The 57,671-nt window shown below is 65.2% G+C and carries 47 protein-coding genes and 1 tRNA gene (1 of these 48 running past the window's edge); 26 read left to right on the top strand and 22 right to left on the bottom strand.

Features of this window, described 5'->3' with window-relative positions:
- The 4 genes in view from NFW30_RS17415 to NFW30_RS17400 are tightly spaced (at most 9 nt apart) and all read left to right on the top strand, a layout consistent with a single transcriptional unit that may run on beyond the window.
- A protein-coding gene (locus NFW30_RS17415) for a DUF2924 domain-containing protein (protein ID WP_295358235.1) crosses the window boundary here: on the top strand, window positions 1–405 show its 3' portion. Its footprint begins 45 nt before the window's first position; 405 of the gene's 450 nt are visible here — the last part of the coding sequence; its start codon lies beyond the left edge, outside the window; it ends in the stop codon at window positions 403–405.
- Window positions 402–1,781: a recombinase family protein gene (locus NFW30_RS17410; protein ID WP_295358236.1), complete on the top strand. Its 1,380-nt coding sequence runs from the start codon at window positions 402–404 to the stop codon at window positions 1,779–1,781. Before NFW30_RS17415 ends, NFW30_RS17410 begins: the two co-directional genes overlap by 4 nt.
- The gene (locus NFW30_RS17405; protein WP_295358238.1) at window positions 1,781–2,143 is read left to right on the top strand and encodes a site-specific recombinase resolvase; all 363 of its coding nucleotides are present in this window, start codon (window positions 1,781–1,783) and stop codon (window positions 2,141–2,143) included. The genes NFW30_RS17410 and NFW30_RS17405 overlap by 1 nt, the downstream gene beginning before the upstream one ends.
- Window positions 2,144–2,152: 9 nt before the next feature.
- Window positions 2,153–2,632, top strand: a complete 480-nt coding sequence (locus tag NFW30_RS17400) for a LacI family transcriptional regulator (RefSeq protein WP_295358240.1) — start codon at window positions 2,153–2,155, stop codon at window positions 2,630–2,632.
- 308 nt (window positions 2,633–2,940) lie between these two features.
- Here NFW30_RS17400 and NFW30_RS17395 read toward each other — a convergent pair.
- From NFW30_RS17395 to glk, 5 genes are all read right to left on the bottom strand, one after another.
- Window positions 2,941–3,016, bottom strand: a tRNA-Phe gene (locus tag NFW30_RS17395).
- Between the two features lie 142 nt (window positions 3,017–3,158).
- Complete coding sequence (glgX, locus tag NFW30_RS17390; protein WP_295358241.1) at window positions 3,159–5,174, bottom strand: glycogen debranching protein GlgX; 2,016 nt, start codon at window positions 5,172–5,174, stop codon at window positions 3,159–3,161.
- On the bottom strand, window positions 5,162–7,345 hold the full coding sequence (glgB, locus tag NFW30_RS17385; RefSeq protein ID WP_295358244.1) for a 1,4-alpha-glucan branching protein GlgB: 2,184 nt from the start codon (window positions 7,343–7,345) through the stop codon (window positions 5,162–5,164). Before glgB ends, glgX begins: the two co-directional genes overlap by 13 nt.
- Window positions 7,346–7,360: 15 nt before the next feature.
- On the bottom strand, window positions 7,361–9,808 hold the full coding sequence (locus NFW30_RS17380) for a glycogen/starch/alpha-glucan phosphorylase (protein WP_295358247.1): 2,448 nt from the start codon (window positions 9,806–9,808) through the stop codon (window positions 7,361–7,363).
- Window positions 9,809–9,830: 22 nt separating this feature from the next.
- Window positions 9,831–10,796, bottom strand: coding sequence for a glucokinase (gene glk / locus NFW30_RS17375; RefSeq protein ID WP_295358250.1), 966 nt, complete (start codon window positions 10,794–10,796; stop codon window positions 9,831–9,833).
- 317 nt (window positions 10,797–11,113) lie between these two features.
- Between glk and NFW30_RS17370 the strand changes: the two genes are divergently transcribed.
- Complete coding sequence (locus tag NFW30_RS17370) at window positions 11,114–12,523, top strand: FAD-binding oxidoreductase (protein ID WP_295358253.1); 1,410 nt, start codon at window positions 11,114–11,116, stop codon at window positions 12,521–12,523.
- Window positions 12,524–12,544: 21 nt separating this feature from the next.
- On the opposite strand, the gene NFW30_RS17365 is transcribed toward NFW30_RS17370, so the two are convergent.
- The 3 genes from NFW30_RS17365 to NFW30_RS17355 form a co-directional block, all read right to left on the bottom strand.
- A complete protein-coding gene (locus tag NFW30_RS17365) occupies window positions 12,545–13,414 on the bottom strand; it encodes an Hsp33 family molecular chaperone HslO (RefSeq protein ID WP_295358256.1) in 870 nt (289 codons plus the stop codon).
- A gap of 147 nt (window positions 13,415–13,561) precedes the next feature.
- Complete coding sequence (gene nadA, locus NFW30_RS17360) at window positions 13,562–14,659, bottom strand: quinolinate synthase NadA (RefSeq protein WP_295358258.1); 1,098 nt, start codon at window positions 14,657–14,659, stop codon at window positions 13,562–13,564.
- A gap of 156 nt (window positions 14,660–14,815) precedes the next feature.
- On the bottom strand, window positions 14,816–15,265 hold the full coding sequence (locus NFW30_RS17355) for a rhodanese-like domain-containing protein (protein ID WP_295358261.1): 450 nt from the start codon (window positions 15,263–15,265) through the stop codon (window positions 14,816–14,818).
- Between the two features lie 296 nt (window positions 15,266–15,561).
- Here NFW30_RS17355 and glnA point away from each other — a divergent pair, with 296 nt between their 5' ends.
- From glnA to NFW30_RS17305, 10 genes are all read left to right on the top strand, one after another.
- A complete protein-coding gene (glnA, locus tag NFW30_RS17350) occupies window positions 15,562–16,977 on the top strand; it encodes a type I glutamate--ammonia ligase (protein ID WP_295358264.1) in 1,416 nt (471 codons plus the stop codon).
- A gap of 181 nt (window positions 16,978–17,158) precedes the next feature.
- Window positions 17,159–17,647, top strand: a complete 489-nt coding sequence (locus NFW30_RS17345) for a DUF4124 domain-containing protein (RefSeq protein ID WP_295358267.1) — start codon at window positions 17,159–17,161, stop codon at window positions 17,645–17,647.
- Between the two features lie 76 nt (window positions 17,648–17,723).
- Entirely contained in the window at window positions 17,724–18,797 is a 1,074-nt protein-coding gene (gene glnL / locus NFW30_RS17340; protein WP_295358270.1) for a nitrogen regulation protein NR(II), read from the top strand.
- Between the two features lie 71 nt (window positions 18,798–18,868).
- Complete coding sequence (gene ntrC, locus NFW30_RS17335) at window positions 18,869–20,287, top strand: nitrogen regulation protein NR(I) (RefSeq protein WP_295358346.1); 1,419 nt, start codon at window positions 18,869–18,871, stop codon at window positions 20,285–20,287.
- Between the two features lie 51 nt (window positions 20,288–20,338).
- The gene (locus NFW30_RS17330; RefSeq protein WP_295358272.1) at window positions 20,339–21,145 is read left to right on the top strand and encodes a biotin--[acetyl-CoA-carboxylase] ligase; all 807 of its coding nucleotides are present in this window, start codon (window positions 20,339–20,341) and stop codon (window positions 21,143–21,145) included.
- Window positions 21,142–21,864, top strand: a complete 723-nt coding sequence (locus NFW30_RS17325; RefSeq protein ID WP_295358275.1) for a type III pantothenate kinase — start codon at window positions 21,142–21,144, stop codon at window positions 21,862–21,864. The genes NFW30_RS17330 and NFW30_RS17325 overlap by 4 nt, the downstream gene beginning before the upstream one ends.
- A gap of 45 nt (window positions 21,865–21,909) precedes the next feature.
- On the top strand, window positions 21,910–22,314 hold the full coding sequence (locus tag NFW30_RS17320) for a DUF350 domain-containing protein (RefSeq protein ID WP_295358278.1): 405 nt from the start codon (window positions 21,910–21,912) through the stop codon (window positions 22,312–22,314).
- A 54-nt stretch (window positions 22,315–22,368) separates the two neighbouring features.
- The gene (locus NFW30_RS17315; RefSeq protein WP_295358281.1) at window positions 22,369–23,400 is read left to right on the top strand and encodes an SPFH domain-containing protein; all 1,032 of its coding nucleotides are present in this window, start codon (window positions 22,369–22,371) and stop codon (window positions 23,398–23,400) included.
- Between the two features lie 41 nt (window positions 23,401–23,441).
- Window positions 23,442–25,361: a DUF4178 domain-containing protein gene (locus NFW30_RS17310; RefSeq protein ID WP_295358284.1), complete on the top strand. Its 1,920-nt coding sequence runs from the start codon at window positions 23,442–23,444 to the stop codon at window positions 25,359–25,361.
- Window position 25,362: 1 nt separating this feature from the next.
- Window positions 25,363–25,503, top strand: a complete 141-nt coding sequence (locus NFW30_RS17305) for a hypothetical protein (RefSeq protein ID WP_295358286.1) — start codon at window positions 25,363–25,365, stop codon at window positions 25,501–25,503.
- A gap of 17 nt (window positions 25,504–25,520) precedes the next feature.
- Here the strand turns inward: NFW30_RS17305 and NFW30_RS17300 are convergent, their stop codons facing one another.
- Window positions 25,521–26,750 (bottom strand): HD-GYP domain-containing protein, encoded by a 1,230-nt coding sequence (locus tag NFW30_RS17300; protein ID WP_295358289.1) that lies wholly within the window; start codon window positions 26,748–26,750, stop codon window positions 25,521–25,523.
- Between the two features lie 116 nt (window positions 26,751–26,866).
- Window positions 26,867–28,036, bottom strand: coding sequence for a methionine adenosyltransferase (gene metK / locus NFW30_RS17295; protein WP_295358292.1), 1,170 nt, complete (start codon window positions 28,034–28,036; stop codon window positions 26,867–26,869).
- A 240-nt stretch (window positions 28,037–28,276) separates the two neighbouring features.
- Here metK and NFW30_RS17290 point away from each other — a divergent pair, with 240 nt between their 5' ends.
- From NFW30_RS17290 to NFW30_RS17270, 5 genes are read left to right on the top strand one after another with little or no spacing between them, the layout of a single operon-like run.
- On the top strand, window positions 28,277–29,146 hold the full coding sequence (locus tag NFW30_RS17290; protein WP_295358295.1) for a lysophospholipid acyltransferase family protein: 870 nt from the start codon (window positions 28,277–28,279) through the stop codon (window positions 29,144–29,146).
- Window positions 29,147–29,198: 52 nt separating this feature from the next.
- Window positions 29,199–30,311, top strand: coding sequence for a glycosyltransferase family 4 protein (locus NFW30_RS17285; protein WP_295358297.1), 1,113 nt, complete (start codon window positions 29,199–29,201; stop codon window positions 30,309–30,311).
- Window positions 30,308–31,132 carry a lipopolysaccharide core heptose(I) kinase RfaP gene (gene rfaP, locus NFW30_RS17280; protein ID WP_295358300.1) on the top strand — a complete coding sequence of 275 codons (825 nt, stop codon included), beginning with the start codon at window positions 30,308–30,310 and terminating at the stop codon, window positions 31,130–31,132. Before NFW30_RS17285 ends, rfaP begins: the two co-directional genes overlap by 4 nt.
- Complete coding sequence (locus NFW30_RS17275) at window positions 31,129–31,902, top strand: lipopolysaccharide kinase InaA family protein (RefSeq protein WP_295358303.1); 774 nt, start codon at window positions 31,129–31,131, stop codon at window positions 31,900–31,902. Before rfaP ends, NFW30_RS17275 begins: the two co-directional genes overlap by 4 nt.
- A 22-nt stretch (window positions 31,903–31,924) precedes the next feature.
- Complete coding sequence (locus tag NFW30_RS17270; protein WP_295358306.1) at window positions 31,925–33,361, top strand: lipopolysaccharide kinase InaA family protein; 1,437 nt, start codon at window positions 31,925–31,927, stop codon at window positions 33,359–33,361.
- 36 nt (window positions 33,362–33,397) lie between these two features.
- On the opposite strand, the gene msbA is transcribed toward NFW30_RS17270, so the two are convergent.
- Window positions 33,398–35,212 (bottom strand): lipid A export permease/ATP-binding protein MsbA, encoded by a 1,815-nt coding sequence (gene msbA / locus NFW30_RS17265; protein ID WP_295358349.1) that lies wholly within the window; start codon window positions 35,210–35,212, stop codon window positions 33,398–33,400.
- A gap of 218 nt (window positions 35,213–35,430) precedes the next feature.
- Between msbA and NFW30_RS17260 the strand changes: the two genes are divergently transcribed.
- From NFW30_RS17260 to NFW30_RS17250, 3 genes are all read left to right on the top strand, one after another.
- Window positions 35,431–35,976: a hypothetical protein gene (locus NFW30_RS17260; RefSeq protein ID WP_295372385.1), complete on the top strand. Its 546-nt coding sequence runs from the start codon at window positions 35,431–35,433 to the stop codon at window positions 35,974–35,976.
- A 181-nt stretch (window positions 35,977–36,157) separates the two neighbouring features.
- A complete protein-coding gene (tagH, locus tag NFW30_RS17255) occupies window positions 36,158–37,900 on the top strand; it encodes a type VI secretion system-associated FHA domain protein TagH (protein ID WP_363322119.1) in 1,743 nt (580 codons plus the stop codon).
- Window positions 37,901–37,929: 29 nt separating this feature from the next.
- Window positions 37,930–38,703, top strand: coding sequence for a PP2C family serine/threonine-protein phosphatase (locus NFW30_RS17250; RefSeq protein WP_295358310.1), 774 nt, complete (start codon window positions 37,930–37,932; stop codon window positions 38,701–38,703).
- Between the two features lie 108 nt (window positions 38,704–38,811).
- On the opposite strand, the gene NFW30_RS17245 is transcribed toward NFW30_RS17250, so the two are convergent.
- From NFW30_RS17245 to NFW30_RS17210, 8 genes are all read right to left on the bottom strand, one after another.
- A complete protein-coding gene (locus NFW30_RS17245; protein WP_295358312.1) occupies window positions 38,812–40,767 on the bottom strand; it encodes a serine/threonine-protein kinase in 1,956 nt (651 codons plus the stop codon).
- Between the two features lies 1 nt (window position 40,768).
- Window positions 40,769–41,497, bottom strand: coding sequence for a type VI secretion system-associated protein TagF (gene tagF / locus NFW30_RS17240; protein ID WP_295358315.1), 729 nt, complete (start codon window positions 41,495–41,497; stop codon window positions 40,769–40,771).
- A 10-nt stretch (window positions 41,498–41,507) separates the two neighbouring features.
- A complete protein-coding gene (gene tssM, locus NFW30_RS17235) occupies window positions 41,508–45,071 on the bottom strand; it encodes a type VI secretion system membrane subunit TssM (protein WP_295358318.1) in 3,564 nt (1,187 codons plus the stop codon).
- Window positions 45,068–46,420, bottom strand: coding sequence for a DotU family type VI secretion system protein (locus NFW30_RS17230; RefSeq protein WP_295358320.1), 1,353 nt, complete (start codon window positions 46,418–46,420; stop codon window positions 45,068–45,070). Before NFW30_RS17230 ends, tssM begins: the two co-directional genes overlap by 4 nt.
- A 45-nt stretch (window positions 46,421–46,465) precedes the next feature.
- The gene (tssK, locus tag NFW30_RS17225; protein WP_295358323.1) at window positions 46,466–47,803 is read right to left on the bottom strand and encodes a type VI secretion system baseplate subunit TssK; all 1,338 of its coding nucleotides are present in this window, start codon (window positions 47,801–47,803) and stop codon (window positions 46,466–46,468) included.
- A 57-nt stretch (window positions 47,804–47,860) separates the two neighbouring features.
- Complete coding sequence (gene tssJ / locus NFW30_RS17220; protein WP_295358325.1) at window positions 47,861–48,340, bottom strand: type VI secretion system lipoprotein TssJ; 480 nt, start codon at window positions 48,338–48,340, stop codon at window positions 47,861–47,863.
- Between the two features lie 379 nt (window positions 48,341–48,719).
- Complete coding sequence (locus tag NFW30_RS17215; protein ID WP_295358328.1) at window positions 48,720–49,292, bottom strand: OmpA family protein; 573 nt, start codon at window positions 49,290–49,292, stop codon at window positions 48,720–48,722.
- 285 nt (window positions 49,293–49,577) lie between these two features.
- On the bottom strand, window positions 49,578–51,014 hold the full coding sequence (locus NFW30_RS17210) for a caspase family protein (RefSeq protein ID WP_295372382.1): 1,437 nt from the start codon (window positions 51,012–51,014) through the stop codon (window positions 49,578–49,580).
- A 630-nt stretch (window positions 51,015–51,644) separates the two neighbouring features.
- Between NFW30_RS17210 and NFW30_RS17205 the strand changes: the two genes are divergently transcribed.
- Window positions 51,645–51,833, top strand: coding sequence for a hypothetical protein (locus tag NFW30_RS17205; protein ID WP_295358333.1), 189 nt, complete (start codon window positions 51,645–51,647; stop codon window positions 51,831–51,833).
- A 2-nt stretch (window positions 51,834–51,835) separates the two neighbouring features.
- Here the strand turns inward: NFW30_RS17205 and NFW30_RS17200 are convergent, their stop codons facing one another.
- The 3 genes from NFW30_RS17200 to NFW30_RS17190 form a co-directional block, all read right to left on the bottom strand.
- Window positions 51,836–52,297, bottom strand: a complete 462-nt coding sequence (locus tag NFW30_RS17200) for a hypothetical protein (RefSeq protein ID WP_295358336.1) — start codon at window positions 52,295–52,297, stop codon at window positions 51,836–51,838.
- Window positions 52,294–52,758 carry a hypothetical protein gene (locus NFW30_RS17195; RefSeq protein WP_295358338.1) on the bottom strand — a complete coding sequence of 155 codons (465 nt, stop codon included), beginning with the start codon at window positions 52,756–52,758 and terminating at the stop codon, window positions 52,294–52,296. The genes NFW30_RS17200 and NFW30_RS17195 overlap by 4 nt, the downstream gene beginning before the upstream one ends.
- A 311-nt stretch (window positions 52,759–53,069) precedes the next feature.
- Window positions 53,070–53,270: a hypothetical protein gene (locus tag NFW30_RS17190; RefSeq protein ID WP_295358339.1), complete on the bottom strand. Its 201-nt coding sequence runs from the start codon at window positions 53,268–53,270 to the stop codon at window positions 53,070–53,072.
- A gap of 541 nt (window positions 53,271–53,811) precedes the next feature.
- On the opposite strand from NFW30_RS17190, the gene NFW30_RS17185 reads away from it, so the two are divergent.
- A complete protein-coding gene (locus tag NFW30_RS17185) occupies window positions 53,812–55,512 on the top strand; it encodes a ShlB/FhaC/HecB family hemolysin secretion/activation protein (protein WP_295358342.1) in 1,701 nt (566 codons plus the stop codon).
- 43 nt (window positions 55,513–55,555) lie between these two features.
- A partial coding sequence (locus NFW30_RS17180) for a filamentous hemagglutinin N-terminal domain-containing protein (RefSeq protein WP_295358343.1) occupies window positions 55,556–57,671 on the top strand: 2,116 nt, incomplete at its 3' end.

The following is a 57,671-nucleotide window of genomic DNA, read 5'->3' as shown; positions in this document are numbered from 1 at the left end:
GCCTGCATGCCCATGTCCGAACTCTGGACGGTGTGGGACCGATATTTTCCCAGTCGTCCGGACTACCCCAACCGGACGCACGTCGAGTCGCGAATCGCCTACAAACTGCAGGAGGAAGCCTTCGGTGGTCTCGCCCGCGAGACCAAGCAGAGACTGGAGGCCATCGGCGCGAAGCACTCCAAGATCAAGCTGCGCGCCAAGCCGCGTGCGATCCATTTCGCACCGGGCACGATCTTACTGCGCGAATGGGGCGAGCGCGAGCACAGGGCGACGGTCACCGCCGAGGGGCTATTCGAGTACGAAGGGCGCACGTTCAAGAGTCTGACTGCTGTGGCTCGCCACATCACCGGCACGCATTGGAGTGGGCCCCTGTTCTTCGGTCTGCGGAAGGGAGGTACTCCATGAGCGAAATCGCCAGCACAAAGGTCCGTAAGCGCTGCGCGGTCTACTGCCGCGTATCTACGGACGAACGCCTCGACCAGGAATTCAATTCCATCGACGCCCAGAAGGAAGCCGGTCTGGCGTCGATCGCCAGTCAAAGGCCGGAAGGGTGGATTGCCGTCCCTGACGACTACATCGATCCCGGCTTCTCCGGCGGCAACCTGGAGCGGCCCGGATTGAAGCGCTTGCTCGCGGACATCGAGGCCGGCAAGATCGACATCGTCGTGGTCTACAAGATTGACCGGCTGACGCGGAGCCTGACCGACTTCTCTCGGTTGATCGAAGTCTTCGAGCGCCACACGGTCTCGTTCGTCGCCGTCACCCAGCAGTTCAACACCACCACGTCGATGGGCCGGCTGATGCTCAACGTCCTGCTGTCCTTCGCGCAGTTCGAACGCGAGGTCACTGGCGAGCGGATCCGCGACAAGATCGCGGCTGCCAAGCGCAAGGGGATATGGATGGGTGGCGTGCCGCCGCTGGGGTATGACGTCGAGAACCGCCTGCTGGTCATCAACGAAGCCGAGGCGGCAGTGGTACGCCGAATCTTCGAGGAGATGCTGACCATCGGCTCGCCGACGCAGATCGCCGCCAACCTGACCGCCGAGGGCATCACCACCAAGGCCTGGACGACACAGGATGGCCAGACCCGTAGCGGCGCGCGCATGGACAAGAAGTACCTGCACAAACTGCTGCGTAACCGCATCTACCTGGGCGAGTTGTCGCACAACGGGAACTGGTACCCCGGCGCCCACCCGCCAATCATCACCCGCGAGCTCTGGGACAAGGTTCACGCGGTGCTGGCCCAGGACGGCCGCACGAGGTCGGTCGAGACCAAGATTCGGTCGCGCACCGACGCCTTGCTGCGCGGGCTGCTGTACTCGCCCTCGGGCGAGCGGATGTACCCGACCTACACGTGCAAGAACGGGCGCAAGTACCTCTACTACGTGTCGAGGTCGGAAAGCCGGTTCGGCGCACCGGGCAAGAGCTACGAGCGTCTGCCCGCTCCGGAGATCGAAGCGGCGGTGGTCGCCCAGATCCGGACCGTGCTGACCAGCCCCGAGTCCATCACCTCGGTGGTGCGGTGCATCCAGCACAACGGGGCTCCGATCGACGAAGCCAGTGCCGTGCTGGCGATGGGACGGCTCAACGACGTGTGGGATCAGTTGTTCCCGGTCGAGCAGCATCGCATCGCCAACCTGACGATCGAACGGATCGACCTCGTCCACGGCGGTGAGGTGCGGGGCATCAAGGTGAAGTGGCGGGCGTTGGGTTGGGACAAGCTGATCGGTGAGTTCGCGCCGAGGGGCATTGGTGCGGAACTGGTGGAGTTCGAGGCCTGATGGACAACTCCCTGGAAACGTTCGTGCCCCTGCAGTTCAAGCGGAAGAAGGGGAAGCTGCTGGTCGACGGGAGGGAATCTGCCCACGACGTCCGCATCATCAAGGCCGTTGCCCGGGCCGTGTACTGGCATGACCTGCTCGACTCCGGCAGGTTCCAGAGCGTGGTCGAGATCGCCCGGGCCGAAGGATTGATGCCAACTACGGTTGGCCGGCTGCTGCGATTGGCACGACTCGCTCCGGACGTCGTCGAGCAGTTGATGAGGGGTTGCCAGCCTCGGCGGCTCACACTGCGGTGGCTGATGCGCAACGACATCCCGGCGCTCTGGCTAGACCAGCACCAGATATTGGAACAGTTCAAGTAAGGAGGCGAGATGTCCAAGAAGCACTACGGCAAGCAGACAGGCCGCCCTGTCACCCATGAGATCCCGATGCCCGCCGGCGGCGTTCGTCTGGAGACTTTCGTGCCCTGGACGCTGGTGAAGCGAGGGGCCAAGAAACAGATCATCACGCCACTGGACGCGCCGCAGGAATTCCTGTCTGAGGCCGCTCTGGAACGGGAGGCGCGCGCGGCTGGGCAGGATAGCGCGCTGATGCGGGCACTCGGCCTAGCGCACCACTGGCAGCGGCTTCTGGACGAAGGACGCTTCAGCTCCATGACGGAGATCGCGGCGGCCGAGGGCATCGACCTCAGCCAAGCCAGCAAAATGAGCCGACTGGCGCAACTGGCCCCCGACCTGATCGAAGCCCTCGCCCTGGGACACCTCGATGTGGGCGTCAGCCAGTTGCTGCGCGGCAAGTTGTCCGCGTCCTGGCTGGCGCAACGTGAGGCGCTGGCGACAGGGCTGTGCTGATATCCGTGCCGCACCGACACGCCGCCGCAAGGCGGCCTTTTTTTTGGTGCCTTTCGCTGGTTCGGTCGCGCTCTCCCGAGCAAGCGAAGAAGCAAACCGACAGCCTGCAAACCCGCATGAACACAGGACTTCAACTCTGGAATGTTCCAGAGGGCAGCAGAGAACAGAGAGAGAAAAACGGCCGAATGCACGCCTCGAACGACGACTTCCGGAGGGCCGTGCTCAAGAGGCCAGGGCTGAGAAGCGCACCAATACTGGCGTTGCGGCCACAAAAAATCCCAGCGGATAAGGGCTGGGATCTTTGGGGATGGTGGCCAAGCGCGGAATCGAACCACGGACACGCGGATTTTCAGTCCGCTGCTCTACCAACTGAGCTACTTGGCCAACGAGGACGGCAGTATAGCCAATCGCTCTCGCGGCGTCAAAAAAAGAACGCTCGCCGCGCTGCAGATGTGGCGTGCCTCGGGTGGGGCCTCGCCACCCCGCAACGGTCTCGACCGGCATCGCCTGTCGCGCGATGGGACGCTCAGCAACGGCAGAGGATCTGAAGGCTGCGTGCAGCAACCGGGGTCGTCCTTTCCCGTTGGCAGCTGGCGAAAGCCACCTCGGCGTTGCTGTCGCAGATTTGTTGCCAGTTGCCCGCCGGAAGCAGGAAGGACACCGGGATCTCGTCGCGGTTGATCAGGCAGAGGAGATCCGCAACGTCAACATCCCGCTCACGCAACCTCCTCGGCGCCGTCAGGTGCAGCCCGAATGCTGCCAGCTTCTTCGACTGCCAGTCGCTGACGCGCATCGGCCGACCGGCGGGGTGCCACCAGGTCACGTCGGGGCAGGCATTCGTCGCCTCGGTCTCGCCAGTCAGCCAGCGTTGCTGGCGCAACTGCGGGAAGCGCCGGCGCAGCGCGATCAGGCCGGCGACGTAGTCGATCAGGCTCTCGTCGGCATTGCGCCAGTCGAGCCAGGTCATCGGGTTGTCCTGGCAGTAGGCATTGTTGTTGCCCGCTTGGCTGCGCCCGAGTTCGTCACCGCCCTGCAGCATCGGCACTCCCTGCGCGATCAGCAGCGTCGTCAGCAGTGCGCGTTGCAGTCGACGGCGCCGTTCAAGTACCGCCGGATCATGGCTGTCGCCTTCCTCGCCGCAGTTCCACGAGCAGTTGTGGTCGTGTCCGTCACGATTGTCCTCGCCATTCAGTTCATTGTGCTTCTGCTGGTAGCTGACGAGGTCACGCAGGGTGAAGCCGTCGTGCGCGGCGATGAAATTGACGCCGGCCTGTGGTGGCCGCCCGGTTGCCTGGAAGATCTCGCTCGAGCCGGCAAGCCGCTGCGCCAGTTGCCCGGCGCCGGCCTCGCCAGTCAGCCAGAAGGCACGTACGTCATCACGGAAGCGGTCGTTCCACTCGCTCCAGCCGGGAAGGAAGCGGCCGAGCCGGTAACCGTCGGGACCGAGGTCCCATGGTTCGGCGATCAGCTTGACGCGCTGCAGCACGGGATCCTGTCTGAGTGCCGGCAGGAAGGCGCTGTCACGGGTCAGCACGGCGGCGAGGTCGAAGCGAAAGCCGTCGACGTGCATCACCTCGACCCAGTAGCGCAGTGAGTCCATCACCAGTTGCAGGACGCGTGGGTGGGCGAGGTTGACGGTGTTGCCGCAGCCGCTGAAGTTCTCATAGGCGGCGAGGTCGTCTGCCGGCAGGCGGTAGTAGCTGCGGTTATCGATGCCGCGAAAGGAAAGGGTCGGGCCCCACTGGTCGGTCTCTGCGGTGTGGTTGAAGACCACGTCGAGAATGACTTCGAGGCCGGCGGCATGGAGCGTACGGACCATGCTCTTGAACTCGGCGATCGCCGATTGGCCGCCGATGCGCGCTGCGTAGCGCGGCTCCGGAGCAAAAAAGGCGAGCGAGTTGTAGCCCCAATAGTTGACTCGCCCCTCATTGACCAGCCGCTGCTCGTCGAGAAACTGGTGGATCGGCAGCAGGTTGATGGCGGTGACGCCCAGTCGTTGGAAGTGTTGGATCAGAGCCGGGGTCGCGAGGCCGGCGTAGCTGCCGCGCAGCACCTCGGGAACGCCTGGATGCTGCCGGCTCATCCCCTTCACGTGCGCTTCGTAGAGCACGGTGTCGGACCAGGGCGTTGCCGGTGGCGAGTCATCATCCCAGTCGAAGCGCTCGTCCACGACGGCTGCGGTCAGCAGATGGACGGGGTCATCGTGTGCCGGCCACGAGAAGCGGCCCACCACTTCTCGTGCATAGGGGTCGAGCAGCAATCGCCTGCCGTCAAAACGATGCCCTTCTGCGGGTGCGTTCCTGCCGTGCACGCGAAAGGCATAACGCAATCCCGGGCCCGCTCCGTCGAGGTAGCCGTGCCACACCTGATCGGAGCATTCTTGCAGCGGCAGGACGCGCATCTGCTGGCCGTCCACGACGCAGAGTTCGACCCGTTCGGCGTGCGCGGAAAAGAGCGCGAAATTGACGCCGGAGCCGTCCCAGTGACTGCCGAGCGGCCACGGCCGTCCGGCAGCAAGCAACCGGCCGCTCAGGCCGTCCATTCGAAGTACAGTGCCGCGAGTGGCGGCAAGGTCAGATTCAGCGACAGGCTGCGACCGTGCGCGGCGACCTCCTCGGCAAACAGCGGCTCGAACCCGTTGCCGACGTTGCTGCCACCATAGTGCTGTGAATCGGTATTCAGTCGCTCGCGGTACATTCCCGCCATCGGCACGCCAATCCGGTAACCATGGCGCACCACGGGCGTGAAGTTGCCGACATAGAGCAGGGCGCGCGAACGGTCACGGCTCCAGCGGACGAAGGCGACCACCGAGCACTCGGCGTCATCGGCAGCCACCCATTCGAACCCGGCGGGTTCGAAGTCGACCTGGTGCAGAGCCGGGTTGCTGCGGTAGACCCGGTTGAGATCGCTGATGAGGTCGCGCACGCCTGCGTGCAGCGGAAAGTCGAGCAGTCCCCAGTCGAGCGAGGTGTCGTGGTTCCATTCGTTCCACTGACCGATCTCGCCGCCCATGAAGAGCAGCTTCTTGCCCGGGTGGGCCCACATGAAGGCATACAGCGAACGCAGATTGGCGAACTTCTGCCAGTAGTCGCCCGCCATCTTGCTGATCAGTGAGCCCTTGCCATGGACCACCTCATCATGCGACAGGGGTAGCACGAAGTTCTCGCTGAAGGCGTACATCAGACCGAAGCTGAGCTGGTTGTGGTGGTACTTGCGATGTACCGGATCACGCGTCATGTAGTCGAGGACATCGTGCATCCAGCCCATGTTCCACTTGTAATGGAAGCCGAGGCCGCCCATTTCCGGTGGGCGGCTGACCATTGGCCATGCCGTGGATTCCTCGGCATGGGTCGACGCGCCCGGATGTTCCTGTCCGAGCACCTCATTCATGCGGCGCAGGAACGCCACGGCTTCGAGATTCTCGCGACCGCCGTGCACGTTCGGCAGCCATTCCCCGTCTTCGCGGCTGTAGTCGCGATACAGCATCGATGCGACGGCGTCGACGCGCAGCCCATCGACCCCGTAGCGCTCGATCCAGAACAGGGCGTTGCCGATCAGATAGTTGCTCACTTCTCGGCGACCGAAGTTGTAGATCAGCGTGCCCCAGTCCTGATGCATGCCCTCGCGCGGGTCGGCGTGCTCGTAGAGTGCGTTGCCATCGAAACGGCCGAGACCGTGTTCGTCGTTCGGGAAATGCGCTGGAACCCAGTCGACGATCACGCGCAGGCCGGCCGCGTGGCAGGCGCGAACGAAATCACGGAAACCATTCGGCGTGCCGTGGCGGGCGGTCGGCGAGTACAGTCCGAGCGGCTGGTAGCCCCAGGAGCCGTCGAATGGATGTTCGGAAACCGGCAGCAGTTCGAGATGGGTGAAACCCAGGTTGACGACGTAGGGGATAAGCGTTTCGCTGAGACGTTGCCAATCTGGAAAGCCACCGTCATCGGCCCGCCGCCACGAAGCCAGATGGACCTCGTAGATCGACATCGGCGCATCGAGCTGGTCGCCGGCCGGAATCGCGGATGCTTCGACGGGCGGCGGCAGGGCGCAGACGACGGACGCGGTCGATGGGCGCATTTCGGCCTGGAAACCGTATGGGTCCGCCTTCAGCGGCAGCAGATGGCCCTCGCGCGATCGGATCTCGAACTTGTAGTGCGCACCGGCCGCGACGCCTGGCAGGAAGATCTCCCAGACGCCACATTCGCGGCGCAGGCGCATCGGGTGGCGACGTCCGTCCCAGGTGTTGAAGTCACCGACGACACTGACGCGCTGCGCGTCAGGTGCCCAGACGGCGAAGGCGGTTCCGGCAACGCCGTCGATCTCACAGAGGTGGGCGCCGAGACGCTCGAACGGGCGCAGGTGCGAGCCTTCGGCGAGCAGCCAGACATCCATCTCACCAAGAACGGTCCAGAAGCGATACGGATCGTCGGTCTCCTGTATCCCGTCCTGCCAACTGATTCGCAGGCGATAGGGAAAGTAGTTGCGACGGCGGGGAATCGATCCCTCGAAGAAGCCTTCCACGTCCTCGATCCGCCGTTGTTCCAGTTCGGCGACCTGGCGGCCGGTCTTGGCATCGACGACGGCGACCGCGAGTGCGCCGGGCTGCATGCTGCGCACCCATAGCTTTCCGTCGGGGTCGGTGTGCATGCCAAGGACCGCATAAGGGTCGCTGTGTTGTGCCCGGTAGAGGGCGATGATGTCAGCAGAGTCAAGCATTCGAGACGTCCTTACTCAGTTTGTGTCGATGTGCCAGGTGTCGTTGGCGTAGTCGCGGATCGTCCGGTCAGCGGAAAAAGGGCCCATGCCGGCAACGTTGATGATTGCCTTGCGCTGCCATTCGTCGCTGTTGAGGTAGAGTGCGTCGACGCGCCCTTGGGTAGCCACGTAGTCCGCGTAGTCGGCGAGCAACAGGTAGTGATCGCCGTAGTGCAGCAGGCAGTTGAAGATGTCGTGATAGCGTGAACGTTCCCCCGGCGAGAAGAAACCCGTGTCGATGCGGTCCAGTGCCTCCTTCAGGGCAGGATCACCGTGGTACAGCGCCAGTGGTTGATGGCCAGCCTGCCTGATCGCGTTGACCTGGGCCGTGTTGTTGCCAAAGATGAAGATGTTCTCGGCGCCGACGTTGTCGCGGATCTCGATGTTCGCACCATCCTCGGTGCCGATCGTCAGCGCCCCGTTGAGCGAAAGCTTCATGTTGCCGGTGCCCGAAGCCTCGGTTCCCGCCGTGGAAATCTGTTCCGACAGGTTGGCCGCCGGCATGATCAGTTCGGCGATCGACACGCCGTAGTTGGGGATGAACACCACGCGCAGCAGATCGCGCGTCCGCGGATCGTTGTTGACCACTGCGGCCACGTCATGAATCAGACGGATCACCTGCTTCGCCATGTGGTACGACGAGGCGGCCTTGCCGGCGAAGATCACGCTGCGCGGCGCATAGTCGCGCGCCGAACCGTCGAGCAGCGCGTTGTAGCGGGTGATGACGTGCAGTACGTTGAGCAGTTGCCGCTTGTACTCGTGAATCCGTTTCACCTGGACATCGAACAGGCTGTCCGGGTCGAGGCTGACGGCCAGCTCGCGTGCCACATAGTTCGCCAGGCGGAGCTTGTTGCCGCGCTTCGCGGCCGCGAAGGCGGTGCGGAAACCGGCGTCGTCGGCGCTTGCCCGCAGCGCCTGCAGGCGATCGAGATCGAGTCGCCAGTCCTTGCCGCCGAGTCTCTCGTCGAGCAGCGTCGACAGCGCCGGGTTGGCCTGCGCCAGCCAGCGCCGTGGCGTGACGCCGTTGGTCTTGTTGTGGAAGCGCTCCGGATAGAGGCGGGCAAAGTCGGCGAAAATGGTCTGCACCATGAGATCGGAGTGCAGTTGCGAGACGCCGTTCACGCGGTGGCTGCCGACGATGCAGAGGTTCGCCATGCGCACCCGCTTGTCCTTGTCGTGGCCGCCGCCATCGTCGATCAGCGACACCCTTCGCATGAGGTCGATGTCGCCCGGGTAGAGGCGGACGACCTCGTCGAGGAACTCCTGGTTGATGCGGTAGATGATCAGGATGTGCCGCGGCAACACGCGCTGGATCAGCGTCACCTTCCAGGTTTCGAGCGCCTCCGGCATCAGCGTGTGGTTGGTATAGGAGAAAATCCTGCGGCACTGCTCCCAGGCGGTAGCCCAGGCTATTCCGTGATCGTCAACCAGCAGCCGCATCAGCTCGGCGACGCTGATCGCCGGGTGGGTGTCATTGAGGTGGATCGCCACGTGCTCGGCGAGGTTGCTGAAGGTGCCATGCTCCGCCTGGTGACGTTCCAGGATGTCCTGCAAGGAGGCAGACACGAAGAAGTACTCCTGGCGCAGGCGCAACTCGCGACCCGCCGAGGTGCTGTCATTCGGATAGAGGACCCAGGAGATGTTCTCGAATCGGTTCTTGAACTCCGCCGCGCGTTGGTAGTCGCCGGTATTGAAGGCGCCGAGGTCGATCTCCGATGGCGCAGCCGCCTTCCACAGGCGCAAGGTGCTGACTCGATCGGTACCGTGTCCCGGGATGACGTAATCGAAGGCCTTTGCCTCGACCGAGTCCGCCGCATGCCATTCGGCCCATTCGCCATGATGCTCGCAGGTGCCGCCGAAGCGAACGGTGTGATGCTTGTTGGCGCGCGGGAATTCCCAGGGCGATCGGTCCTGCAGCCAGGCTTCGGGTTTCTCGACCTGCTGCCCGTTGAGGATGGACTGCGCAAACATGCCGTACTCGTAACGGACTCCGTAGCCCCAGGACGGCAGTCCGACCGTGGCCATCGAATCGAGGAAGCAGGCAGCCAGGCGACCGAGGCCGCCATTGCCCAATGCCGCATCGGGTTCGCACTCCATCACTTCCTCGAGTGACGGGCCCGGTGGCGTGAACAGGGCTGCTGCCTGTTCACGCAGGCCGATGGCCGAGAGCGCGTTGTTCATTGCCCGGCCGATCAGGAATTCCATCGACAGGTAATAGATGCGGCGTGCCTTGTTGCTGCGGTCGGCATTCTGGGTCCGTACCCAACGCTCTGCCAGTTGCTCCCGTGCCACTTGCGAAAGCGCGAGATAGAGGTCGGCCCGGGTGGCGCGGGTCGGCTCGGCTGCGATCGTGTCGACGAGTTTCTGCTCGACTGCGCAGCGCAGCTGTTCGCTCTCGGAAAGGGGGGGGACGACGTTGGACATCAGGCGGGTACTCCAAGAAAGGTTATCGGCAACCCTCGCACGCGGCCAGGGCCTGAGCAGCACCCAGCAGGGCCGGGGCAGGCGAAAGGATTACATAGGTCGGAACGGTGGCGAGATAGGACGCGAAGCGCCCCTTGGCCTCGAACCGCGCGCGGAAAGGCGAGCGATCGAAGATTTCCCCCAGCCGTGGAATGATACCACCGCCGACATAAACACCACCCCGAGCGCCGAGGGTGAGCGCCAGATTGCCGGCCACCGAGCCGAGCAGTGCGCAGAAGGTGTCGATCACCGCAGCACATTGCCCGTCGTCACCGGCGACGGCGCCCGCGACGATCTCAACGGTGTTCAGGGGCACATGCGTTCGCCCGTCGACCGTCGCAACGAGGCGATGCAGCAGCGGCAGGCCGCTGCCGGAAAGGAGTCGCTCGGCCGAGACATGCTCGAACTCGCGCCAGGCGAGCGCCAGAATTGCCGCCTCGCGCGCGTCTGCCGGGGCAAGCGAGCAATGGCCGCCTTCACCGCTCAGAGGCAACCAGTCGCCGGCATGATGGAGCAGGCCGGAAACACCCAGCCCGGTCCCCGGGCCGAGGACTGCCTTGGCCGCGCCGCGGACGGGACTCCCGCTGCCGACCTGTCGCAGTTCGGCAGCGGGAAGACGGGGCAGCGACAGGGCGAGCGCGCTGAAGTCATTGAGCAGCAGCAACCTGTGCAGCCCCAACCGTGCCGTGATGCTCTCGCGCGAAAAGCTCCACGAAGCGTTGGTCAGTGCGACCACCCCATCGTGTACCGGCGCTGCAATGGCGATTGCGGCGGCTGACGGGGCGGGGCTCGCAGATGCTGCGAGGTATGTCTGCATCGCCTCGACCGGCCCCGCGAAGTCTGCTACCGACAGCACCTGCACGCGCTGCGGCATGTTCGCTTCGTCGAGCAGTGCGAAACGGGCGTGGGTGCCCCCGATGTCGCCGACGATTCCAATTGGAAGCTTCATCGGCCCCAGCGCCCCTCGGTACGGGCCTGTGGTCCCCGCGGACGGCGCACGCGCGGCAGTCTGCCTGCGTCGATGTGAGCGATGGTCATGGGGTTCAAGTGGGCAAATTCTCCGCCTGGCGTTCGTGGTTATGGTCGTGCATGCCTTGGTTCCGGGACGGGATGCCAGGCGGCAACCCATTTTGGTGGAATCTTCGCATCAAACGCGAGATTAATCAAAGACCCTGCTAACATGACCCAGGTCTGGCGCCGCAGACCGCGCAGCAAGTGCCGGCGGTTCAGTGCTGCGGCAGCCATCCGTGAGCGCAGAGGGCATCCGTGGATGACACAAGTCTGATCAGCAGGCTCGGTGAAGTGGTTGGCGAGGCGAACGTGCTGGTCGACGCCGGCGCCGTGGCCGGACATCTCGTTGACTGGCGGGGTCGCTATCGCGGGGCGGCGCTCTGCGTCGTCAAACCGGCGACCGCGGCCGCCGTATCAGCCGTCGTGAGGCTGTGTGCGCAGGCTGGCGTGGCGATGGTGCCGCAGGGTGGAAACACCAGCCTCTGCGGCGCGGCGACGCCGGCTGCCGACGGCCGCTCGGTGGTAATCAACCTTGCGCGGTTGAACCGCGTTCGGGCGATCGATGCGACGAACAACACGATCACCGTTGAGGCGGGTTGCCTTCTGCAGCGGGTACAGGAGGCTGCCGCAGCGGTCGGGCGGCTTTTTCCACTGTCACTCGCCGCCGAGGGAAGTTGCCAGATCGGTGGCAATCTGTCGACCAATGCCGGCGGTGTGCAGGTCTTGCGTTACGGTACCGCGCGCGAGCTGACGCTGGGCATCGAGGTGGTCCTGCCCAATGGCGAGCTTTGGGATGGTTTGCGTGCCCTGCGCAAGGACAACACCGGTTACGACCTCAAGCAGCTGTTCATCGGCGCCGAAGGTACGCTCGGCGTCATCACTGCCGCCGTGCTGCGGCTCTTTCCCTGGCCACGGGCGAAGGCGACCGCCTGGCTGGCGATTGCCGCCGTGGAGATGGCGCTGCGCGTGCTGGTGGCCCTTCAGGATCGTTTCGGTCCGGCGCTGACCGCCTGCGAGCTGGTGTCCGGGGTGGCGCTGGGACTGGTTCGCAAGCACATTCCCGGTTCGCACCCGACACTGGTCGACAGTCCATGGCATCTTCTGGTCGAGCTGTCCGCTGGCGCCGACGAGGCTTCCCTGCGCGAGGAGCTGGCGTCCTTCCTGGCGAGCATGATCGAGGACCGACGGGTTGCCGACGCGGTGCTGGCGCAGAGCGGCGAGCAGGCACGGCGGCTGTGGACGCTGCGCGAGAGCATTGGCGAGGCGCAGCGGATCGAGGGCCCGAGCATCAAGCACGACGTTTCGCTGCCGATCTCGCGCCTGCCGGAGTTCATCGATCGAGCGGATCGTGCCTTGGTTGAGGCTTTCCCGGGCATCAGGATGGTCACCTTCGGCCATATCGGCGACGGCAATCTGCACTACAACCAGTCGCGACCGACCGCGGGTGACCAGGCCTTGTTTCTCGCCGCGCAGCCGCAGGTCAACCGGATCGTGCATGACCTCGTAGACGAGTTCGGTGGGAGCATCAGTGCCGAGCACGGCATCGGTCAGCTGAAACGTGCCGAGCTGTTGCGCTACCGGACGTCGCTGGAGATCGGCATGATGCGCGTGGTCAAGGAAGCCCTCGATCCGCGAGGGTTGATGAATCCCGGCAAGATACTGTGAGCGCCGGACGATGCATGCGCGTCAGTGCCGTGTCTTCGGCAGGGTCGCCGCCGGGTCGGCAAACAGCTCCTCAATCGCGGCTGCATCGAAACGGTACTCGCGATTGCAGATTTCATCCCTGATCAGCACTTCACCGTGCTCGTGCAGGGTGGCGTAGACTTCGCTCGCACCTAGGGTGTGCAGCAGCGCGCGCGCCTTCTGCCAGTCCTCGGGGCAGTTTAGGCTGACGTCTTGCGCGGCAAAGAGGCGGATCGTTTCCTCGGGGAAGAGTCGTGGCAAGAGATCTTCGGCTGCCAGCGAGAGCAGCTCCGAACGACCGATCGTTGCCGCCAGCGCCTCCGCTCGTGTCCAGCCGTCGGCGTCGCGTTCCGCGGCCGTCGGCAGTTTCTGCAGCAGCATGCCGGCAGCCGCTTCGTCCGAAACCGCCAGGAACATGCGCGCCGGTTGCTGCACCGATTGCCCCAGGTAGTTTTCGAAGACCTCGGCAATGCTCTCGCCATAGATCGGCACGATGCTCTGGTAAGGCTCGCGCATTGTCGGCATGTCGAGCGCGAGCAGCAGTTGGCCATCGCCGAGCATCTCGCGCATGGATCCTTCCACCACCGTTTGCGCGCACTTCGCCATGCCGCGAACCTGCAGCTGCTCGTTGCAGTCGATGACCAGCAGCGAGATCGGACCCTTGCCGCGCAACTGGATCGTCACCCGTCCCGGCTGCTTGAGGTTGCTGCCGACGAGCAGGGTGCTGGCAGACAGTTCGCCAAGCAGCCGTGCCACAGGCAGTGGGTAGCCGCGATCCTCGATGAGTTTCTGCCAGACCGGGCCAAGGCGGACCAGGGCACCGGCGATGTCGAGATCGTCCAGCAGGAAGCGGTGCAGGCAGTCGGTGTTCATCGGCGTCCGGGCGCTAGCGCTGCCGGGCAGCAGGGCCCTGCCGGCAGAGGACCGGAGCGGCGCAGTCCGCCTGCAGCTGTCGCGGGTTGCCAGCCGATGCGCGCGGCGCGATGTCGCGCCGCTGGCTTGCCGGCATGCATGTCGCTCTCAGGACACTTCCAGCATGCGGTCGAGTGCCAGCCTCGCGAGTTCCCGCTCGTGCTCGGGTACGCGAATCTGGTTGACCACCGTGCCGTCCGCCAGGTTTTCCAGCGTCCATGCCAAGTGTTGCGGGTCGATGCGTTGCATCGTCGAACACATGCAGACCGTCGGTGCCATGAACTGGACGATCTTGCCCTCGTGTCTGACCTCCTCGGCAAGGCGGTTCACGAGATTGAGCTCGGTGCCCACCAGCCAGCGCGTGTTGGCAGGGGCTTCCTTGATCGTCCGCACGATGTGTTCGGTCGAGCCGACGAAGTCCGATTGCCGGCAGACCTCGAAGCTGCACTCCGGGTGCGAGATCACCTGGCCGTCTGGATGCTGATTGCGGAAACGCAGGATGTGCGCCGGCTGGAACATCTGGTGTACCGAGCAGTGGCCCTTCCAGAGCAGCAGCCGGGCGGCGCGGATCTGCTGCGGGGTCAGGCCGCCCGACTCGAGGTCGGGATCCCAGACCACCATTTCGTCGAGCGGGATGCCCATCTGGAACCCGGTCCAGCGGCCAAGGTGCTGGTCGGGGAAGAAGAGGATCTTCTCCCGACGGGCGAAGGCCCAGGTGGCGATCGTGCCGGCGTTGGAGGAGGTGCAGACGATGCCGCCATGTTCGCCGCAGAAGGCCTTGAGGTCGGCTGCCGAATTGATGTAGGTCACCGGAGTCACCACTTGCTCCACTTCGATCACCTCGCCAAGCTCACGCCAGCAGCGTTCGACCTTGGCGAGATTGGCCATGTCGGCCATCGAGCAGCCGGCCGCCAGGTCCGGCAGGATGGCGATCTGGTCGGGTTTCGACATGATGTCGGCGACTTCGGCCATGAAGTGGACGCCGCAAAAGACGATGAGGCGCGAAGCGGTGTTCGCTGCCAGACGCGACAGCTTGAGTGAGTCGCCGGTCAGGTCAGCGTACTGATAAACGTCGGCGCGCTGGTAATGGTGGCAGAGGACCACGACCTCGCTCCCGAGGCGCGCGCGCGCCTTACGGATCCGCTGGTGGCAGGCGTCGTCCTGCAACTGGTTGAACTTGTCGAAGCTGATGGTGGCGGTTTGCATGGCTGGTGGTCGAGTCGATGTGGGTGAAGGCCCTGCTGGACGAAGCGATCGGCTTTCGGGGCCGATGCATCAAACCGGTGCTCCGCCAGCCTGCAGCATCGCTAGCTTCCGCTCCGCGCCCTGTGGTCGGCTGGCGATTTTCCGTTGCACGCGCTCTCAGCTCCGCCAAGGCAGGCCCGCGTGGCGCCAGCCACCGAGCCTGCCGCGCTGGCCGCTGGCGTCGACATCCCCTTCGAAGCCTTCGAGCACGTTGTAACATTCGCGCTGCATGGCCTGTGTGGCGAGCGCGGCGGCGTGGTGCGAACGCGCGCCGCTGCGGCAGATGAACAGCAGCAGCGCTTCCCGATCGGTCTGTTGCTTGAGCTGTGCGAGAAAGTGCGAGTTCGGTCGGCTCTCCGGGTACCCCATCCATTCGATCTCGATGGCGCCGGGAATTCTGCCCACCCAATCCCACTCGGCCCGTGTGCGCACGTCGACCAACCGGGCTCCGGGCGCCAGTTGCCAGACCTCGAACGCTTCACGAGGCGTCAGGGCGCCGGCGTAAGGCAGGCCGAGTTCCTGTCCGCGCTCGTGGGCGAGTTGCAGCAGGTCGGTCAGTCTTCCCATGGTGTCTGTCGAGGCCTCCTTGGAGCAGATGTTTCAAGGATCGGAGTATAAATCACTTGCATCGTTCCCGGCGCCCCCGCACGATGGCCGTAGGGTGGCGCGGGCGCACCTGGATGGTGCGAGAGTTGAGGCCCTGCACCAATGATGTGCGCACAAAATGCCTGATCGTGTTCCGAGACCTTGTGGCACAATGATCCGTCGGTCGGGAATCGATTGGCACGTTTTGTGCTAATTCCTTCGCGCAACGATTTTCTACTGTCGCCGCTGACCCCGGCACCTGTTCAGGAGGCCCTTTGATGGCAAGCCCGCAAGACGTGATCAAGATGGTGAAGGACAATGAAGCGAAGTTCGTGGACTTCCGCTTTACGGATACCCGCGGCAAGGAGCAGCACGTGACCGTTCCGGTCAGCGCCTTCGATGAAGAGAAATTCGAGAATGGCCATGCCTTCGATGGCTCGTCGATCGCCGGCTGGAAGGGGATTCAGGCGTCGGACATGCAACTGATGCCCGATCCGGCGACCGCCTACGTCGACCCGTTCTTCGACGAGACGACCGTCGTGCTCACGTGCGACGTTGTCGACCCGGCAGACGGTCGTGGCTATGATCGCGATCCGCGCTCGATCGCCAAGCGGGCAGAGGCCTACCTGAAATCCTGCGGTATCGGCGATACCGCATACTTCGGGCCGGAGCCCGAGTTCTTCATCTTTGACTCGGTTGCCTGGAACGTTGACATGTCCGGCTGCAACCTGAAGATCTACTCGCAGGAGGCGGCCTGGACCAGCGGCGAAAAGTCCGAGGGCGAGGGCGGCACAGGTCACCGGCCGGGAGTCAAGGGCGGCTACTTCCCGGTGCCGCCGGTTGACAGCCTGCACGATATTCGCTCGGCAATGGTCCTGACGCTGGAAACGATCGGTGTGCCGGTCGAAGTGCATCACCACGAGGTTGCCACCGCGGGTCAGTGCGAAATCGGCACCCTGTTCAACACTTTGGTGAAGCGTGCCGACTGGACGCAGATCCTGAAGTATGTCGTGCATAACGTCGCGCATCAGTACGGCAAGACGGCCACCTTCATGCCGAAGCCGATCGTCGGTGACAATGGTTCGGGGATGCACGTCCACCAGTCGATCTGGAAGGATGGCAAGAACCTCTTTGCCGGCAATGGTTACGCCGGCCTGTCGGAACTCGCCCTGTTCTATATCGGTGGCATCATCAAGCACGCCAAGGCGCTCAACGCCATCACCAATCCGGGCACGAATTCGTACAAGCGGCTGGTGCCGCATTACGAAGCGCCGGTCAAGCTCGCCTACTCGGCCAAGAACCGTTCGGCGTCGATTCGCGTGCCGCACGTGGCTTCCGACAAGGCGCGGCGGATCGAAACCCGCTTCCCGGATCCGATCGCCAATCCCTATCTGTGCTTTTCGGCGCTGTTGATGGCGGGTCTCGACGGCATCCAGAACCGTATTCATCCCGGCGATCCCGCCGACAAGAACCTCTACGACCTGCCGCCGGAAGAGGATGCAAAAATCCCGACCGTCTGCGCAAGTCTCGAGGAGGCGTTGGCGGCGCTCGACAAGGATCGCGACTTCCTGACGCGTGGCGGTGTGTTCTCCGACGACTGGATCGATGCCTACATCGAACTGAAGATGGATGAGGTCAACAAGGTTCGCATGACCACCCACCCGGTGGAGTTCGACCTCTACTACAGCTGCTGAGCCAGCGTGCGTGTGCGAAGGACGGGCGTTGCCCGTCCTTCGCACGTCTACCGATCGACCTCCTTCCGCGTTAGTATTGCAGCCGATTGGTCACCATGGTCACAGCCGTGGAACCGCCCCGACTGCCGTAGGGCCCGTTGCGGTCCGCGGCTCCGCCGGCGCCAGGAGGAATTCGAAGACGATGAGACGACCGCCACGCCTGTTCTGCGCACTTGCCCTGTCGCTGTCTACCTGGATGCAGGCGACAGCCCAGGACATCTACAAGTGCGTCGATGCAGAGGGCCATACGACCTACTCGAACGTGCCGACCAGGAGCTGCCGCAAGCTGGTCCTGGATCCGGTGAATCTTGCCCCGGCGTCACGACAACCTGCTGCCAGGACGGCCACCCCGGGCAACTTCCCGAAGGTCGACGAGCAAACGCAGAAATCACGTGACGGCGATCGCCGACGTATCCTTGACACCGAGCTGGCCGCCGAGCAGAAGAATCTCGAGCAGGCCAAGCAGGAGCTGGCCCAGCAGGAAGGGACCGTCCTGCCCAGCGAGCGAATGCAGGGCGGTGCAATCAGCGGTGGCAAGGTGCAGGAGCGGCTGCAACCTTACAAGGACAAGGTGGCGCTGCACCAGCGCAACGTCGAGGCCATCCAGAAAGAGATCGCCAATCTGCGCTGAGCGCGGCGCCGACGGCCAGACGCGGGCCTGACCTGGCCAGGCGTTCACCAGTTCGCCAGCGCGATCCTGCCAGCCAATGCCCGACGACCCAGCGAATCCATTCGGCGGCCTTGACCTGCTTTCGTCGGCCGTGCTCCTGCTCGACGAGAAGCTGGAAATCCGCTATCTCAATCCGGCCGCCGAGAACCTGCTCGAGATCAGTCAGAAGGTCTTCTTCGGCTGTCGTCTGGACGGCGTGATGGAATGTCCGCCGAAGCTGCTCGCGGCCCTCGACAGCGTGTGCGTCCAGGGCTGGAGCTACAGCGGGCAGAATGTCGAGTTGCGTCTGGCTGGCGGCAACATGCTGCAATTGAACTGCGCGGTGAACCCCGTCGAAGCGCCGAACGTTCGCCTGCTCATCGAGCTCTGGCCGATCGACCAGCAACTCCGGGCGACGCGCGAGGAGCGCCTGGTCGAGCAGCAGCAGGCCAGTCGTGAGCTGATCCGGAACCTCGTCCATGAGATCAAGAATCCACTGGGAGGGATCCGTGGCGCCGCGCAGTTGCTCGAGCGCGAGCTCGGCAATCCCGGGCTGCATGAATACACCCAGGTGATCATCAAGGAAGCGGACCGCCTGCAGGAACTGATGCGTCGGCTGCTGTCGCCACATCGGCCGATGCAGCCAGGCCCGGTGAACATCCACGAGATTCTCGAACGCGTGCGCAGCTTGCTGACGGCAGAGTTCCCAAGCATCCTAGCGGTGCGCAGGGACTACGACACCAGCCTGCCGGAACTCGTCGGCGACCGGGAACAGCTGATCCAGGTCTTCCTGAACATTGCCCGGAATGCCGCCCAGGCGATTACGCGGCAGACTGGCCGCGGGCCATCGGGGCCAGGCCAGATCACGCTGCGCACGCGTGCAGCGCGGCAGGTGACGTTGTTCAAGCGGCGCCATCGGCTGGCGCTCGAGGTGCACGTGATCGACGACGGCCCGGGAATCGCCGAGGAGATTCGCGAGCGCATGTTCTACCCTCTGGTTTCCGGCCGATCCGGGGGAAGTGGTCTCGGGTTGACGCTGGCGCAGAGCTTCGTCCAGCAGCACCAGGGGACGATCGAGTGCGAGAGTCGGCCGGGCCACACCTGTTTCACGATCCGTCTCCCGCTTGGTTGAACATCCTGGCAGGTTTCTTGCTAAAGGATCAGGACATTCTGATGACAACAGACAGGCCGGCCGAGGAATCCATGAAAGCGGTGTGGATCGTTGATGATGACAAGTCGATACGCTGGGTTCTCGAGAAAACGCTGGCGCGCGAGAAGATCCCGTTCTGCAGCTTCGCTTCCGCGAGCGAGGCATTGGCGCGGCTCGACGCGGGGGCACAGCAGCCGCAGGTGCTGGTGTCCGATATCCGCATGCCCGGACAGTCGGGGCTCGAGCTGCTGCAGATCGCCAAGGAGCGCTTTCCGACGTTGCCGGTCATCATCATGACCGCCTACTCCGACCTCGACAGCGCCGTGTCGGCATTTCAGGGCGGCGCCTTCGAGTACCTGCCGAAACCTTTCGACGTCGATCAGGCGCTTGAGCTGATCCGGCGCGCGATCAGTGAAAGTCTGCACCAGACTGGTGCGCCGAACGACATCGGACTGACGCCCGAGATCCTGGGGCAGGCGCCGGCGATGCAGGAGGTCTTTCGTGCCATCGGCCGCCTGAGCCAGTCGAGCGCCACTGTCCTGATCACTGGCGAATCGGGTTCCGGCAAGGAACTCGTCGCGCGAGCGGTGCATCGCCACAGTCAGCGCGCGGACAAGCCGTTCATTGCCATCAACACCGCAGCAATCCCGCGCGACCTACTGGAGTCGGAGCTCTTCGGTCATGAGCGCGGCGCTTTCACCGGCGCCGCCGGGCAGCGTCAGGGGCGCTTCGAACAGGCCGAGGGCGGCACCCTGTTTCTGGACGAGATCGGTGACATGCCGGCAGAGCTGCAGACCAGGCTGCTGCGTGTCTTGTCCGATGGTCACTACTATCGCGTCGGTGGTCATTCGCCCCTCAAGACGCGGGTGCGGATCATCGCGGCGACGCATCAGGATCTCGAGGCGCGTGTCCGGCAGGGCTTGTTCCGCGAAGACCTCTTCCATCGCCTCAACGTCATCCGGGTCAGACTCCCCAGCCTGCGTGAGCGCCGCGAGGACATCCCGATTCTCGCTCGCCACTTCCTGCAGAAGAGCGCCCGCGAACTGGGCGTCGAGGGCAAGCGCTTCTCCGAGGCTGCGCTGAAGCATCTCAGCGGGCTCGACTTTGCCGGCAACGTGCGGCAGCTCGAGAACCTTTGCCATTGGCTGACCGTGATGGCTCCGGGGCAACTGGTCGACGTCGCGGACCTGCCGCCCGAACTGCGGGAGTCGTCGCCGTCGGCAGCCAGCGACGACTGGGAGGCTGTGCTCGGCCAAGCGGTGGACCGCTGCCTGGCTGGTGATCCCGGACAGGTTCATGCCAGGCTGTCGCAAGCCTTCGAGCGGGTTCTCATCAACCGGGCTCTGGCGCATACCGGCGGACGGCGGATTGAGGCCGCACAGGCGCTCGGCATCGGGCGCAACACGATCACCCGCAAGATTCAGGAACTGGGAATCAGCAGCGGCGGCTCAATCGACGACAGGGAAAGCTGAAGAGCGGAATAATCGGCGATAATTGCCGACGTCGCTTCGGATTGCCCAACGATGGCCCAGTTCGTTTCCGCTTGTCAGATCGATCCCGGACGCCTTTTCCCGCTGCTGGGTCAGGCGCGTGGCCGTTTCACGGTCGAGGCGCTGGCTGCATGCGGTTCGACCAGCAGCGTGCTTCTCGAACGTGCTCGCCAGGGTGCCCCATCGGGTTCGGTGCTGATTGCCGACGAACAGACTGCGGGCCGTGGCCGGCGTGGCCGCAGCTGGCTGTCGTCGCCGTCCGCCGGCCTGACCTTCTCCTTGCTCTGGCGTTTCAGCGGCGGCGTTGCCCGGCTGGCCGGTCTGTCGCTGGCGGTCGGTTTGGCGGTGGCGCGCGCGCTCCAGCGCATTGGTGCCACTGGTGTCGGGCTGAAGTGGCCCAACGACATCCTGCTCGATGGCGGCAAGCTTGGCGGCATCCTGGTGGAACTGGAATCCGTGCCAGCGGGAGTGTTGGCGGTGATCGGCATTGGTCTCAACCTGCAGATGCCGCCGATCGGTGAGGAGGAGTTCATCCACCCGCCGGCGGCCCTTTCGCAGGCGCTGTCGCCACTGCCGGAGCGACACCGGTTGCTGGCAGAGCTGCTGATCGAACTGGCGGCGGTTCTCGACCACTTTGACGCCGACGGTTTCGCCGTCCTGCGAGCCGACTGGCAGCAGCAGCATGCGTGGCAGGATCGGCCCGTACGCCTGCTGGACGGCGATCGCCTCGATCGTCAGGGCATCTGCCTTGGCGCAGACGAGGATGGTGCGTTGCTGCTGCAGACGGCAAGCGGTATCGAGCGTTGCCTGTCCGGCGATCTATCACTGCGCGTCGCATGATCATCGCCATCGACGCCGGCAACAGCCGCATCAAATGGGCCACTCACGAGGGGGGGCGCTGGCTCGACTGCGGCGTTCTGGCGACTTCCGACATCGCCTGGCTGGCCGAGGCGGCCGATGAATGGCCAGCCGGTGCACAGGTCGTGGTCTGCAATGTCGCCGGCGCCGAGGTCGCGGCAGGCATCTCGTCCTTGCTCGCCGCACGCCAGGCGCGGGTTTCCTTTCTCCGTCCGACGGCAGCCGCCTGTGGGGTGCGCAATTCCTATGATTTGCCGGCACAACTCGGGGCGGATCGCTGGGCCGCCCTGATCGGTGCTCGTGCGCAGTCAGCGAACGCCTGCCTGGTCGTCTGCGCCGGCACGGCGACGACGGTCGACCTCCTCGATGCCGACGGAGTCTTTCGTGGCGGGCTGATACTCCCCGGTTTCGACCTGATGCGCGCCGCATTGGCGAGCAACACGGCGCAGTTGCCGTTCGCTGAAGCAGGTGCCTTCCGTGCCGCGCCCCGCAATACCAGCGACGCGATCGTCAGCGGCTGTCTGCAGGCCCAGCTTGGCGCGGTCGAACGCATGTTTGCCGCCATTGCCAGCGAGGCCGGTGCGGAATGCCTGCTGACCGGGGGCGGGGCGGAGCGTCTGGCGGCCCACCTGCGGATTCCCTTCCGGCTGGTGGAGAATCTGATCCTGCGCGGTCTGGTGCGCTATGCCGAGTCACCGTGAGCCACCCGCCGGGCGTCGTTGACGCGCGAAGAGAGGAGAAGCCTGATGCCGACCCATCTGCTGAGCATGCTGCCCGCCTTTCTCGCCTACTTCTCCGTGGCGATCGTCTTGCTGGCGCTGTTCCTGCTGGTCTATCTGAACGTGACACCGTACGCTGAGCTGGCACTGATCCGCGCCGGCAACACGGCCGCTGCGACGAGCCTCTCCGGCGCGTTGCTCGGTTTTGCCATGCCCGTGGCCAACGTCATTGCACACAGCGATACGCTCCTCGATCTCGCCGCCTGGGGCGCGATTGCCGGCGTGATCCAGATTCTTGCCTACCTGGCCATCCGCCTTGCCGTACCGCAGCTGACGCAGGACATCCCCGCCGGCAGGATGGCTCCGGCGGTTCTTCTCGCGGTGGTATCGCTCACCGTCGGTCTGATCAACGCAGCCTGCATGACCTACTGACGGATCCTTTCCTGGCGGCGCATTGCCGCCACAACTTGTTTGCGGGAGCTTGCCATGGCACTCATGGATTTCATCAGGAAGCAGTTCGTCGATGTCATTCAATGGACCGAGGAGGGTGACGGAGTGCTCGCCATGCGTTACCCGATGCAGGACCTGGAGATCCAATATGGCGCGCAGTTGACGGTCCGCGAATCGCAGATGGCCGTTTTCGTCAATGAAGGCCAGATCGCCGACGTGTTCAGTCCCGGCCTGTACACATTGACGACGCGCACATTGCCGGTGCTGACCTACCTCAAGAACTGGGACAAGCTTTTCGAGTCACCCTTCAAGTCGGACGTCTATTTCTTCTCGACCCGTTTGCAGCTCGACTGCAAGTGGGGGACGCCGAATCCGATCACCATCCGCGACAAGGACTTCGGGATGGTGCGCATGCGCGCCTTCGGCATCTACTCGTACAGGCTTGTCGATGCACGCAGGTTCCACAGTGAAATCTCGGGGACGCGCGAGCAGTACTCCGTTGCCGACCTCGATGGCCAGCTGCGCAACCTCGTCATCAGCTCGATGACCGACCTTTTCGGCGAGTCCGGGGTTCCTTTCATCGACATGGCGGCGAACCAGGATGAGCTGGGCAGGCAGCTGAAGAGCAAGCTCGAGACCGTATTTGAACGCTACGGTCTGGCGCTCGACAGTTTTGTCGTCCAGAACGTCTCGCTGCCCGAAGAACTGCAGAAGATCCTCGATACGCGGATCGGCATGAACATGATCGGCGATCTTGGCCGCTACACGCAATACCAGGTGGCGACGAGCATTCCCCTGGCGGCCCAGAACGAAGGCGGCATCGCCGGGATCGGTGCCGGGCTGGGCGCCGGCCTTGGCATTGGTCAGACGATGACTGCAGCAATGGCGCAGGCCACCGGCTCCGGCACCACACCGGCGGCAGCGTCGGCAGCGGTGCCGGTGGCTGCAGGCAACGCCGACGAAGTGGTTGCAACGCTGGAGAAGCTGCACGGACTGGTGGCGAAGGGCATCCTGTCGCAGGCCGAGTTTGACGCCAAGAAGGCAGAGCTGCTGGCCCGCCTCGGCTGATGTCGGTTGCCTGAATCTCCGACGGTGCCGGACCGGCCATCGTGAAGCAAGCGAGTTGTCCGTCCTGCGGTGCGCCGGTCGTCTTTCGCGCGGCGAGCTCGCTCTACGTCGTCTGCGATTTCTGCCGCAGCACCCTGCTGCGCAGCGGCGAGGACCTGCAGAAAATCGGACGCATGGCCGAACTGCTGGAGGACGATTCGCCGATCCGGATTGGCAGCGAGGGCCAATTTCGCCAGCGCCATTTCACGGTCATCGGTCGCATCCAGCTGCAGTACGCAGCGGGTCTCTGGAACGAGTGGCACATCCTCTTCGATGATGGCCGAAGCGCTTGGCTTGCCGAGGCCTCCGGCGAGTTGATCGTCAGCGCGCAGGTGGCAGTCAAGGATCCGCTGCCGGCATTCGCGGCGCTGGCGCCCGAAATGCCGGTCACTCTCGACGGTCGGCGCTTCGTCGTCACCGATCTGGCGACTGCGCGCTGCATCGCCGGCGAGGGCGAGCTACCTTTCCGGGTCGCTGCGGGCTACGACGTCAATACTGCGGATTTGCGTGGCAACGATCGCTTCGTGACGATCGACTACAGCGAGACGCCGCCGCTGGTCTTCGTCGGCCAGCCGGTTGCCGTCGCCGATCTCCAGCTGTCTGGGCTGAGGGATGTGCGGGAGCCGGCGGTCGCGTACCGACAGGTCGCGACCCGCGCCCTGACCTGTCCGAACTGTGCGGCCCCACTGGAGATTCACTCGCCAGCTACGGAAAGCATCGGCTGCGAGAGCTGCGGTTCGATCATCGGTGTCGATGACGAGAACCTCAGGCTGTTGTCACGGGCGGCACAGGCATTGCGCGAGGTGCCCTGGCTGCCGCTTGGCAGTGCGGGCCGGCTGCGCAACACTGACTGGCGGGTGATCGGATTCATGCGCCGCAGCTCGGGTTCCGCAGGCTCCACTTACTCGTGGTCCGAATACCTGCTGTACGACGGGCAGCAGGGCCTTGCCTGGCTGATCGAGTATCAGGGCCACTGGAACTTCTCACGCAGCCTGTCGAACCCGCCCAACGTCAGCCGCGGCGAGGCGAAATTCACATACGCCGGGCGGCAGTACCGTCTCTTCAACCATGGCGAGGCCGAGGTGATCTACGTCGTCGGTGAGTTCTACTGGCGAGTGTCGGTCGGCGAGCGCTGTGTCGTCGACGACTTCATCTGCCCGCCGCTGATGCTTTCACGCGAGGTCAACGAGCGCGAATCCACCTGGTCAGAGGCCGAGTATCTGGAGCCAGACGAGATCTGCGCCGCCTTTGGCATCACGACACCACTGCCAGTGCGCCGCGACGTTTACGCGAACCAGCCGAACCCATTGGTCGAAACGCATCGCCACATCTGCCGCCTGTTCTGGAAACTGGCGCTGGCGGCTACCGTGGTGCAGCTGGCTTTCATCTTTCTCATCGCTTCCGAACCGCTGCTCAGGCAGCGCGTCGTTCTCGCGGCAGAGAACGATGAGGCGACCCTCACCAGTCAGGAGTTCGTTCTCAAGAGCCGTGCTCGTGCGCTGCTCGTCCGCCACCAGACCAGCGTTGTCAACAACTGGGTGTCGGTGAACACGACCTTGGTCGAGAAGAACACCGGGGAGGCCTATCTGGGCCAGCAGGAGATCAGCCACTACAAGGGAGTCGAAGACGGGGAGAGCTGGAGCGAGGGGTCGCCGGCGGACGAACTGGTGTTCCGTGCAGTGCCGCCGGGAACCTACCATCTGGTGATCGAGTATGAGCTCGGCAGCGACAGCAGCGAGGCCGTCGTCGATACCATCGAGGTCATAGGCAACCCGACGGGATGGTCCAACTACGTTCTGCTGCTGATCTTCCTCGCGGTCTTCCCGCTGCTGTCGCGCTGGCGGCGCAACTCGTTCGAGGCACGACGCTGGCGCGAGAGCGATGTCGGGGACGATACGAGCGGCGACGGAGACGAGGACTGAGATGATCAAGGCCAACTGGCTCGCCGGACTGCTCGCACTTGCCCTGTTCAGCACCGCCCAGTATCAGGGGTGGAACCTGTTCGGACACGAGGGTTCTTCGCAGACCGCGCGCGCGGTGGCGGGTCGCGGCCACCACAAGTAGCTGAACCGGGCCGCGTCTCATGACGGGGCGGCGCACCACATCTCGTTGAGGTCGGGGAACTTCCATTTTTCCGGATCTTCTCGGCCGACGATCTTGTGCGGACAGCCCGTGCTGCCGAGGTCGATGAGCTCGGGACGGACGCGCGCATTGCTGCGCGTCGAGAAGAAAACCTTGACCTGTGGAGTCAGGAGCGACTTCTGGCCCTGTTCCGTGACCACTCCCAAGTGACCCGAGCTGAGGAGCACCAGCGAGCCGATCGGGTAGATGCCGACGCTCTTGACGAAGGCCTGGAAAACGCGCGTGTCGAAGTGACCGTGACTCCACTCGGCCATCTTGCGCACCGATTCCGCCGGGTCCCAGCCTGCCTTGTAGGGACGGTTCGATGTGATCGCGTCGTAAACGTCGCAGACGGCGCCCATCTTGGCAAAGATGCTGATTTCGTCTCCGCGCAGTCGCTTCGGGTAGCCTGAGCCGTTCACCTTTTCATGATGGTGCAGGACGACGTCGAGCGCCACCGGGTCCGGCTTCGCCGCCTGCGTCAGTATCCGGTGGCCTTCTTCAGGATGCGACTTGATGATGGCGAACTCGGCATCGGTCAGTTTGCCGGGCTTGTTGAGCACTTCGAGCGGCATGACCGCCTTGCCGAGGTCGTGCAGTAGCCCGGCAGTGCCGGCGGCACGCGTCTGCGCCTCATTCATGCCGAGTTCGCGGGCCAGGGCGACCATCAAGGCGCAGACGGCCACCGAGTGCATGTAGGTGTAGTCGTCAGCCGTTTTCAGGCGCGCCAGGCTGATCAGTGCTCCCGGGTTGCGGCTCACCGAGTCCGAGATCTCCTCCACCAGCCGTTGCGCACTCGTTGCATCGACGGCCCTGCCCATGCGTGCCTCCTCGAACATCGAGGTGACGGCCTGCCGCGACTTGGCGACGATCCTCGCCGCACGGGCGAACTCGGCTGCCGTTGAAACGCGCTCGAGCTGACGCTCCTCCTGCGCGGCAATGGCGAGGTCGGCCTCGACCTGCCTCTCGTGTTCGGCGACCGAGCAGACAGGTTCATCGGCCGCCACGTCGAGGCCCTTTGCCGAGTCGATCCAGACCTCGCGGATGCTGCTGGCGCGGATGGTGTCGATGTCCTTCGGGTCGCTGATGACGAAGGCCGAGCGCCAGAACGGGTGCTCCATCCAGGAGCCGCAGAACTCCTTGAGGTACATGCCGACCGTGAGTTGCTTGACGCTGATCTTCTTGAGCATCCGTGCTCCTGTCCGTGCGGGTCGTCTTCCGCAGACAGGAGTTTAAACCGTGTGGCGCCGGGCGGCAAAACGAAGGGGCCATGTGGCCCCTCTTGGTGTCCGCTCGTCGCCGGGGGCTACGAGAGACCTGCTGCCGCCCGCAGGGCCGTGGCCTTGTCGGTCGCTTCCCAGGTGAACTCGGGTTCGTCGCGACCAAAGTGGCCGTAGGCTGCGGTCTTGCGATAAATGGGCCGCAGGAGGTTGAGTGACTGGATGATGCCCTTTGGACGCAGATCGAAGTGCTTGCCGATCAGATCGACGATGAGTTCCTCACTCACCCTGCCAGTGCCAAAGGTGTTCACCATCAGCGATACCGGCCGTGCGACGCCGATCGCATAGGCGACCTGTACCTCGCAGCGCGAGGCGAGTCCGGCGGCGACGATGTTCTTGGCGACGTGGCGCGCGGCATAGGCGGCCGATCGGTCGACCTTCGACGGATCCTTGCCGGAGAAGGCGCCGCCGCCATGCCGGGCAGCGCCACCGTAGGTGTCGACGATGATCTTGCGACCCGTCAGTCCGCAGTCGCCGTGCGGGCCGCCGACGACGAAGCGACCGGTCGGGTTGACCAGGAAGCGGGTATTGCCCGTCAGCAGCTCCTTGGGAACGACCGGCTTGATCACTTCCTCGATAACGGCTTCCGAAATCTGGGCATGCGACACCTCCGGATCGTGCTGTGTCGAGACGACCACGGTGTCGATCGAGACTGGTCTGCCGTCGACGTAGCGGACGCTGAGCTGGCTCTTCGCGTCCGGGCGCAGCCACGGCAGTCGGCCGTCGCGGCGGACCTCGGCCTGACGCTGCATGATCCGGTGTGCGTAGTGGATCGGCAAAGGCATCAGCGACGCTGTTTCATCGCAGGCGTAGCCGAACATCAGTCCCTGGTCGCCGGCGCCCTGGTCGAGGTCGATCCCCTGACCCTCGTTGACACCCTGGGCGATGTCGGGTGACTGGCGGTTGATCGCTGTCAGAATGGCGCAGCTCTTGTAGTCGAAGCCGATGTCGGAGTTGTCGTAGCCGATCCGGCGAACCGCTTCCTGGGCAATTTCGCGGTAGTTGATGTGTGCCTTGGTGGTGATCTCGCCCGAGATCACCACCAGACCGGTGGATACCAGGGTCTCGCAGGCAACCCGTGCCGGTGGGTCGTCGGCCAGGATGGCGTCGAGAATGGAGTCGGAGATCTGGTCGGCCACCTTGTCCGGATGGCCCTCGGAAACCGATTCCGAAGTGAAGAGGTACTCGTTGCTCACGCTGCGTGTGCTCCATAATTGAAAAACCCCGAAACGACCGCGTGGCCGGCTCCGGGGTTTGAGCAGACGACGCTTTAGCAGTATTTGCTGGCCGCTCTTGCGGCTCGTTCCGCCCTGCAAGTTGTCCTGATTAACTCGGCGGATGGATAATTATACTTTTTCTCGTTGCGCTCAGTCAAAAGCGTGCCGCGCTGCCGCCTGTACCGCACCGTTCTTTCCCCGCCAACATCGGAACGTCGCTTGCATATCCTGTTTCGCTGCCTCAGCCTCCTGCCACTGTCCTGGCTGCATGTGCTCGGAGCCGTGCTCGGCTGGCTCGTCTGGCTGTGCTCGCCGACCTATCGTCGACACATGGCAGAGAACATGGAGCTGGCGCTTGGCGAGGAGGAAGCGCGGCGGGTACGACCGGTCGCCATCGGCGAAGCCGGCAAGGCGGGTCTGGAACTGGCGCGCATCTGGGCGCGGCCACAGATGGAGGCGGCAGCGCGGGTCGTCAAGGTCTCGGGTTGGGACTTGGTCGAGGCAGCGACGCGACGAGGAAAGGGAATACTCTATCTGACGCCGCATCTCGGCTGCTTCGAGATCACTGCCCAGTACCTTGCAACGCACGCACCGATCACGGTCCTTTATCGGCCACCGAAGCGGGCGTGGCTGCAGGAACTGATCGAAGCCGGCCGGGCGCGGGCGCAGCTGCATCTGGCGGCGGCAGATCTCTCGGGCGTACGCAGTCTGTTGAAGGCGCTCAGGCGTGGCGAGGCGGTGGGCATCCTGCCCGACCATGCGCCGAAGGCGGGCGAAGGGCGCTGGCTCGACTTCTTCGGCAAGCCGGCCTACACGATGACGTTGGCGGCGCGACTGGTCGACAGCGGTGCAACCGTGATCATGGTCTGGGCCGAACGACTCCCCGCTGGCGCCGGCTATCATTTCCGACTGCAGGAGCCGACGCAGCCCATCGCGGGCACCATCGAAGAACGGGCACAGCAGATCAATCGCGAGATGGAGCATCTCATCCGGCAGTGCCCGGGACAGTATCTCTGGGGCTACAACCGGTACAAGGGGCGTCGCCGCAGCGAATCATCGCCACTTCCGGCGGGGGGGCTGGCACCGTGACGAGTTGCCAGCGGCGCCTCGCCGATGCCGGTAGTGGCAGTGAAGAATCCTGATGGAAATCGCCTTCTGTCTCTACAAGTACTTTCCGTTTGGTGGCCTGCAGCGCGATTTCCTCCGCGTGGCGCTCGCCTGCCAGGCGCGCGACCATGCGATCAGGGTCTACACCCTGGAGTGGCGCGGGGATATTCCGGCCGGCTTCGAACTCGTGCTGGTTCCCGTTCGCGGGCTGACCAACCTGCGCCGTTACCAGCGTTTCAGCGGCTGGGTGGCCAGTCATCTGGCGGCCCATCCCGTCCATCGTGTCGTCGGCTTCAACAAGATGCCGGGACTGAACGTGTATTTCGCTGCCGACTCGTGCTTCGAGGAGAAGGCACGCATGCAGCGTGGCGCGCTCTATCGCCTGTCGGCGCGCTACCGGCATTTCTCCGCTTACGAACGGGCGGTCTTCGGTCGGGAGGCCCAGGTGGAAATCCTGATCCTGTCGCCGGTGCAGGAGCGTCTGTTCCAGAGCTACCATGGCACTCCGGCCGAGCGATTCCATCTCTTGCCTCCCGGCATCTCGCCGGACAGGCGGGCGCCGCCGGATGCGGCGGCAATTCGGTCGAGCGTGCGCAGCGAGTTCGGGGTGGCAGGCGACCAGTTCCTTCTCCTGCAGCTCGGCTCGGGCTTCCGGACCAAGGGTCTCGATCGCAGTCTGAAGGCCCTGGCGGCGCTGCCGCCGGCGTTGCGTGCGCGTTGTCGGCTCTTCGCCATCGGGGATGATGACCCGCGTTTCTTCCAGGGCCAGGCGCGATTGCTTGGCGTCGCCGAACATGTGCGCATCCTGCCGGGACGCAGCGACATTCCGCGTGTTCTGCTCGGCGCCGACCTTCTGCTGCATCCCGCCTACAACGAAAACACCGGCACCGTCCTGCTCGAGGCCCTGGTTGCCGGCTTGCCGGTACTCACCACCATTGTCTGCGGCTACGCGCACTATGTCGTCGAGGCCGGTGCCGGCGTCGTCATCGATGAGCCCTTCAGGCAGGACTCGCTGGACCGGGCACTGCTCGGGATGCTCGAAGACGACTCAGCGCGGCGCCGCTGGCAGGCCAATGGTCTCGCCTTCGCCGAGGTCGCCGACATCTATGCCAATGCCGAGCGTGCCGCTGATGTCATCCTGAAATGAGTACGCGCATCCTTTGCCTCGATGAACCCTTTCGTTCGCTGTGGTCCGGGCAGGATCCATTCGCCGCCGTCGAGGCATTGCAGGGTACTGTTTTTCGCCAGCTCGAGGCACGTCGCACCCTGCGCACCGAGATCGCCGGCCGCGGCTACTTCGTGAAGATTCATCGTGGTGTCGGCTGGGCCGAGATCGCCAACAACCTCCTGCGCTGCCGCTTGCCGGTGCTCGGTGCGCAGAACGAGTGGCTGGCCGTGCAGCGCCTGCGCGCCTGCGGCGTCGATACCATGCGCGTGGTCGCCTGTGGCTGCCGCGGTCGGAATCCGGCGCGTCAGTCATCGTTCATCGTGACCGAAGAACTGGCTCCGACAGTGAGCCTGGAGGACTATTGCGCCGGCTGGCTCAAGCAACGGCCCGAGCTCCGTCTGAAACGGGCGTTGATCCGCCGCGTCGCCGAACTGGCCAGGGCGATGCACGGCGCCGGTGTGAACCATCGTGACTTCTACATCTGCCACTTCCTCGTTCATCTGGAGCCGTACCCGACGCCAGAGAGAATGCGACTGTCATTGATCGATCTGCACCGCGCTCAGGTCCGTGCGGTGACGCCGCGGCGCTGGCGTGACAAGGACCTTGCAGCCCTGCATTTCTCGGCCCTCGACATTGGCCTGACGCGCAACGATCTGCTGCGTTTCGTTCGGGTCTATTTCGCGCGGCCGTTGCGCATGGTTCTGCGTCAGGAAACATCGTCGCTCGATAGCCTGCGACGGAAGGCACAGCGACTGCAGGCGCGTTACGAGCGCAAGCTCGCACGCGGCGAGATGACATGAACCACTGGTATCTCAATCCTGACTTCGCCGACGGTCCGGCCGCCCTTCTGTTTGCCGACCTCGAACAGGTGTTTTCCCTCGAAGGCGAACCCATCACCCACGATCTGATCAGTCGTGTCCTGCGCGTCACCGTCGCTGGCCGACGCTACTATGTCAAGCGTTACACCGGCAGCGGCAAGGGCAAGAGTGCGATCCGGCGCTGGTTCGGCCTGCGCCGCTGGTTCGGTCTGCAGCGGGTGCGCGCCGAGTGGCAGAATCTGCAGACCTTCCAGGCCTGGGGCATCCCTACGGCAACCCTCGTTGCATACGGGCTGGAGCGGCGCCTGGGGCGGTTCACGCGCGGTGCGCTGATCACCGAGGAGATCCGCGACACGATGAATCTGGCGGAGATGGCCTATGCCAGTGATGCACGACTCCGCGACCGGCAATGGCTGGCAGGCGTTCTGCGCCAGGTGGCGACGATCGCACGGAAGCTGCACGAGGCAGGCTTTGCGCACAATGACCTCAAATGGCGCAATCTCCTGGTTGACAGCGCCGTCGTGCCGACGGTCTACCTGATCGACTGCCCAAGCGGCAGCTTCTATCGCGGTGCGGTTCTCGACTACCGCATCATCAAGGATCTCGCGTGTCTCGACAAGCTGGCGAAGACGCAGTTGTCGCGCAGCCAGCGTCTGCGGTTCTATCTCGACTACACACGGCAGCAGCGACTGGCCGCGACGGACCGCCGACGCATCAGGCGAATCGTCGGCTTCTTCGCGGGTCGGGATTAGTCTGCCGGGTGAGTGACGGGCGATGAACGAGGTCCTCCAGACAGACGCCCGCACCCTGCGCGATTGCGGGCGAGTCATCCCGATACCCTTTGGCGTCCTCATGTCCGATGGCCGCACGTTGATCGTGCGTCGCCTGTTGCGCGTGCTGCCCGGCAAGCGCCTGGTCGGAGAGGCCGAGGTGGATGGTTGTCGCGTACTCGCCAAACTCTTCATCGGGCAACGTGGTGGGCGGCATTGGCGGCGCGAGCAGGATGGCCTGGCGGCGCTCCGCACGGCCGGAATTGCGGCGCCAGCGGTGCAGGCAGCGGTGACGATTGCACGTGGTGGTCATGCGCTGCTGACGGATTTTCTCGCTCCCGTCGAGAGCTTTGCGCAGGCGTGGGAGCCGTTGCGCGGCAGGGAGGCTGGCGACGCCGAGGCCGTCGCCCTCCTGCAGCCACTGCTGCACACCCTGGGGTGCCTGCACGCGTCCGGATTGATCCACGAAGACCTGCATTTCGGAAACTTCCTGCGCCACGGAGGGCGTGTCTTCGTCATCGATGGCGCTGCGCTGCAGCTGGGGCGAGCGGGGACACCCTTGCCGCCCGCCGAGGCCAGTGCCAACCTGGCGATTCTGCTGGCACAGCTGCCTGATGCATGGGACGGCGAGCTGTCCATCCTGCTGCCCGCCTATGCGGCTGGAGCGCGGGCGGATCTGCCCCTCCTGCCAGCCTTGCGCGACGAGATCGCAAAGGTCAGGCGGTGGCGCCTGCGCGATCTTCTGGCGAAGACCGTTCGTGACTGCAGCCTCTTCGCCGTCACGCAGACGGCCGCTCGTTTTACCGCGGTTACGCGCTCGCAGGCGACCCGGCTCGCCTCTGTCGTCGCGTCTCCGGATGAAGCCATCAGTGCCGGCCGGACCCTCAAGGATGGTGGCAAGAGTACGGTTGCGTGCGTCCTCGTCGATGATCGCCCGCTGCTGGTCAAGCGCTACAATCTGAAAGGGCTCGGCCACGCACTGGGGCGTGCGCTGCGTCCCAGCCGCGCCTGGCATTCCTGGCGCGCAGCGCACCGGCTGCAGTTCTTCGGCATCCCGACGCCGGCGCCACTGGCGCTGATCGAGGAGCGCCTTGGTCCCCTGCGACGACGCGCCTGGCTGGTCAGCGAGTACTGTCCGGGCGCGAACCTGCTGTCACATCTTGCTGCCGACCGGGAACCACCGGCGGCCGAGGCGCAAGCGATCAGCGAGCTGTTTGCGGCGATGCACCGGGCGCGGATCACGCATGGTGACCTGAAGGCAATGAATCTGCTCTGGCACGCGGGTCAGGTCTGGCTGATCGACCTCGATGACCTCGTCCAGCATGGAACGGCTGCTGCCCATTCCCGCGCCTGGAGTCGCGACCGCGCGCGGCTGCTGCGCAACTGGCCCGTCGGATCAGCGCTCTACCGCTGGCTCGACGATCGCTTGCCGGTGGTCTGAAGAGCGGCCAACGGCGAGCCGCGGTGGCGTCAGCGCTCAGGTGGCTGGCGTCGCTTGCTCCACCGTCTCTGCTTCCTCGAACTGCATCGCATGCAGGCGCGCGTAGTGGCCGTTGGCGGCCAGGAGTTCGGCGTGCGTGCCGCGCTCGACGATGCTGCCCTGGTCCATGACCAGGATGAGGTCGGCTCTCTCGATGGTCGACAGCCTGTGTGCGATGACCAGCGTCGTCCGCCCGGCCATGACCCGGTCGAGCGCATTCTGGATGTGGCGTTCCGACTCGGTATCGAGCGCTGAGGTCGCCTCGTCGAGGATCAGGATCGGTGCGTCCTTGAGCAGGGCGCGCGCGATTGCCAAGCGCTGCCTCTGACCGCCCGACAGCATGACGCCGTTCTCGCCGACCGGTGTTGCGAAGCCGTTCGGCAGGCGATCGATGAACTCGCGTGCGTGCGCTCCTGCCGCGGCGACCTCGATCGCTCCGTGCGGCGAACCGGCGAGGTCGCCGTAGGCAATGTTGTTGCTCACCGTGTCGTTGAAAAGAATGACCTGTTGCGTCACCAGTGCAATGTGCCGGCGCAGGTTGCGCAGGGTGTAGGCTTCGACGTCCACGCCGTCGATCAGAATCTGTCCCGAGCTGTGCTGGTAGAAGCGTGGGATCAGATTGGCGAGGGTCGACTTGCCGCTGCCCGAGCGTCCGACCAGTGCCACCATCTGGCCGGGGGTGACGCTGAAGCTGACCCGGTCCAGGACGTTCTGGCTACTGCCCGGGTAGGCAAAGGAGAGTTCGCGAATATCGAGGTAACCGGCGACCCGTTCACGTTCGATGCTCCCGTTATCGGGTTCCGGCGATTCATCGAGCTGGGCAAAGATGCTCTCGGCACCGGCAAGGCCCTTCTGGATGGTCGAGCTGACTTCGGACAACTGACGAATCGGCTTCGGCAGCATTCCTGCAGCCGTGATGTAAGCGACCAGGTCGCCGGCGGTGGCATCGCCGCGCAGCAGGAGGACGAGAACCAGCAGCGCCGCCATGGTGCTGAAGGTGACGAACTGCAGCGCTGGGCCATAGCTGGCTGCAGTTCGCACCATGCGCAGCTGCCGTGCCGCGTTGTTCGCGCTCGCATCGCGGAAGCGGGCCGACTCGTACTCCTCGCCACCGAAACTGCGCACGACGCGGTAGCCCTGGATCGTCTCGGCGACGACGTGCGTCAGGTCGCCCATCGCGACCTGGATCTTTCGGCTCTGGCGGCGGAACTTGCGGCTGGCGCTACGCACCATGAGGCCGATGATTGGCAGGATCGCGACCATCAGCAGGGTGAGTTTCCAGTTCATCCACAGGAGGTAACCGAACAGGAACACGACCGTCATTCCCTCGCGAATGACGACCTTGATCGCGTCCGTTGCCGCGCCGGTGACCATGGTCACATCGTAGGTGATGCGGGAAACCAGATGCCCGGAGTTGTGCTGATCGAAGTAGGCGTTTGGCAGCCGCAACAGGCTGTCGAACAGCGCTCGCCGCAGGTCGTCGATCAGCCCGAGTGATACCCGTGCCAAATAATAGTTGCCGAGGAAGGAACCAACGCCTTGCCAGGTGACGGCGAGCAGGAGCAGCAGCGGCACCGCGTAGATCAATTCGAGGTCACCGAGCAGTGGAATCGTGTACTGCGTGCTTCCTCTGGTGGCGTTGAGGCCGTCAACGAAGTACTTGAGGATGGCGGCGAGCGTTGGCTGTGACGAGGCGAACATCAGGTAGCCGAGCAGGCTGACCGCGAACAGGCCCAGCAGTGGCCGTAGATAGCCAAGCAGGCGAAGATAGATGCGCAGGGAGGATACCGGTGTGGCGCTTGCTCTCGGAATGGACACGCGGGTGGCAGCAGGATCGGACGGCCGAAGAGTGTAACACGCGGCTCGCAGCACCGCCGCTGCAGTAGATCGTGTCGATCGTGTCTGTTTCGGGTGCAATCGGAAGTGCGACTGGCGCCGGTGCGAGGTGGTGGGCGGTGGCATCCGGCACTAGACAAATGGCTGGGGGTGGGTCAAACTGTCATGGGTTACTTCAACGTGGAGCGAAACCCATGTCAGAACGGTGGTCGGAAATGGAGGGGCGACTCAAGCCAAATCGGAGTTTGGAAGATCGGTTACCAGATCATCCCGAGCTCTGGGTCAAGATCGAGTCGTTGTTGGCGGTGGTCGAGAACGCGGCCGGTGATGTCGAGAAGGCGGCGGAGGCGGAGCTGCGGGTGACGGAGGAATTGCGGCAGTTGGGCAACGAAGCGCTGCGCGGCTGGGCGCGACGGCAAGCGCAGCGGAAGGAAGAAGAGGTGGCGCAACAGCCGGAACGAGACAGCGTTCCCGATGACAACGCTCCCGTGCGCGCGGCGTATCGCTATCTCACCAATCGCCCGGGGCAGTTCAACTATCGAGACGCGCTCATGGCCAAGCTGCCAATAGGGTCCGGCGAAGTCGAAAGGGCACACCGTTACGTCATCCAGGACCGTCTTAAGCGGGCAGGTGCCTGGTGGAAACTGAAAAACGCCAGGCACATGCTGGCCCTGCGCGTCTGCCGTGCCAACCAGGAGTGGGACAGCTATTGGCAATCCAGACGACAACAGGCAGCCTGATCCACAGTCGCACTTCCGATTGCCCCCATGTTTCCAGCAAGACTTGTCCCCCAGCGCGGTATCATGTCGACATCGGGACACACGCAAGCGGCAACAACGGCAGCGCTGTCAGGCGGCACCCGCTGCCGTTGACAACGTCGTTGGCCTGCAACGCTGCTCCCAACCATCGAGGCCAGCCAAGATGCGCATTTCAGTCAGGAGTTGCCATGGTGCTCCGCCCGTTCACCGGCTTGGCTTCGATTTTGGCGAGCGCGGCGGGTCGATCGGTCGGGACGAAAGCAATGATCTTCGTTTGCCGGATCCGGATCGCCACATCTCGCGCGTCCAGGCGAGGGTCGAGCGGGAAGGGCGGCAGTTCTTTCTCGTCGATATGGGAGCCAACCCCTCGCTCGTGAATGGCCGACCTCTGGGCAAGGGCAACCGGGTGGCGCTGATGGGCGGCGACGAGATCATGATCGCCAATTACGTCCTGCGCGTGGAGTTCGACAGTGCACCTCCGGCGTTTTCGCGGCCTCCGTCGGCGCCTGTGCTAGCGGCAGACCCATTGGGTCTGTTCGCCGGGCAGCAGGGGGCGATCGCTTCGCCCGGCAAGGCGGCGGGCGGCTTGTCCGGTGACTCGCTTCTGGGCAGCAGCGCGTCTGTGTCAGATCCGTTTGCATCTTCTGGCGACGATCCGTTTTCCGTTTTCGCGCCGCGGGTCGCGAAAACGGAGTCCGAGGACGAGCGCGCACCCCGTCGCGCGACTCATGATCCGTTCGCTCCGCCGGATCCGGCGGCCGGAAGGCAGGCAATCGATCCGCTGGGTCTCGGGCAGGTTTGCGGCGAGGGCTCGGTCGACACGCTGTTCGGGCTCGGGGCAGGTACTGCCGACCCGCTCGCTGGAAGCCCGTTGGCTGACTTGGGCGGGGCATCGGCTGCGGCAACCGGGCTCGGGACGGATCCTCTGGCCCTCTTTGGTGCTGCGCCCCTTCGCCAAGGGTCTCTGCCGCAACGTGACGATTCGCCGATTCTGAACCAGGCCGTTTCCCTTCCTCGCGCGGCGCCTCCGCCGATGCCTGGGGCAGCAACGCCACCCGCCACACCGCCGGCACCAACGGGTGCGAGCGAGCGTCCGCCAGCGAGCCCAGGCGTGATGCGTACCTCCTGGGACGAGGAGCAGCCGGCACGAGAGGGGCCGCCGAGGAGTTTCCGCGACGAGCCGACGCGGATCGTGCGGCCGTCTTCGCCGGCGCGGCAACCGCAGGTCCCGCCTGGCGAGTGGGTTCCCGTCGCCGACCCGCAACCGAGACCGGCACCAGCGGCTGGAGCGCCGGCCGGTGCCGGCTCTGCCGATCTTGCCGAGGCTTTCCGGCGCGGGCTCGGTGTGCAGGTTGCACTGCCCACCGTCATGAGCGCCGAGCTGATGGAACAGATCGGCGTCCTGCTGCGCGAGGCGATCCAAGGGACGATCGAACTCCTGATGGCGCGCGCGGAAACCAAGCGCGAAGTTCATGCGCAGGTGACGATGATCGTCGGCAAGGACAACAACCCGCTGAAGTTCTGCCCCGACGTCGGCTTTGCGTTGACGCAGCTGCTGGTCCCCCAAGGCAGGGGGTTCATGCGGCCGGCGGACGCCATGCGCGATGCCTACAACGATCTGCGGGCGCATCAGTTCGGTTTCATGGCCGGCATGAACGCAGCGCTCGCCGGCGTCCTGCGGCGATTCGAGCCGGCTGCACTGGAGCGGCGAGTGGTTGGCAAGAGCCTGCTCGACATCCTGCCGGCAGGTCGCAAGGCCCGGTTGTGGGACTTGTTCGAGGAAATGTACGGCGAGATATCCCGGGAGGCGGCAGATGATTTCCACAACCTGTTTGGCCGCGAGTTTCTCAAGGCCTATGAGGAGCAAGTACAACGCCTGCAAGCGGAGCGTGATCCCGTTCCGTGATCCGCCGCCTTGCGGCTGAGGGGAAAGGCATGCTCGAGCTGCAGACCTGCTTCCGGTCGAGGGTTGGCGGCCGGGGCCGCAACGAGGACGCCTGTGGCTACTGGACATCGGATGGCTGCTGCTGCTGGGTGGTTTCCGACGGTGCCGGTGGTCATGGCGGCGGCGACGTCGCCTCCCGACTGGTGGTCAGCACGGTCCTCGGTGCATACGCAGAGGATCCGGTGTTGGCGCCCGAGAAGGTCGTCTCTCTGCTGCAGGAGGCCAATGCAGCCGTCGTGACCCGGCAGGCGGATGGCGGCGTGGCGGCCGACATGCACGCGACGATCGTCCTGCTCCTGATCGACCGTGGCAGCGGCCTCGCCGTGTGGGGCCATGTCGGCGATACACGGATCTACCTCTTCCGCTCCGGGCGCGTGCTCTACCAGACGCGCGATCACAGTATCGTCCAGACGATGGTCGATGCCGGCTATGCCAGCGCCGAGATGATTCGCCGCCACCCGCAGCGCAGCCTGCTCACCTCGGCGATCGGTTCATCCCAGGCCATCGAGCTTTCCGTTTCAGCCGAGGCGCTGCGGCTGTTGCCCGCCGACGTTCTCCTGCTGTGTACCGATGGCTGGTGGGAACACGTCGAGGAGGGCGAGATGGAGGGGCTCCTGGGCGCTTCGACTGGTGCGGAATCCTGGCTGTCGGCGATGGAACATCTGATCCGCCAGCGCGCTCCGAACGAAGGTGACAACTATACTGCACTGTGCGTCACCGTCGCCGAGGGCGAAGAAGACGAAACCACCGTCATCCTCCCGTGAGAGGTTGTAAGGAGATCGTCGCGAGCAGTCAGCGAGGAGAGGGGTGGGTGAGCACACGACAAGCGCGGTCGAGAGGGGCGACCGGCAGCGCGTGAGCGAGCGGCGTGGCTAACGTTTCTGCAGCATTTCCTCGAGCATCTTGTCCAGCCTTTGATCACCGCTCTTGCCCGGTCCTTCCTTCGCGCTGGCCGGCTGGTCGCTCTTCGGCTTGCGGCCAGAGGCGATTTCGTTCGCTCGACGTTCCACCTCGGTGACAACGAAGCGGGCGGCGGCGTACGCTCGCGAGCATTCGCGGCCGCTGTCACAGATCACTTCTCCCGTCAGCGCCGTGCCTCCCGTTGGCGACTCGCGCAGTTCCCTCTCGAGCGTGGCCACGGCCACTTCAACCGATCCGTTCGCGCCCGCACCGGCGAAGAACGGGAAGTTGCGCTGCGACTCCGAAACGATGGCGAGCACATCCCAGTTGCCAACCGGCTGGTCCGCTTCATAACCCCAGTGCGGTCTCGGAAACCTGAAGGGTGTGCCCGGTGCAACCTGGTTGTCGCGGTCGAGCGGGTTGGGGAAGATTTCTTTCAAATGGCCGGTCGCCTGATCCCAGAGGAGCACATAGAGGTAACCGCGGCGCTTGCTTGACAAGGCGAACGAAAGCACGTCCCGGCCGACGGCAACTGGCGTCTTCGGCAGGTCTACCCGCAGTTCGAAATCCCTGTCGGAGCCTTCGAGCGCGATCGCGAAGGCTTCGCCGAGCGAGACTGGTTTTGCTGCCGGCGTGATGGCGACTGGTTTCTCGATGGAGGCCGTTGGGGAAGCCGGTTGCGCCGGCGCTGTCGTGGGTGCCGTGCCCTTGCCCGTCAGGAAGAAGTATGCGCCTGCCGCGGCGGCGACGACGCCGATTGCGGCGATGGCGCTGACGGCTGGGACGCTTCCCGGGCGGCGCTGGTGGCGCCGCGCCGTGGCGCCAGCGATAGCCGGCTCCTTCGCGACAGGGGGTTGCGGGACCGGCCGCAGTGGCTCGGTTCGCTGCATCGGAACATGCGTGGCACCGGTGGCTGGCAGTATGGTCGTTTCCTCGCTCGCCAGGAGCGTGGTCGCGGTCGCAGCCGCCGGATCGGGTCCAAGCAGTTGGGCCATCTCGGCGATCGATTGCGGCCGGTCTTCACCTCGCACTGCCAGGCATTGATCGATAGCCCGCAGGAACTGGTCGCTGTAGCGACCGGCAGCCGCCTCGCTCAGCGGCTGGTAGGTGTCCCTCATGACCCGGTTGACCGACGGCGGCGGAACCTGTCCGGTGATCATCGAGTGCACCACCGCAGCCAATGCGTAGATGTCGGTCCATGGCCCCTGCCGCACTCCAGGCATGTCCGCGTACTGTTCGATCGGCGCGAAGCCCGGCTTGAGGATGACCGTCAGTGCCTGGGTCATGCCGCTGATCACGCGGCGGGCGGCGCCAAAGTCGAGCAGGACGGGCCGATCGTCCTTCAGCAGCATGATGTTGTCGGGGGCAATGTCGCGGTGAAAGCAGTCCGCGTTGTGAATGAGTTCGAGGGCATCCATGATCGGCGCGAGGATCTTTCGGATCCAGCTCTCGTCGGGCCTTTCGGGCATCCGCTGCAGCACGTCGCGCAATGTCGTGCCGGCGTAGTAGGGCATCGCCATGTACGCGGTGCCGTTCGCTTCCCAGAAACGAAAAACCTTGACCAGAGCCGGATGGTCGAACTGGGCCAGCAGTCGCGCCTCGTTGACGAAACTGCGGCGGCCCACGTCGAACGTTTCGCTGTGCCGCTCCGAGCGAACGACGACCGTCAGGTCGTCGGCGCGCATGGCGAGGCTGGACGGCATGTACTCCTTGATCGCGACCCGTCTCTCCAGCGAGTGGTCTGCCGCCAGGTAGACGATCCCGAACCCTCCTTCGCCGACCAGGTCGACGATCTCGAACTCGGACAGATGCGTCCCGATCGGCAGGGCGTTGTTCGACTTGCCGATCCGCGTCGTGGAACCCGTCCGGGGTGCTGGTGCAACACTTCCACCAAGCACGAGCGTCTTGTCGTTGTCCGGCTCTGGCACCTCAAATCCCTCCGATCGCTGGCGTCGTCTCACTGGCAGGAGAATAGACGAGCATCTTCGTCAGAAACGAGGCCATCGGCAAGCCTCTGTGTGCAAACCCGCCGCTTGTCCCGTCGCATCCGTGGCACCACCACAGCGAGTAGCCGGCAAACGCCGCCTGCAGGCGCACGCTGGCGATGGCGGCCAGGCATTTCGCCGGAAAGCTCTTCCCGCACATCGACTGCAGGTCGATTACCGGTTCCTGACGGGCCAGCTGCTCCGCCGCTGCAGCACAGTGTGGCGCTGCCTGCCCGTTGAGCGTCGGCAGGCCCAGTTCTCGCAGCGAATCGTCGAGGTCGCCGGCTCCGTGGTCGAGTTCGAGCATCCCGCGGGCACAGTCCTCGACTCGCCGCAGCCAGGCATCGAGAGCTGGCGCCGCGGTCAGAAGCATTGTCTCGGGTGGCAGTTCAGCTGCCACGGTCAACGGAAAGTAGCGCCCGACCCGGTCCACCGACGGCATCCAGATGCCGGCCCACGCCTGCGTTCCGAGCACACCAGGGCTCAGGAAGAAGTGCCAGACGTTTGCGGTCAGGAAACTTTCGAGCCAGTCGTCACCGAGTTCCGAGCGGCTGTGCGTGATCCCTTCCTGCAGCCACGCGTCCCAGTGGTCGACGAAGTTCTGCGGCAGTCGGCGCTGCGAGAAGTCGCCCAGTTGCGGCAGCTTGCCATACCAACCGGCAGCGGCGGTCATGCGTCGGCCGTCAGAGGTCGCTCGGGCAGCGGAACTCGGAGAGCTCGCGCAACCGAAACGGATTCTGCACGCTACTGGCGGTCACCTCGAAGGTCGCCTGGCGGCCGTCGATGTCGAAAATGACGCGAAACGTTTCGGGCGAGCCAAAATCCTCGATCCGCGACCTGTCGAAGAGCCGGAACAGGGACCAGACGCCCTCCGTCGCCTTGCTCGAAATGCCGCCGGGGCCGGGCGGCGTGATCTGGATGCGTGCCGAGAGACCGCCCTTGCTGCCCGGCCACTGGATCGATTGCGGTATCTGGGGCCCGTGGGCATAGCGGACCAGTTGCCCATCGAGGTCGAGCGTGAACTGGCTGATCGCCGCATCCATCTCGATTGGTTTGAAGACGAGCTGCATCGAGCCGCCGCCGCGGAAGAACACGTCGCGGATCGTTGCCGCACGCTGGAACTGGGCGAGGTTTCCGGGGTTGCCGAGCGAGTGTTCCTGCACCTTCTTGAAACTCCACGGGCGGGTCGAGGTGTCGACGTAGGGCGCCAGATTCTTCTGGAAGAAATCGTCCATCAGGCCGCCGGGCCCGAAGAGGCGGGCGAAATCATCGCGGGTGACGTCGCGGATGCTGCTGCGGTCGAAAGGATAGCGACCATCGATGGCGAGCCTGCAGAACTGTCCGATCTGCGTGCCGACGGCGGAGGACAGGGTCTCGCGCGTGGCGACGAGCGACTGGCTGGTTCCGGCGCTGGACAGTTGCTGCAGCATCGAACGCAGCGGCTCGGGCATGTTGGCACTTTCCGCCTTGACCCGCGCCGACGAGTTGGCCGGAGGAGCCGCAACCTTGTCCCTGATCGCAGTTTCGGTTGCCGAGAGCTGCACGTAGACATCGTTCAGCAACTGCATCACGCCATCGATTGGTGCGGCCTTGCCGTCACCGGTGACGAGTTGCCGGATCTTGACGAAGCGGTCGTCGACGATGCTCTCCAGACGATGCCTGGGGGCGGCGGCAGCGGCATCGCTGCCGCCCAGGCCCAGCACCTTGCCCAGTTCCTGTTTCGCACCGGCCAACTTTTCCTCGGCCTGATCCAGGACCGATTTCTGTCCCTCTTTCGGCGTCAGCGTCGTCTCCCGCGCCACCGCCTTGAGGAGTCGCGGCAGCGGCGAGTCCGGTGCGGACAGGACCCTCGCCATCTGGATGCTCTGGCTGAGACTGGTCGACCGGATCAGCGTGATGTCGGCGAGATAGTCCTCCCACACACGGGCGTAGTCGGCGAGGTAGAGTTTGCGTACGTCGTTGGCGATGCTGCTGGTGTCACGCAGCGCGAAGCTCGTCTTGCCTGCCGTTCCCAGAACCCACGTTTCCTCGTCGGCGAGCTTTCTGGCCACGGCGCTGACTTCCTTGTCGAAGCCCTTGTGATAGCCGTCGTAGGTGTACAGTCCGGGGACGCCGCGGGTCAACGGCGCGCCGCTCTTGCGGACGAACACCAGCGACGCGCCACTGCCGGCGGCCTGTTCGACGCTGAACTCGGGAAAGGCACTGCCGACCCCCTGCCGCTTGAGACGACTGTAGATGCGGTTGGCCAGTGTGTAGCGGAGCAGCATGTCGCGCGTTCGCGCGACCAGCGCCGCGTCCGGCAGGACCGGTGACGCGACCGGGCCGTCGGCGAAGAGGTTGTTGAGATGCATCGCCAGCGCTGCCCGTTGATCTGTGGTCGCGTCACGCGGGAGGTTGCGCTCCCAGTCGAAGCTGATCCAGGCCTTCAGTGCCTCGGCATCGAAATGCTTCGGATCGTTGAGCATCTGGTAGGCCTTTAGGGTTTCGTAGGCCAGTTCGAGATTGGTACCGTCCAGTCCCCGCAACTGGCTCTCGATGCGCTTCGAGAGCCGCGGGAAGAACGCGTCGCGCAGCAGGCTGCGGTAGGCCTGTTCGGCCGCCGAATCGAGTTTGTCGCCCTGGAACAGTCCCAGCCCCATGCCGAAGGGAGCATCGCCGCGCGTGCGGGTGGGGGTCGACGTGACGTCGCGAACCGCGTCGAGGGCGGCCAGGATCGCCAGCGGGTCGCCCTGCGGAGTGGCAGCAATCTGCGCGACCACCGTCCGTGCTGCTGCCGTACTGGCCTGTACCTCGTCGACGTAGGTCCGGTTGCGCAGATAGCTGAGCGTCCAGCCGAACAGCAGCAGCAGCGAGAGCAGGGCCATGGCGACCAGTGCGGCGGCGTGGACCAGGCTGCGGCGCCGTTCCCACTTGAGGTTGGCGCCCCCGAGACGCGATTCGACGAAAACCACTTCGCGCAGCAGGCGCGTCAGGAAGAAGCTCTTGCCGCTGCCGGACTCGGGGCGCAGCAGACGCCTCTCGACACCGAAGGCACTGCCCAGGCTCGCCATGACGCGGTCGATCGGGTTTCCTTCCTGCGTCCCGCTGGTGAAATAGACGCCGCGCACCATCAAGGGGTGGTCGTAGCCGGACGGGGCAAAGACCTTGCCGAGGAAGGCTTCGAGCAGCCGGCTGGCGGCGCCGAACTGCTGGTCAAAGGCGCTTATCGCGTTCCTGCGGCGCAGGTCGGTTTCCTCCTGCAGGCGCGACACGAGTTGCCCGTGCAGGCGCTCCATCAGCGCCGCCAGTTGCCCGGGCAGTGCCTTCAGCGCCTCGCTGCCGGTTTCGTCAAGCGGGAAGGTGAAGCCCCAGACCTGGTCGCGCGCCTCCTTGCCGAGGTTGGAGAAGAATTCGTTGAAGCCCGCCATCAGATCGGCCTTGGTGACCAGGACGTAGATCGGCAGACGGACGCCGAGCCGGGAATACAGTTCCTGCACGCGTGCCCGCAGGGCCTCGCAATGGCGAGTGGCTTCGGCTTCCGAGTGGGCGAGTAGGTCGCCGACACTGACGGTCAGCAGCACGCCGTTCAGCGGCTGACGCGGACGATGCTTGCGCAGCAGGGCGAGAAAACCCAGCCAGGCGTCCCGGTCCGCGTCATGATCCGAGTCCTGCGTCGTATAGCGTCCGGCGGTATCGATGAGGACCGCTTCGTCGGTGAACCACCAGTCGCAGTTGCGCGTGCCGCCGACGCCCTTCAGTTCCTGCCTGCCGAGTTTGTCGGCGAGAGGAAAGCGCAGGCCGGAGTTGACCAGTGCCGTCGTCTTGCCGGCGCCGGGTGCGCCGATGAAGACGTACCACGGGAGCTGGTAGAGGTAACGCGCCGAGCCGAGGCTGCGCAGCCGTGCCAGTCCACCGCCCTTGGCCGGCTGCGCCTGGCTCTGGCGCAGCACCTTCACCGCCTCTTCGAAACGTTGCCGGAGGATCGCCACTTCCGGCGACTCGACGGCCTGTTCGCTGGTCTTGCCGAGCAGTCCGTCCAGCAGTCTGGCATTGCTGGTGCGTGCTCGCCAGCGGCGGATCGCGAAGCGCAGGATGACGAACAGGACCAGCAGGCCGATCAGCACCCAGCGGACGGTCTCGGATGCGAATGGCTCATGGCCGGCGATGGCCAGCAGCGGACTGACGAACCAGATCAGCAGCGACAGCGCGATCAGTCCCAGGGTTCCGAGCACGATCGGGTGGAGCAACGCGCGCAGGATCCTTTTCATCGGTCTCCCCTTGTCGATGCAGCGGCGTTGGGGTCAGGGCCGGGCACGGCGGGGTACACGATGATCTCGACGCGCCGGTTCTGGGCACGGCCTTCGGCTGTGTCATTGCTCATCAGCGGGTCGCTCTCGGCCCGCCCTTCGGTCCTGATTCCCGGGCGCTCGCCGAGATGTGGTGCGAGCGTCGCCGCCACGGCGTCGGCGCGCGCCTGCGACAGGTGCCAGTTCGACGGGAAGCGGGCCGAACGGATCGGGCGGTTGTCGGTATGACCCTTGATCAGCACGCTGCCATTCACCTGCCGGATCGCATCCCCCACCCGTGCGAGCAGTTGCGTGAAGGTGGGCGAAAGCGTCGCGCTGCCCGGCTCGAAGAGGCCGTCGCCCTGTGCCAGGACGATGCTCCGGTCGGGCAGGTCGCGAACGACGACGCGGCCGGCCTGAATATCGCTGGTGAGGAAGTGGGCGAGTCTGGCCGGAGCCTTGGCCGGCGGTGCCTGCGGGCTGGCGACGGCTGGCGGTGCGCCTGCCTTGAGCGCGAGAATCGAGGAAAAAGTGGGGTCGGAGTGACGGTTCAGCGCAAACGACGCCAACAGGTAAAGGAGCGCCAGAAGGAGCGTCGTCACTGCCGCCACGGCCCACAACGGCAGGCTTTCACGGAGGGGGCGCGTGGCGCCGGCGGTGCTCTGCCAGGCGGGAGAAAGTTCGCGGCTGACTTCGCCCCGTTCCCGGGCCAGCATCTGCGCCAGGCGCTCACGAACCGACGCCAGTTGTGCCTGGCCGTTCTGCAGCACCCGGTAGCGCCCCTCGAAGCCGAGGCTGAGGATCAGGTAGAACAGTTCGAGCAGGTCGCGATGGCTGCTCGGCTGCTCGGCGACCTTGCCCATGAGCTGGAAGAACTTTTCGCCGCCCCAGGCCTCGTTGTGAAACTGCACCAGCAGGCTGCGCTGTGCCCAGATCTTCTCGCCCCAGGGGGTATTGGCGGCCGCTTCATCGAGGAATGTGCACAAGGCGTAGCGGCCTGCCATCACATGCTCGTGCAGCACTCCGCGCTCTTTCGCCTGACGTTCGAACATGCTCACGGCACGCGCCAGAGCCTCGCGCAGACTCCCTGGATCAGCGCGGTTGACCTGGCGCAACTGGGGCGCGAGATTGAGCAGTGGATTGGCGGCGGCAACCAGCGGGTTCAACCCGGTGTGCCAGTCGAGGGATGACAGCTCGATACGTTCGAAGCGCGATCCAGCCGGCGCTCCTTCGCTCGCGCTGCCTGTTGCCGGGCGACTTGCTCGCGCTCCCGGCGAGGGTACGAGCAGCGTCTTGTCCGACGGGGGCAAGAAGGGATCATCGTGCACCATGTGGCCCATCTCCAGTCATGAAGCGGCGCGCCAGTGGCTGTGTGCTCAGGCGCGGATGGCCCACAGCGCGAGTTCGAGCGACGGGAAGTTGCCCGAGACGTAAATGCCCAGCCCACCCGAATCATTGAGCTGTTTCCACAGGTCCCCCGAGTTGTCCAGCTCGAAGTAGCTGAACCCGGCGTGGAACGGAATCTGGCGCGGTGCGACGGCCAGCGGACGCAGGGCGATCCCGGGCAGCTGCAGGTTGACCAGTTCGCGTATCTTTTCCAGTGGCCCGAGCTTCGCCTGTGCCGGGAAGCGTGTCCGCAGTGTCTCGCTCGGCATCTGCGCGTTTACCGCCAGGACGAAGCCGGCGTGGCGCAGCAGGCTGCGATCGGCGATCACGCCAACATAGCGCCCCTGCTTGTGGTCCTGGAGTTCAATCTGCATCGCGTTCTCCTCGATGACGGTTCCCAGGAACCGCCTGATCTCGGTCATCAGCGGGGTGAAGCAGAGTTCGAGCGCATCATGATTGTAGGCCGGCATGGGGGCCGGGCATCTTTCCGTGCGCACCAGCGTTGCCAGTTCTCCGGCCAGTTCCAGCAGGCGCGTGAACAGCCGCTCGGGATGGAGCTGGGACTGCTCCAGCAGATGGTTGAATACTGGCAGGTGGCGGTTCACCGTCAACAGGAAGACGAAATGGGCAATCTCCGCCACCCCACCCGCGGCGGGCTGGACGACCCTGGCCGCCAGCGCATCCGAGCGCTGCTTGAGCAGGCCGCAGATCTCGCGCAGCATGCTGGCGAGGACCGGCGATACCCGGCACGAGAGCACCGGCGGGATATGGCTGCGGTCGACCAGCAGGCTGTTGTCGGGGCGTCGCTCGCTGATGCGCAGGACGCCCAGCCGGAGAAAGGCATCGGATATCTGTTCCGCCACGACCAGCCGCAGCCGCGGGTATCCCACCTTGACCGGCTGCGCGCTGGAGTCGGCCGTCGCCGAATCGCTGAACTCCTCGTCGGCCTGGGTGAAGCGCGCGAGATCGGCGGCAGTGTCCGACGGCAGGGCGTCCTCGAGGCTCTCCGGTCGGCGCTGGGGCAGCGCCAGGTAGACGACGGCATTGCGGGCATCCGGCGGGAAATCGAGGGCGAGCGGAGCTGGATGTGCCGCCGGAAAGTCGAAAGGCGTGCCATCGGGCAGGACGCCGCGGGCCGCCAGCAAAGCGACCTTGCCCGTGCTCAGCGCGCCCTCATCGAGTTCGAGGTGGCTGAATCCCCAGAAGAGCCCGCCCAGAGCGCGCGCGCGACTTTCGACGAACCACCCAGTGTAGCGGTCCTGTTGTTGGAAATGCTGTGGGCGAAGGAACAGGCCTTCCGACCACACGACCTTACTGAACCAGGACATGCATGCCCCCCGGAGCGAAAAGCACGGCGGACGCCCCCGCGCACCGCCCCTTCACCATCAGCGCGCGCGTGGCGTGATCGAAACGCTGTTCCTGTCGACCTGGATCGAATAGCTGGTCGTCATGTTCTGGGGAACTGGAGCGGTTGCGCGCCAGAGCGTCTGGTTGAAATCACGATAGGCGACAAAAACGCCAAGGGCATGGGCATCGCCGAGTGGCCGCAACTCCACCGAGTGGCTCTGACCGGGCCTGAGCGTCAGTTCCTCGCGCAGCACCTTGCTGGCACCAAGCAGGGTGTCGTCGCGCTCGAAAAGCGAGAAGTAGTCGGCGCTGTCAAAAGCACCGGTGCTCTGAAGAAGATAGTAGCGGACCACTACCGGCATGCCGCGCCCAGTGACATCGGCATTGACCGTAGCCGACGCCGTCAGGTCGATGCGGACGACCGTCGGCTTCGGCGGCGGAGGCGGCGAAGCGCAGGCAACGAGGAGCAGTACCCATGTGGTCACGGCAACGACAAGAGCGTATTTTCTTGTATTCATCCAGCCATGCTCAGTTCAGGTCGGTTTGCGCTACAGGACGATTATTGTCGACATCGGGGCCTGACGCAACCCCACGCTGCCGCGGTGGCGGGTGCTGGTGACGGGCGGCAGCGAAGGCCGTCAAGGATGCCCGATCATGCGGCCGCGGCTGCCGGCGGCGAGTCGGGCAGGGCCGGCTGGCCGCCGCGGCAGTCCCGTTCGCGGTCAGCGGTCAGGGTGGCGCCGGGTCGGCGATGGCTGCGGCGGCGGCAGCGCCGCGAAACCGTTGGCATTGAGGCGCGACGGGTCGATGGTCAGCGGGTTGCCTCTTGCGGGCTGCCGGGCGCCCCCCGGCGCGAGCGGCAGACGGCATGCCCGCCTGCGCCGAGCTTGCCGGCGACTATTTCACCGGCTTGGTGGTGATCTCGACGCGTCGGTTGACGACGCTGTTCGGGTTGTTCGTGTCCTTCAGTTGTGCCGATCCGACGCCGGTCGCGGCAAGGAATGACGGTGCAACACCGAAATCCTTGATGAAATACTGGCGAACCGATTCCGCACGCTCCTGCGACAGGCGCTGGTTCAGTTGCTGTGACCCGGATGCATCCGTGTGACCGACGAAAACGACCTTGCTCCCGGAGTGCTCGTTGCGCTTCAGGACCGGGCCGAACTGGGCCAGCAGGCTCTTGGCGGCAGCCGAGATCTGCGCCGACCCGACAGCGAACGAGACATCGACAGGCAGCGAGTAGGTCTTGCGCGACACAATCTGCCCGCAGCTAAAGCCGGCCTTCGCCGCTTCAGCACAGTCGCTGGCCGTTGCCGACTTGGGGAAGAGCCCCTGCTCGATGGATTCGGCCGTGACCTGGCCATTCAGTTCGACGACATCGTTCGCCGGCCCGGAAGCCGTGACCGCTGGCGAAAACCCCAGCCCGAGAGCGCTGCAAAGGACAAAAAATAGGATTGAATGACGACTCATGGCGCGATACCTCCTCCGTAAGGACCTGACAGGACTCGGCGCAATCTCTGCGCCCCCAGCCCATTGATTATAATCACTACGCCACGCGTGCGCAGGGTCTTTCGTCGCCACGCGCAACTGCCGCCGATCGCCCGCAGTGCAGCGCCGGCCGGGTCGTGCCGTGCAACGGCCGCAGGGGCGTCCCATCCTCCGCTGGATGGCCCTGGCGCGATCGACACGCCCTGGCGCAGCGAAAGGTCCGCACCGGCGGCGCGACATGTCCGCTCGCGCCGGCGGGCCGGTCGATCAGCAGACATCCGATTTGCGCGATCCGCACAGGCCTTTCGGCGGCTGGTAGCCGAGGCGAACGGCTTCGGGTCCGAAGAACTCGGCGTCCGGGTCGCCCTTCTGCGCGAGTTGCCGGTACAACTGGTAGCAGGCAATGGCGTTGCCGAGCAACCCCGAGTAGCGCAACCACTGTTCGCTGCGCGCTGGGTTTGCCACGACATCGCCGCTGCCGACACGGTAGCTTTCGGCAATCCGCGCAGCCGCGTCCTTGTCGCCGCGCAGCGCCTTGCGCAGGTCCTCGGCAAAGCGTTCATCGCCGCTGCTGACGCGAAAGGCGCTCAACGACAGGCGGACGAAGCGACTTGACAGAGCCCGCAGGGCGTCCTCGGCGCCGGCCAGCGCGACGCGTGTCTGCGGCTCGTAACGGCCCTCGGGGTAGGCGCGGAGGAAGTTCTCGGCAGCCCTCCTGATCTCGGCCGGGGTCGGCGCCGCGAGCACGGCCTCGAAGGCCTCGTCTTCGGCGGTGCGCGGGCCGGTCGTGGTCCTCGCCTTGCCCAGCCGGAAGACGCCGGTCTGACCCTTGGTGATGTGTGGCCGTTGTGCCAGCTTGCGGATGATCGCCAGCGAGTGGCTGGACATCGTCTGCGCCACGCGCAGGCGGGTGAACTCGAAGATGTCGGTGAACGAGATCTCCTGTTCGACGTTGCTGAGAACCTGTACCAGCTCCTTGGTGTAGAAGCTGTTCTGGTTCGGGTCTTTCGGTGACAGCGAGACCTGGCCGGCACTTGCCGAGAAGGCGACGATGCAGCCCGTGGGTGCGGTCGAGTAGTTGAAGGAGCCGGCTTTCTCGTCCTCCGAAATGCCATCTCGACAGGCGTCGATGACCGCCACCCCCAGGCCGGGATAGCGTTGGGGAAAGGCGGAAAGGAGCTCGTCCTGCAGGTTGACCGACTTCTCCTTCGCCTTCGGATCGTCGCTGGCGACGCCGGAGGGCAGCAGGTAGTTGCGCCCTTCGTACTGCATGCCGTGGCCGCAGAAATAGACGATGCCGATTCCCCGTCCGTCGTCCGGCAGGGCTGCCATCCGCTTGCCGAAGCGCCCGACCGCTGCCGTGAAGCGGGCGCGGTCGGCATCATTCTCGACCTGCACGTCGAAGCCATGCAGGCGCAGCGCCGCCTCCAGATCGCGACCGTTCTTGCGCGCCGGCTGAATGTCCTTGCCGTCCGGATAGCTGCCGCAACAGATCAACAGCGCAATGCGATGACCGGCGGGGCGGCCGGCATCGCGCTCGCCGGCTTGCCCATCCGCCGCGGCCGCCTCGCCGGCGGCGATCGCACACCTCGCTGCCAGACCGAGTTGGCTCGACAGCAGCAGGCCGGTCGCGCGGGCGAGAAAGCGTCGTCTGAACGGCGAGCAGCGGAATGATTCACCCTGCCCTGAAGCTGGAGCCCTCATCTCATCTCGACCAGAAGCGACATGCAACGTGGCGCAAGAATAGCGTGAATTCGCTTGCAGGGGGAGCGTCATCGGACGCTTCGGCTGGTCCTTGCCGAAGCACGTTTCGGCCCTGTATCGTGCGCGCGCCGGCGGCACCGCATTGATGAAGCAGCGCGCGCCAGTTCGGGGAAAAAACTTGCATCCCTCCGCTGTCGACTTCGTCTATACTCACATCGCCATCGTTGTTTCAAGAAGATGCGATGGCGTCACGCGATCCTGACGCAGAAGCGGGGGGCGGGCGAAGGATAGGAGATCCAACGCCACATCCGCAAGTGTTCCAGGCTCTGATAGGCCCTGACAGCAGTCGTGATTCCGGGAAAGCGTGCCCAAGGAGCCTGAAGACCTCGCCGGAATCGCCGCACGAGGATGGCTATGGGTCGCCGCGGTGGCCGACGAGGCCGCCGCGGCGACCCATGGTGCAAGCGGCCCCTGAGCCCCTGACGAGCCCGATCGGATCGGCTTTCGTGCGGCCTTTGCCAGGCGATGCGCTGATCGAATGGGTAGTCCGGTGCCGGTTGAGCTTGCGGGTCGAACTCGCCCTGGTTGCCCTGGTCGGCATCGGCCATCTCCCAGAGCGGCGGTCCCCGGGTGGGGGCGATCTTCCTGACCGTGAACGCCGGCGCGCGGCCGGTCGGGTCGCTGATCGGCGCCGCGGTCGGTGCCAGCCAAGGCGCGACAGTCTGCCTGTGGTTGGCGGCACTAAGCTTCGTGCTGCAGGCGCTGGTGATCGCGGCCTCGCCCGTGCGCGTGTTGCAGGTGTTGCCGAAGCCGGCCTGAATTCAGCTGCCCTGCCAGCGAAACTCCACGCCCGTGGCAGCGCGCAACAGCTTGGCCTGAGTTCGCGGCACGGAGCGCAGCAGCTCGGACTTGGGGAAGTCGGCCACGCGGCGGGGCAGCGCCACTGCGGCGGCGACCTTGCCCTCGCGCACAAAGACAACCGCATTGACGTCGTCGCGCTGCTCGATCTGGATGCGCTGCAGGGCCGGTGGCAGGTCGCCGCCCACGGCCTTCTTCATCAGGTCGACCGTGGTGTAGGGGCCGAACAGCAGCACGTGGTCCCAGGGCTGGGTGACGACCTTGTCGAGCGACAGCGATTGTCCGGGTGCCACCGCTTCGGCGGCATTCGTCAGGGTCTGGGTCAGTTCCATCTCGGCCTTTCCGCCTGGTTCGCAGCCCGATGCCACCGCCGAGACGATCAGCAGCAGGAACACACGGCGCAGCGCGGCGAAGGGAATGATCATGGCTCGTACAGCGCCTTTTCGTAGGAGTTGCTGTAGATCAGGTCGCTGCCTCCGGGCACGTCGATCTGCACCAGCTTCTTGCTGGCCCAGGCCTGCACGCACAGCACGGCCAATGCGCGGTCCGACGCGCCGATGTAGGTGGTCCCGATGCCGTAGCCGACGCCGTTGTTGTGCAGGTCCATGGCCTTCTCGGCCGGTGGGTTGCCGATCCAGTCTTCATGGGCATTGCCGAACCCGCGCGCCAGGTCGGCGCCCTGGTCGCGTGCATTCATCGCCGACCAGAAGCAATGCCGGAAGGCATCGCCCGAACCGTTGTGCTGCGTGGTCGGGCCGAAGCGCTTTCGCGCCTCCTCCAATGCGGTGCTGGCGTTGCTGTTGAACGAGATCGCGGCAATCGGATGCCAGAAGAGAAAATCCTTTTCGGCCTTGTTGAGCCGGTTGTACTTGTCTTCGATGCCCATGAAGCCTCCGTCGTCGGACCAACGCGTGCCGGGGCACGACCCGATGCCGTCGTCTCGGTGCCAGCAAGAGGCTCTGATGTCCAAAGGATAGGAAATCCAACGGCGCCATCGAGAGTATATGAACCTTCATCAAGGGGCGTCAATCTCGAATTTTGCCTTGGTGACCCTTGAAAAGTCATCCGAATCCCGCTCCGCTCAGCGCCAGGGGCCATCCGCCCGGCCGGACCGGCCGAACGGATGGCCCCTGGCGCGAGTCGTCCCGCGACGGGCGATGGCAGTTCGTCTTGGCTCGTCTTGCTTCCATCCCACCACTACCAGGCGATACGCTGGTCGAATTCGTACTCCGGCGCGGATTGAGCCTGTGGGTTGTCCTCGCCCAAGGTGGCGTCCTGCATCTCCCAGAGCGGCGGCGCCCGGGCGGGCATCAGGCGTGGCGGCGATGTCGGCTCGCCGATATGGGTCAGAATGTCGCGCACAGCGCAGGCGTCGGTGATGAAGACGATGATTCGCATCTCGCCGCCGCAGCGTGGGCGGCGGGGCGGCCGGCATCGCGCTCGCCGGCTTGCCCATCCGCCGCGGCCGCCTCGCCGGCGGCGATCGCACACCTCGCTGCCAGACCGAGTTGGCTCGACAGCAGCAGGCCGGTCGCGCGGGCGAGAAAGCGTCGTCTGAACGGCGAGCAGCGGAATGATTCACCCTGCCCTGAAGCTGGAGCCCTCATCTCATCTCGACCAGAAGCGACATGCAACGTGGCGCAAGAATAGCGTGAATTCGCTTGCAGGGGGAGCGTCATCGGACGCTTCGGCTGCTCCTTGCCGAAGCACGTTTCGGCCCTGTATCGTGCGCGCGCCGGCGGCACCGGAATGACGAAGCAGCGCGCCTGTTCGAAGCGGCGCGCGCCAGTTCGGGAAAAAAAGTTGCATCCCTCCGCCGTTGACTTCGTCTATACTCGCATCGCCATAATTGTTTGAAAAAGATGCGATGGCGTCACGCGATCCTGACGCAGAAGCGGGGGCGGGCGCGGTTTGGGGGGCTTTCTTGGGGGAGAACTGGATGCACGGCGAAGCACGCGGGCGCGGGTGCTCCCGTTGGGGCATGGTGTGGGCGCTCCTGTGGCTGCTCGTCAGCGGCCTGGCGCACGCGCAGGTTGACGCGGGCGGGTTGCTGCGCGACATCCAGGGCACGCCCGGCCTGCCAAGGCTCGACGACGCCGAGACCGGCAGCGAACTGCCGCTGCCGAAGCGCGAGATCTCCGACGTTCCCGAGTTGCGCCTCGACGTGGCCGGCTTCGAGATCGTCGGCGTCAGCGACGACGAAGCGGCCGCGCTGCGCGCCAGGCTTGCCTCCTTCACCGGCAAGGACCGCAGCTTCCAGGACCTGCTCGACGCCGCCGGGGTGGTCAAGAACCACTTCAACGCCCAGGGCTACCTGCTGGCGCAGGCCTACATCCCCGAACAGAAGATCAGCGACGGCATCGTCCGCATCGTCGTCCTCCTTGGCCGCCTGGGCAAGATCGAGCTCAACTACAACGAGCAGACGCCGGTCTCGCGCGCGCGCATCCAGGGCTACCTCGACCGGCTCCAGGCCGGCAGCGTCCTGCAGACGAGCGACATGGAACGGGTCCTCTTCCTGATCAACGACCTGCACGGCGTCAGCGCCCGCTCGACCGTCCGTCCGGGCGGCGAACCCGGAACCGCCGACCTCGTGCTCGACGTCGAACCCGACCAGCGGCTCTCCGGGCAGGTCCAGATCGACGACATGGGATCGCGCTACACCGGCACCAACCGCATCACCGGCAGCCTCGTCTTCGGCTCGCCGCTCGGGCTCGGCGACTCCCTGGCGCTGCGCGCCCTCTTCTCGCAGGATGGCGGCACCGGCTACGGCTCTGCCAGCTACGTCGTGCCGGTGGGCAGCGATGGCCTGCGCCTCGGCGCGTCGTACTCCTACCTCGGCTACACCCTGCTCGAGAAGCAGGGCATCCCGTCGGGCAACGGCCTCGCGCGCGACATGATGGCCTTCGCCCTCTACCCGGTCGTCCGCTCGCGCAACTTCAACGTCTTCGTCCAGGCCGGCTACGACTACCAGAAGTTCACCGACAACCCTGATGCCGGACTGTCGATCCACCGCACCTCGCGCTCGATCCTGCTCACCCTCAGCGGTGACCTGCGCGACGGGCTCTTCGGTGGTGGCATCAGCAACTTCTCGCTCGGCTACGTCAACGGCACGCTCGACAACCCCACGGCCGAGGTCACCACCCCGGTGGGCCGCTTCCAGAAGATCAACCCCTTCTACTCGCGGCTGCAGGCGCTCGGCGACAGCAAGTTCCTCTTCTTCTTCCGCTACGCCGGCCAGTTCACCCACGACCGGCTCGACAGCTACCAGAAATTCAGCCTCGGCGGCCCCTTCGGCGTGCGCGCCTACCCGGTCGGCGAAGCGCCGGGCGACGAAGCGCAGATCGTCACCGCCGAACTGCGCTACCCGCTGCCCAACTGGGACGGCAAGATCCCCGGCGCGCTGATCGGCGCCCTGTTCTACGACTGGGGACGATCACGGCTCGACATCGACCCGCCGACGAAGATTGACGACCCGCCCAACCAGCGCACCCTCTCCGGCTTCGGCATCGCCCTCAACTGGGCGACCGCCAAGAGCTGGTCGGCGCAAGGGAGCGTCGCCTGGCGGCAGCAGGGCACCCTCGTGAACGACGAAGTCGACCGGCGACCGCGCGTGTACTTCCAGCTCAGTCGCTACTTCTGAACCCCCAGCAGCAGCCCTCACCCGCAGCCCAAGGAAGACCGCCATGGCCAGCAAAGTGAATCGGGAACGGAATCGCAACCATCACGCAGCGCCGTGCCGCGCCACCCTGCGCCCGATCGTCTTTGCCCTCATGGCCGCCTTTGGCAGCATCGCCCACGGCCTGCCGACCGACCCGAAAGTGATCGCCGGGCAGGCCAGCGTCAGCGGCAGCGCGTCGAGCATGGTGATCAACCAGAGCAGCGGCAAGGCCGCGATCGATTGGCGGACCTTCAGCGTCGCCGGCCACGAATCGGTGCACTTCGCGCAGCCCTCGGCGAGCGCGATGACCGTCAACCGCGTCACCGGCAACGACCCCTCGCAGATTCTCGGCCGCATCAGCGCCCCGGGCTCGGTCTTCCTGATCAACCCGGCCGGCGTCCTGTTCGGCAAGGGCGCCGTCGTCCATGTCGGCAACCTCGTCGCCAGCACGCTCAATGCCAACCCGCACGACCTGCTCGCCGGTCGCATGGTGTTCACCGCCGATGCGGGCGGCGCCGGAATCGTCCGCAACGATGGCGAGATCCGCACCCCGGCGGGCGGCAGCGTCTCGCTGATCGGCGCCCGGGTCATCAACACCGGCCACATCAGCACGCCCGGTGGCACCACCGGCCTCATTGCCGGCGACAAGGTCGCGCTCGACTTCGACGGCGACGGCCTCGTCCGCTACCAGGTCGACGGCGCACTGGCGCGCGCCCTCGTCGAACACTCCGGAAGCATCGACGCCGACGGCGGCCGCGTCGTCATGCAGGCGCGAGCGCGCGACGCGCTGCTCGACACCGTCCTCAACGTCGAGGGCGTCGTCCGGGCGCGCGGTGTCACCCTGCGCAACGGCGAGATCCATCTCGACGGCGGCGGCAGCGGCGTCGTCAGCGTCAGCGGGCAGCTCGACGCCTCGACGCCCGACGTCGCCCGCCCGGGCGGCGAGATTCGCGTCCTCGGAGAGCGCGTCGGGCTGTTCGGGCAGGCGCGGCTCGACGCCTCCGGAGCAGTCGGCGGCGGCACGGTCCTGATCGGCGGCGACTACCAGGGGCAGGGCAGCGAGCGCAACGCGACGCAAACCTTTGTCGGCCCCGAAGTCGCCATCACCGCCGATGCCGGTGCGACCGGCGACGGCGGCAAGGTGATCGTCTGGGCGGACGACTGGACGCGCTACCACGGCACGACCTCGGTGAAGGGCGGCGAGCAGGGCGGCGACGGCGGCTTCGTTGAGGTGTCCGGCAAGCGGAACCTGACTTTCGACGGCGATGTCGTGACCTCGGCGGCGAAGGGCAGGGCGGGGATGCTGTTGCTCGACCCGGGGGATCTGTATTTTGTTTCGACGGCACCGGGCGGCTCGCCGCCACCTACGGAGCTGATCGGCTCGCTGGTGTCCGGGTCGCTGGTGTTCCAGACTGCCAACAGTACCGCCGACTTCTACGTCCTCTCGAGTCGCTTTGGCAGTGCCAGCTCTAACTATACTCTGCAGGCGCACAACGACTTCATTCTGAATACCAACGCCAGCTTTGCCAGCACTGCCGGCCGGGCGGTCAGCATCACTGCCGGTGGCTCGATCAGGTCCAACGGCAACTCCATCACGACCCAGGGTGCCAACCTCGGTCTGACCGCGCAAGCGATGACCCTGGGAGCCATTTCCACGGGAGCCGGCGCATTGACGATCGACGTCACCAGTGCCGGCAGCAGTGCGACGCAGAGCGGTGTGTTCAGCGGCGGGAGCCTGACGAAAGCGGGCGCCGGCAGTCTGGTGCTTTCGCAGGCCAACACCTACACCGGCGGCACGACGATCCAGGCAGGCACGCTGCGGACCAGCGTCGCCTCGGCCCTCCCCGATGACCGGGCCGTCAGCGTCGGCGCCGGCGGCACGCTCGCGCTGCAGGGCCACGACCAGTCGATCGGCAGCCTCTCGGGCAGCGGCAGCATCGACCTCGGAGCGGCCACCCTGACCGTGCGCGACGGCGACTTCGGCGGTTCGATCGGCGGCACAGGCGGGCGCCTCACCAAGACCAGTGCCGGCGCCCTCATCCTGAGCCACGCCAACAGCTACACCGGCGGCACGGCGATCCAGGCAGGCACCCTGACCGCCGGGCATGCGCAGGCGCTCAATCAAGGCGCCGTGGGGATTT

The sequence above is a fragment of the Accumulibacter sp. genome, from assembly GCF_023806635.1.
GTDB lineage: Bacteria > Pseudomonadota > Gammaproteobacteria > Burkholderiales > Rhodocyclaceae > Accumulibacter.
Note: the sequence above shows the minus strand (reverse complement) of the source record. Positions and strands in the feature narration are given on the sequence as shown.

What these genes read in the sequence shown, in the direction of transcription:
- NFW30_RS17410 (WP_295358236.1), top strand. Translation starts at nt 402, where the DNA reads ATGAGCGAAATCGCCAGCACAAAGGTCCGTAAGCGCTGCGCGGTCTAC.
- NFW30_RS17405 (WP_295358238.1), top strand. Translation starts at nt 1,781, where the DNA reads ATGGACAACTCCCTGGAAACGTTCGTGCCCCTGCAGTTCAAGCGGAAG.
- NFW30_RS17400 (WP_295358240.1), top strand. Translation starts at nt 2,153, where the DNA reads ATGTCCAAGAAGCACTACGGCAAGCAGACAGGCCGCCCTGTCACCCAT.
- glgX (WP_295358241.1), bottom strand. Translation starts at nt 5,174, where the DNA reads ATGGACGGCCTGAGCGGCCGGTTGCTTGCTGCCGGACGGCCGTGGCCG.
- glgB (WP_295358244.1), bottom strand. Translation starts at nt 7,345, where the DNA reads ATGCTTGACTCTGCTGACATCATCGCCCTCTACCGGGCACAACACAGC.
- NFW30_RS17380 (WP_295358247.1), bottom strand. Translation starts at nt 9,808, where the DNA reads ATGTCCAACGTCGTCCCCCCCCTTTCCGAGAGCGAACAGCTGCGCTGC.
- glk (WP_295358250.1), bottom strand. Translation starts at nt 10,796, where the DNA reads ATGAAGCTTCCAATTGGAATCGTCGGCGACATCGGGGGCACCCACGCC.
- NFW30_RS17365 (WP_295358256.1), bottom strand. Translation starts at nt 13,414, where the DNA reads ATGAACACCGACTGCCTGCACCGCTTCCTGCTGGACGATCTCGACATC.
- nadA (WP_295358258.1), bottom strand. Translation starts at nt 14,659, where the DNA reads ATGCAAACCGCCACCATCAGCTTCGACAAGTTCAACCAGTTGCAGGAC.
- NFW30_RS17355 (WP_295358261.1), bottom strand. Translation starts at nt 15,265, where the DNA reads ATGGGAAGACTGACCGACCTGCTGCAACTCGCCCACGAGCGCGGACAG.
- glnA (WP_295358264.1), top strand. Translation starts at nt 15,562, where the DNA reads ATGGCAAGCCCGCAAGACGTGATCAAGATGGTGAAGGACAATGAAGCG.
- NFW30_RS17345 (WP_295358267.1), top strand. Translation starts at nt 17,159, where the DNA reads ATGAGACGACCGCCACGCCTGTTCTGCGCACTTGCCCTGTCGCTGTCT.
- glnL (WP_295358270.1), top strand. Translation starts at nt 17,724, where the DNA reads ATGCCCGACGACCCAGCGAATCCATTCGGCGGCCTTGACCTGCTTTCG.
- ntrC (WP_295358346.1), top strand. Translation starts at nt 18,869, where the DNA reads ATGAAAGCGGTGTGGATCGTTGATGATGACAAGTCGATACGCTGGGTT.
- NFW30_RS17330 (WP_295358272.1), top strand. Translation starts at nt 20,339, where the DNA reads ATGGCCCAGTTCGTTTCCGCTTGTCAGATCGATCCCGGACGCCTTTTC.
- NFW30_RS17325 (WP_295358275.1), top strand. Translation starts at nt 21,142, where the DNA reads ATGATCATCGCCATCGACGCCGGCAACAGCCGCATCAAATGGGCCACT.
- NFW30_RS17320 (WP_295358278.1), top strand. Translation starts at nt 21,910, where the DNA reads ATGCCGACCCATCTGCTGAGCATGCTGCCCGCCTTTCTCGCCTACTTC.
- NFW30_RS17315 (WP_295358281.1), top strand. Translation starts at nt 22,369, where the DNA reads ATGGCACTCATGGATTTCATCAGGAAGCAGTTCGTCGATGTCATTCAA.
- NFW30_RS17305 (WP_295358286.1), top strand. Translation starts at nt 25,363, where the DNA reads ATGATCAAGGCCAACTGGCTCGCCGGACTGCTCGCACTTGCCCTGTTC.
- NFW30_RS17300 (WP_295358289.1), bottom strand. Translation starts at nt 26,750, where the DNA reads ATGCTCAAGAAGATCAGCGTCAAGCAACTCACGGTCGGCATGTACCTC.
- NFW30_RS17285 (WP_295358297.1), top strand. Translation starts at nt 29,199, where the DNA reads ATGGAAATCGCCTTCTGTCTCTACAAGTACTTTCCGTTTGGTGGCCTG.
- rfaP (WP_295358300.1), top strand. Translation starts at nt 30,308, where the DNA reads ATGAGTACGCGCATCCTTTGCCTCGATGAACCCTTTCGTTCGCTGTGG.
- NFW30_RS17275 (WP_295358303.1), top strand. Translation starts at nt 31,129, where the DNA reads ATGAACCACTGGTATCTCAATCCTGACTTCGCCGACGGTCCGGCCGCC.
- NFW30_RS17270 (WP_295358306.1), top strand. Translation starts at nt 31,925, where the DNA reads ATGAACGAGGTCCTCCAGACAGACGCCCGCACCCTGCGCGATTGCGGG.
- NFW30_RS17260 (WP_295372385.1), top strand. Translation starts at nt 35,431, where the DNA reads ATGTCAGAACGGTGGTCGGAAATGGAGGGGCGACTCAAGCCAAATCGG.
- tagH (WP_363322119.1), top strand. Translation starts at nt 36,158, where the DNA reads ATGCGCATTTCAGTCAGGAGTTGCCATGGTGCTCCGCCCGTTCACCGG.
- NFW30_RS17250 (WP_295358310.1), top strand. Translation starts at nt 37,930, where the DNA reads ATGCTCGAGCTGCAGACCTGCTTCCGGTCGAGGGTTGGCGGCCGGGGC.
- tagF (WP_295358315.1), bottom strand. Translation starts at nt 41,497, where the DNA reads ATGACCGCCGCTGCCGGTTGGTATGGCAAGCTGCCGCAACTGGGCGAC.
- tssM (WP_295358318.1), bottom strand. Translation starts at nt 45,071, where the DNA reads ATGAAAAGGATCCTGCGCGCGTTGCTCCACCCGATCGTGCTCGGAACC.
- NFW30_RS17230 (WP_295358320.1), bottom strand. Translation starts at nt 46,420, where the DNA reads ATGGTGCACGATGATCCCTTCTTGCCCCCGTCGGACAAGACGCTGCTC.
- tssK (WP_295358323.1), bottom strand. Translation starts at nt 47,803, where the DNA reads ATGTCCTGGTTCAGTAAGGTCGTGTGGTCGGAAGGCCTGTTCCTTCGC.
- tssJ (WP_295358325.1), bottom strand. Translation starts at nt 48,340, where the DNA reads ATGAATACAAGAAAATACGCTCTTGTCGTTGCCGTGACCACATGGGTA.
- NFW30_RS17215 (WP_295358328.1), bottom strand. Translation starts at nt 49,292, where the DNA reads ATGAGTCGTCATTCAATCCTATTTTTTGTCCTTTGCAGCGCTCTCGGG.
- NFW30_RS17210 (WP_295372382.1), bottom strand. Translation starts at nt 51,014, where the DNA reads ATGAGGGCTCCAGCTTCAGGGCAGGGTGAATCATTCCGCTGCTCGCCG.
- NFW30_RS17200 (WP_295358336.1), bottom strand. Translation starts at nt 52,297, where the DNA reads ATGATCATTCCCTTCGCCGCGCTGCGCCGTGTGTTCCTGCTGCTGATC.
- NFW30_RS17195 (WP_295358338.1), bottom strand. Translation starts at nt 52,758, where the DNA reads ATGGGCATCGAAGACAAGTACAACCGGCTCAACAAGGCCGAAAAGGAT.
- NFW30_RS17190 (WP_295358339.1), bottom strand. Translation starts at nt 53,270, where the DNA reads ATGCGAATCATCGTCTTCATCACCGACGCCTGCGCTGTGCGCGACATT.
- NFW30_RS17185 (WP_295358342.1), top strand. Translation starts at nt 53,812, where the DNA reads ATGCACGGCGAAGCACGCGGGCGCGGGTGCTCCCGTTGGGGCATGGTG.